The sequence below is a fragment of the Halorussus aquaticus genome, from assembly GCF_024218795.1.
GTDB lineage: Archaea > Halobacteriota > Halobacteria > Halobacteriales > Haladaptataceae > Halorussus > Halorussus aquaticus.
Genome location: NZ_CP100400.1, coordinates 1,272,136 through 1,329,322, shown reverse-complemented (window position 1 = coordinate 1,329,322; position 57,187 = coordinate 1,272,136). Strand labels below are relative to the sequence as shown.

Below are 57,187 nucleotides of genomic sequence, written 5' to 3'. Positions count from 1 at the left end.
CGCGGAACTCGACGCCCTCGCCAGCCTCGCGGTCCACGCCGTCGAGAACGACTGGGTCCGACCCGAACTCACCGAGTCGGGGGACCTCCGCATCGACGCGGGCCGCCACCCCGTGGTCGAGCGCACGACCGAGTTCGTCCCGAACGACCTCCGGATGGACGGGGCGCGCGCGTCCTCGTCGTCCGACCGGACGGCCTCCTCGTCGGCCCCGGCGACTTCGCCGTCCGACCGCGAATCCGCCGCCGGACGCGACGGCGAACGCCGGTTCCTCGTCGTCACGGGACCCAACATGTCGGGCAAATCGACGTACATGCGACAGGCCGCGCTGATAACCCTGCTCGCCCAGATCGGGAGCTTCGTCCCGGCCGACGCCGCGGAGGTCGGGGTCGTGGACGGCATCTACACCCGCGTCGGCGCGCTTGACGAACTCGCGCAGGGTCGCTCGACGTTCATGGTCGAGATGCAGGAGCTATCGAACATCCTCCACTCGGCCACCGAGGACTCGCTGGTCATTCTGGACGAGGTGGGCCGAGGCACCGCGACCTACGACGGCATCTCCATCGCGTGGGCCGCCACGGAGTACCTCGCCAATCAGGTCGGGTCGAAGACTCTGTTCGCGACCCACTACCACGAACTCACGAGCCTCGCCGACCGACTCCCCGGCGTCCAGAACGTCCACATCGCCGCGGACGAGTCGGACGGCGACGTGACCTTCCTCCGAACCGTCGAGGACGGGCCGACGAATCGCTCGTACGGGATTCACGTCGCGGACCTCGCCGGGGTGCCCGAACCGGTGGTCGAGCGCTCGCGCGACGTCCTCCGGCGACTCCGCGAGGACGAGGCCATCGACGTGCGCGGCGGCCAGAGCGGCGACGGAGGCGGCCAGCGCGGCGGCGAGAGCGACCCGCAGCAGGTCGTGTTCGACCTCGGGTCGGGGCAGTTCCGCGGGGGCGACGACGCGGGTGGAGACGGCGCAGGCGGGAGCGACGATGCGGGGTCAGTGGATGTGGAGTCGGTCGATACGCAGTCGGTGGACCCGGAGACGGAAGCCGTGGCGGAGGCGGTGAAGGACACGGACCTGAGCGACACCTCACCCATCGAGTTGATGAACCGGGTTCAGGAGTGGCAAGAGCGGTTGCGAGAGTGACTCGCCGGTACCGAGAGGCGACGCCGGAAGTGTGGGCGTCCGAGACTCGCCGAGGTCTGAAACGGGGTCACACACCACTATCGAAGTGTTTCGTCGCGAAGTCGGTTCCGGGAAGGGGCACCTCTATCGAAGTGTTACCGTTCGGGACGGTACGGACGGAGACACCTCTATCGAAGTGTTCGGTCGTCGGAGGGCGGGGAGCGGCGAAATCGAGAGGCGGTCGCGGGCGCTCGATGGAGGAACTACTCGCCCTACGTAGGTTTTCCTCCCGAGAAATAATCAGAATCGAGATAGGGTGACGGAGATATCGCACAGACGGAACACATCGAACACTTCGATAGAGGTGAGTGTGAGGGTCGTTCGAAGAGGGTGGAAGGAGAGTGAAAGGAGGAGGTGAGGAAGGAGAGAGCAGAAGTTGAGAGAGAACGTTGCGTGAGACCACCTAGCGGCCGAGCACTCCGTCATGGGAGCGGAGCGCGGAACGGTTTCACGAGAGCAGTTTCCCCTCACCGCCGAACGACGGCCTCACATCGACCCCACCCAATCCGCCCGAACACTTCGATAGAGGTGTCTCTGGGTCGGTGGCACTCACAGTACCGGCGGACCGGACACTTCGTCGGGACTCCGAGCGAAATCTGACACTCCACTTCGCGTCCCCGGAATCCGATTCCCTCCCGAGTCGTACCCCGAGAAAACACATCGATAACGGCAACGTTTAATGGGCGGACCGAGACCGCCGAAGCATGGATTCTGACGCCCCAGTTGGAGACGCCGAAGACGGGGACGCTTCTCTGCGGGACCCGCCGGGCGAGAAGCGACCGGCGGACGCGGTTTCGGGCGCTACCGAGGACACGGTATTAGATACCGACGAAGACGCGGTATCGAACGTCGGCGACGATACTGTATCGGAGACCAGTGAAGACGCCGTATCGGACGACAGTAAGGACGCCGTATCGGACACCGGTAACGCGAACCTCCGAGGCGAACCCGAGCGCAGACGTGCGTCCGACCTCCGGAAGGTGGCCGCCTCCGACGCAGATTCGGCGTCCGCGAACCGGGACCCGAAGTCCGCGGAACGCGACTCGGAGTCCGCGGAACCGGACTCGAAGTCGATAGAGGAGATGCTGCTGGAGTTCGACGAGCAGAAGTCGCTCATCCGGAATCGGTCGCTGCTCAACCCGAACGAGGTCGTCGAGGAGGAGCGAATCGTCGGGCGCGACGAGCAACTCACGCAGGTCACGAAGATGCTGCGGGTCGCCATCGGCGACAACCGGCCGCCGAACCTCTTCCTCTACGGGCCGTCGGGGACGGGGAAGTCGCTCATCATCAACGCGGTGTGCGAGAACATCGGCCGCCTCTGCGACAACCGGGGGATTCGGTTCGGCGTCGTCGAGATGAACTGTTAGGACATCGGGACGCTCGGGTCGGCGGTCTACGAACTCGCCCGGAAGGTCGCCGACCGGGCGGGCGTCCCGCTGGAGGTGCCCCAGCACGGCGTCTCGACCAAGGAGAAGTGGCGGGAACTCTACCGACTGGTCAACGAGAACTACGAGACGGTCGTGTTCGTCCTCGACGAGTTGGACATGCTCGTCGGCCGCCGCGACAAGGACCAACCGGCGTTCTCTCGACTCCTCTATCAGCTCTCGCGGGCCGGGTCGAGCAACGACATCACCGCGCAGGTGTCTATCGCCGCCATCACGAACGACACGAAGATGCTCGAATCGGTCGGCAGTCGGGCGCTGAGTTCGTTCACCCCGGAGGACGTTCACTTCGACGACTACGACGCAAACCAGTTACGCGCAATCCTCCACCACCGGAAGGACGCCTTCTACGACGACGTCCTCGAAGACGACGTGATTCCGCTCGCGGCGGCGTTCGCCGCCCAGACCCACGGTGACGCCCGGAAGGCCATCGACCTCATGCGAGTCGCGGGCGACCTCGCCGAGCGAGAGGGCGCGGACCGAGTCGGCGAGCGCCACGTCCGGAAGGCTCAGGACAAGGTCGAGCGAAACCGCGTGCTGGAGGTCACGCGCGGAATCAGCACGCAGAAGAAGCTCTGTCTCTACGCCACGGCGGCGGTGGCGAGCCAGAGCGGGAGCAGTTCGGCGCGGAGCACGACCGGGTATCAGGTCTACCAGTTCCTCACCGACGCGCTCGACACCGACCAGTACCATCAGGAGACGTACGTCAACAAGATGAAGGAGCTGACGACCTACTCCATCGTGGAGTCCGAACGCAAGAGCCACGGGCCGTCCTCGGGGATGTTCATCGAGTTCACGTTCAACGAGCAACCGGCGACCATCATGGCGACCCTCGGCGAGGACTCGCGGCTCGGCGACCTCTCGGAGGACGAGGTCACGGCGGTCGTCGCGGCGCAACTCGCGAGCGATAGCTGAGCGATACCGAACGGCGGTCAGGGAGCGGCTGTGACGGAGGGGTGACGAGTCGGTAATTAGTGTCGGTAGCGCGACCCCCCAAATCGGCCCCCGACTCGGGGCGACCGACCGCTGAGAGGCGAACCATTTTTCCCCTGTTTGCGCGAAGTCCGAGACGAATGGTCGATAGCAGTCCCGACGAACGCGAGTGGGTGACGCCGCCGGAGTCGTTCGTCGAAACGGCGAACGTCACGGCGGCCGACTGCGAAGCGTTCCGCGAGGCGGGGTGGCCCGAGTGCTGGGAGCGACCGGCCGACCTGCTGGACTGGGACCGCTCGTTCGACTCGGTACTCGACGACGAAGGGACGACTCGCTGGTTCCCCGGCGGGCGACTCAACGCCTCGTACAACTGCGTGGACCGCCACGTCGAGGCGGGTCGCGGCGGCGAAACCGCCATCTCGTGGGAGGGGAAACTCGGCGAGACTCGGACGTACAGTTACCGGGAACTCGCCGACGAGGTGAACGCGTTCGCCGCGGCGCTCCGCGAGATGGGCGTCGGCGAAGACGACGTGGTCACGCTCTACCTCCCGATGATTCCCGAACTGCCGGTCGCCATGCTGGCGTGCGCCCGCATCGGCGCACCCCACAGCGTCGTCTTCGCGGGCTTCTCCGCGGACGCCCTCGCCACTCGGTTGGCGGGCACGGAGTCGGAGTACCTCGTGACCTGCGACGGCTACTACCGGCGAGGGGCCGCGCTCGACCTCAAGAGCAGGGCCGACAACGCCTGCGTGTCGGTGGACCACGCCGTCGAGCAGGTCGTGGTGAACCGCCTCGACGACGACCCCGCGGCGGGCGACCACCGCGCGTACGCCGACCTCGTGGCCGACCACGCCGGGGCGGAAATCGAACCCGTCTCGCGCGAGGCCGACGACCTGCTGTTCCTCATCTACACCTCCGGAACGACGGGCGAACCCACGCTGGTCCGCCACACCACCGGCGGCTACCTGACTCACGTCGCGTGGACCAGCCACGCCGTCCTCGATTTAGGTCCCGAGGACACCCACTGGTGTTCGGCCGACGTGGGCTGGATTACGGGCCACTCCTACGCGGTGTACGGCCCGCTCGCGCTCGGCGCGACCACCGTCCTCTACGAGGGGACGCCCGACCACCCCGAGACCGACCGCCTCTGGGAGATAATCGAGCGCAACGAGGTGGACGTGTTCTACACCGCACCCACGTCCATCCGGGCGTTCATGAAGTGGGGCGAGCAGCACCCCGAGAGCCACGACCTGTCGAGTCTCCGCCTGCTGGGGACGGTCGGCGAACCCATCGACGAGACGGCGTGGCACTGGTACCGCGACCACGTCGGCGACGGCGAGTGCCCGGTCGTGGACACGTGGTGGCAGACCGAGACCGGCGGCATCGTCCTCTCGACGCTCCCCGGCGTGGACCGGATGCGCCCGGGAGCGGTCGGGAAGAGCCTCCCCGGCATCGAGACGGACGTCGTCGACGAGTTGGGCGAATCCGCTCCTCCCGGAGAGTCGGGCCAACTGGTCGTCACGCGCCCGTGGCCGGGAATGGCCCGGTCGCTGTGCGAGGGGTCCGGGTGGGGAGCGCGCCGGACGCGCACCGTGGACGGAGAGTGGCAGTACGCCACGGGCGACAACGCCGTCCGCGACGAGGACGGCTACGTCCACCTGCTCGGGCGTGCCGACGACGTGCTCAAGGTCTCGGACAGACGGCTGAGTACCACCGAAATCGAGTCGGCCATCGTCGGCGTCGAGGGCGTCGCGGAGGCCGCCGTCGTCGTGGGCGAGGACGCCGACGCCGTCCGGAAGTCGGAGATACACGCCTTCGTCAGCCCCGAGTCGAACGTGGCTGGCGACGACGCGCTCCGCGGGCGCGTCCGCGAAGCGGTCGAGGAGGCCATCGGTCCCATCGCGGCACCCGACGTGGTGACGTTCACGCCGTCGCTCCCGAAGACGCGCTCGGGGAAGGTCGTCCGCCGCTACCTCGCGGCCATCGCCAACGGCGAGGACCTCGGCGACACGAGCGCGCTCCGGAACCCGGAGGTCGTCGGCGAACTCGAATCGCTGTTGGACCGGTAGGAGTTCGATTCGTTTCGTCTTTTTCTGAGGGTGCGAAATTCTGCTCCACGAGTAGTGGTTCCGTGGTAGAACGGAAAAGCAGTGAACCGGCCAATTCGCTCGTACAATCAGAGTCGCAACCGGAACTCGGAGGTGAATATCGCGTTCATCGACGAATCACAGAACGAACTACAACCCACTGAGACACCGTAAGAGGTCAGAGAAGCCGAGTCGAGCGATAACGCCGAACCGACGGCTCCCTCCACTCGAACCGGATTACGCTTCGAAGCTCGTTTCGGAACGTTTATTCGCTATCCTGAAGGAGTGCGAAACAGAATGGCCGTCGAATCGCGCGAGGAGTTCCTGACGACCGCCGAGTACGAGCGCCTCCGGCGGCGGACCGAGACGTACCGCGAGGACCTCGTGGTGGCGCTCGCCGGGCGCGTCGGTCTCCGAGCGTCGGAGATTACCCGCGTTCGCCCCGCGGACCTCCGCGAGCGCGAGCGCGGCGGCGAGGTTCACTACCTGCTCACGGTGCCCGAGGGCGACGGCGACACCCGCGAGGCGTACGTGCCACAGGAGGTGGCCCACGACCTCCGGAAGTTCGCCAACGCGAACGACGTGGACCGCTACGACCCGGTCGTGGACGTGTCGCCCCGGCGCGTCCAGATGCTGGTCGGCGACGTGGCCGACCGGACCGACGGTCTCCGCGACGTGACCTGCCGGGACCTCCGCCAGCACTTCGCGTGGCGACTGCTCGTCGAGGAGGGCGTCGCCCCCCGAGTCGTGCAGGCGGTCGGCGGCTGGCAGAGCCTCCAGAGTCTCGCGCCGTACCTCGACGACCCGGCCGCGGCGGAGGTCGTGGACGCCTTCGCCGACGAGTCGCCCGCCAGCCCGCGAATCGAACGCCGTCCGCCCGCCCGCCAGCGAAGCGCCGCCGACGCGCGAAGCGACGACCTCCTCGCGTGCGCCAGCGCGCTCGGCGAGGCGCTCGCGGACGCGTCCACGACCGAGGACGCCGAACAGGTCGTCTGCGACCGTCTGGCCGACGCGTACCGCGCGGTCTGGGTCTGCGACGAGCGCGGCGACGTCCGGACGAGCGCCGCCCCGGCGTCCACCGACGGCGTCCCCGCCGACGTTCTCGACGCGGCGGGCGTGACCGACGGTGAGGACATCGCGGACGTGGAAGTGGTCGATACCGCGTCGGCCGAGGGAGTGCTTTCCGACGGGGCGCTCTCCGACGGGGGGCTGTCGGGGTGTTCGTTCGCCGTCGCGCCGCTCCGGTCGAGCGAGACGGTCCACGGACTGCTCTGCGTGGCCCGCGACGCGTTCGCGTCGGCCGACCGGACGTTCGTCGCCGACGCCGGACGGCGCGTCGGCCGGACCGTCACCGCCATCGCTCGCAAGCAGTTGCTACTGGCCGACACCGGCGTCGCGCTCTCGCTGCGGACCACCGACCGCGGCGTCTTCCTCGTGGCGGCCTCGGCCGACCTCGGGTGTCGATTCGAACTCGAAGGCGTCGTCCCGGTCGAGGACCACTCGCTGCTCTACTTCGTCACCGCGACCGGGGCCGCGGTCGGGGACGTGCTGGAGCGAGTGTCGAGCGCCGACGCCGTGGACGACGCCCGTCTCATCCGGGACTACGGCGACGGCGCGCTCTTCGAGTTCGCCGTCTCGGGCGACTCCATCGCGCCGATGCTGGTCGAGCGCGGCGGCACCGTCCGCGAACTCTCCGTCGAGGGCGGCGTCGCGGACGTGTCCGGAGTCTTCTCGCCGCGCGTGGACGCCCGGCGAGTCGTGGAGGCCGTCGAGGAGGCGTTCCCGGCGACGAATCTCCGCTCGAAGCGCGACGTCGAGGAACCTGTCCAGAGCGCGGCCACCGTCCAACAGACCGTCCACGACCGCGTGACAGAGCGCCAGCGGACCGTCCTCCGGGCCGCCTACCTCGCCGGGTACTTCGAGTGGCCCCGGGGCAGCACCGCCGAGGAACTCGCCGCCTCGATGGACGTCTCCTCGCCGACGCTCCACAACCACCTCCGGAAGGCCCAGCAGAAGGTGCTCGACGCCGTTTTCGACGACCCCGACCCCCGAACGGTGGACGCCGACGGACACTAACTATTTAGCCTCGCGTGCGAGCCGCGGTTCAGTTAAACCCTCCACTGCAGACATTAAACACCATAATATCCACTTATGACGGCTATACACGGCGAACGAGACCGTTTGGAATAGTTAGTTCCATCACTTATATAGCTATGTTGTGGTTGTGAATACGGCTCATGCCGGAAGAACAAGACGTCGAACTCGAAGCCCGACTCGCCGACCAGGAGCGATTCGTCCCATCCGAATCGTTCGTCTCGCAGGCGAACGTCTCGGACGATTCCGTCTACGAGACGTTCGAAGAGGAGTGGCCCGAGTGCTGGGAGCAGGCCGCGGACCTGCTCGATTGGAACGAGGAGTACGACACGGTGCTGGACGACTCGAACCCGCCGTTCTACGAGTGGTTCACCGGCGGGGAACTCAACGCCTCGGCGAACTGCCTCGACCGTCATCTGGACGAGCGCGGCGACGAGGCGGCCATCGAGTGGGTCGGCGAACCCACCGACGAGGAGAACCGCACCTACACCTACGAGGAACTCCACCGCGAGGTCAACGAGTTCGCGGCCGCGTTGAAGGAGATGGGCGTCGGCGAGGACGACGTGGTGACGATGTACATGCCGATGATTCCGGAACTCCCCATCGCCATGTTGGCGTGCGCCCGCATCGGCGCGCCCCACAGCGTCGTCTTCGCGGGCTTCTCCGCTGACGCCCTCGCCACCCGGATGAACTCGGCCGACTCCGAGTACCTCGTGACCTGCGACGGCTACTACCGGCGCGGCGACGCGCTGGAACACAAGGCCAAGGCCGACGAGGGCCTCGGCGGCGTCGAACACGAGGTGTCGGACGTGGTCGTCGTAGACCGCCTCGGCGACGACTACGACCACCCGATGGGCGAGAACCACCGCGACTACGACGACCTCGTGGCCGACCACGCGGGCGCTGAGGTCGAACCGGTGTCGCGCGACGCGGAGGACATGCTGTTCCTGATGTACACCTCCGGGACGACGGGACAACCCAAAGGCGTCAAGCACACGACCGGCGGCTATCTGGCGTGGACGGCGTGGACGTCGCAGGCGGTCCTCGACATCAAACCCGAGGACACGTACTTCTGCTCGGCGGACATCGGTTGGATTACCGGCCACTCCTACATCGTCTACGGCCCGCTCTCGCTGGGTACCACGACGATGATGTACGAGGGGACGCCGGACCACCCCGAGCAAGACCGCCTCTGGGAGATAATCGAAGAGTACGAGGCCGACCAACTCTACACCGCGCCGACCGCGATTCGAGCGTTCATGAAGTGGGGTTCGGAGTACCCCGACAAGCACGACCTGTCGAGTCTGCGCCTGCTGGGGACGGTGGGCGAACCCATCAACCCGCGGGCGTGGAAGTGGTACTACAAGCACATCGGCGGCGAGGACTGCCCCATCATCGACACGTGGTGGCAGACCGAGACCGGCGGCATGATGGTCACCACGCTCCCCGGCGTGAAAGACATGAAACCGGGGTCCGCGGGACCGCCCCTACCGGGCGTAGACGTACAGGTCGTAGACACCGACGGCGAGCAGGTCGAACCGGGACGCGCGGGCCACCTCACGGTCCAGAAGCCGTGGCCGGGGATGCTGCGGACGCTCTACCAGAACGACGAGCGCTACGTAGAGGAGTACTGGGCGGAATACTCCGACACCGACAGCGACGACCCCGACGACTGGGTCTACTTCCCCGAAGACGGCGCGAAAATCGACGAGGACGGCTACATCACCGTGTTGGGGCGCGTGGACGACGTGCTGAACGTCTCGGGCCACCGCCTCGGCACGATGGAGATCGAATCGGCCATCGTCGGCGTCGAAGGCGTCGCCGAGGCCGCCGTCGTCGGCGGCAACCACGACGTGAAGGGCGAGGCGGTCTACGCCTACGTCATCACCGAGGACGGTTACGAGGAGGGCGACGAGATGCGCGACCGCATCGTCGAGGGCGTCGAGGACGCCATCGGACCCATCGCTCGGCCCGAGGCCGTCGTCTTCACTCCCGAGCTCCCCAAGACCCGCTCGGGCAAGATCATGCGACGGCTTCTGGAGGACGTTGCTAACGGCGAGGAGTTGGGCAACACCTCGACGCTTCGCAACCCCGAAATCGTCAGCGAGATAGCGTCGAAGGTCGGCGACGACTGACCACCTCTCCACCTCTCGATACGACGAACGACGACCAGACCAAAACGAACTTCGAACCATGACAGATAATAACTCACGAAAGGACGAATCGAACGCCGACATCGAGACCGACGGCGGCGTCGCGGCCGGTCGACAGACCGCCGACTACCTCGATGCGGAAGTCAACATCTTCAAGCCATCGACCCCGTTCATGCGGGACCACCTCAGGGTCGTGTGGACGATGTTCGCCGCGTGGGCGCTCCTCGTGTTCGGACCCGTGACGGCGACGTACCTCGCGACCGACTTCATGACGAGCGTGACCGTGATCGGCTTCCCGCTCCACTACCTCCTGACCGCGATGGGGGCACCGGCGGGCGCGCTCGTGCTCTCGTTCGTCTACGCGCGGAAGCGCGACCAACTCGACGAGAAGTACGGTATCGACCACTCGACCCGGCGACAGGAACCGGAAGCGGCCGCGACTGACGGAGGGTCCGACCGATGATGTTCACGCCGCTGGACCTCCTTCCGGACGCGCTCAACGCCTCGTTCAAGGCGATTCCGGCCGTGATGGTCTCGGCGATGCTGCTGCTGTTCCTCGGCATCGGATACGTGTTCCGCGTGGCCGACACCGAGGACCTGTGGGTCGCTGGCCGGTCCATCGGGAACGTCGAGAACGGGATGGCCATCGGAGCGAACTGGATGTCGGCCGCGTCGTACCTCGGCATGGCCGCGCTCATCGCGCTGTCGGGCTACTACGGACTCGCGTTCGTGGTCGGGTGGTCCACGGGCTACTTCATCCTGCTCATCTTCCTCGCGGCCCAGATGCGCAGGTTCGGGAAGTACACCGCGCCCGACTTCGTCGGCGACCGGTTCGACTCCGACACCGCGCGAGCCATCGCCGCGCTGACGACCATCCTCATCGGGTTCGTCTACTCGGTCGGACAGGCCCGCGGCATGGGACTGGTCGGCATCTACGTCTTCGGCGGCGACTACACCACGATGGTCGTCCTGCTGATGGCCATCACGGTGGGTTACCTCGCGCTGTCGGGGATGCTGGGCGCGACCAAGAACATGGCCGTCCAGTACGTCATCCTCATCGTGGCGTTCCTCGCGGGACTGTACGCGGTCGGGTGGACGCAGGGCTACTCGACGTTCCTGCCGCAGGTCGAGTACGGTGCGCTCCTAAGTCAACTCAACAGCGAGTTCACCCAACCGTTCACGGACGGCGGCTTCTACCTCTGGGTCGCGACCGCGTTCTCGCTCATCGTCGGCACCTGCGGTCTCCCGCACGTGCTGGTGCGGTTCTACACGGTCGAGAGCGAGCGGACCGCGCGCTGGTCCACCGTCTGGGGCCTGTTCTTCATCTGCCTGCTCTACCTGAGCGCCCCCGCGTTCGCGGCGTTCGGTACCGACCTCTACGCGAAGAAGGTCGGCGACGTGTACGGCGCGAGCGGGATGAGCGGCGCGGAAGGCGACGTCATCGTCGTGCTGGCGTCCCAACTCGCCAACCTCCCGACGTGGTTCGTCGGACTCGTCGCGGCGGGCGGCATCGCCGCCGCCATCGCCACGACCGCGGGACTGTTCATCGCCGCGTCGTCGGCCGCCGCACACGACATCTACACGAACATCATCAACTCCGACGCGACCCAGCGCCAGCAGCTCCTCATCGGTCGCGCGACCATCGTCGTGCTGGGCGCTATCGTGACGGTCACCGCGCTCAACCCGCCCGCGCTGGTCGGCGAACTGGTCGCGCTGGCCTTCTCGCTGGCCGGTCTCGTGCTGTTCCCGATGTTCTTCCTCGGCCTCTGGTGGGAGAACGCCAACCGACAGGGCGCGCTGGCCGGGATGACCACCGGACTCGCCATCTGGACCGCGGCGGTGTTCAACGAACTCATCTTCGCCACCGACGCCGGTCCGGTCGTCCAGATTTACGCCGACATCTTCCCCGCCGTCGGGGCCGCACTCGCCGGGACGCCCATCGTCTTCGCGGTCACCATCGGCGTCTCGCTGGCGACCGACGAACCCCCGGAGCGAATCAAGCGCATCGTCCGGCAGTGTCACAGTCCGGAACCGATGGGCCAACAGCAGAGCGCCGAGGACGTCGTCTCGACCGACGGCGGCCTGCCGAGCGAAGAGAGTCAGGACTCGTCAGACCTCGCGTCTGACGGCGGCCAAGTGCAGGGGGACGACTGAGATGTACGAGCGCATCCTCATCCCCACCGACGGGAGCGAAACCGCCGAACTGGCCGTCGAGGAGGCACTCGACATCGCCGAGAAGTTCGACGCGGAGGTGTACACGCTCTACGTCGTGGACACCGACGCCGCGGAGTTGAGCCTCGGCACCGAGCAGGTCGAGCGCATCCGGTCGGGGCGCTTCGGCGAGATGGAAGAACTCGAAGCCCGCGCCCGGGAGGCGACCGAACACGTCGCGGCCCGCGGCCGCGAGCGCGGCATCGACGTCGCGGAGCACTTCCGCGGCGGCAGACCTCACGACGTCATCGCCGACTTCGCCGAGGACCACGACGTGGACCTCGTGGTCATGGGAAGCCACGGCCGGTCGGGCGTCCGGCGGATGCTGCTGGGAAGCGTCACCGAGCGCGTCCTCCGCTCGACCCACCGGTCGGTGCTGGTCGTGGACGAGCGGGAGGTCGAATAGCGTGACGGCGAGTCGAGTCGGGACCGTCCTCGACAACGTCCGAACCCACGTCCGCGAGCATCGGTCGGGCATGGTCGCGGACTTCATGTTCGCCGTCGTCTGGGTCGCCGTGGTGTCCGTGCTGTTCGACGTGCTTCAGGGACCGACGTGGGCGTACCACCTGTCGCTGGCGGGCGGCGTCGTGGCCTACTTCGGCTTCTTCGCCTCGCTGGAGGTGGCAAAGGAGACGTCGTGAACATGAGTCTGACCGAGTCGAATCGCGTAGACTGACGGTCGTATTCTATTTCGGGTGGTGTCACAGACGTTCGCTACTGGCGACATCGAGTGGACTTCTGGCCCTCGGTAAGCCGAGGGTGAGTTCCGAAGAAGCTACTGCCGACTCCGAGGAGTTCACCGCAACCGCGCTACCGCGCGTCGGACCGGAACACTCAGCGACCGATAGCCGACCGACGGAATCGCCGTCGGGGGCTTTCGAGAGCGAAGCGACCTCAGCTCTACCGTTTGCACCTGCACCGAAACGGAGAGAATCGTCTCCGACTCGAACCACCCTACGTTTTATCGGTGCCGGACCACCAACAGCGTGACCAGACGTGAGCGACCGAATCACCCAGTTGGACGACGCCACCATCCGCCAGATAGCCGCGGGCGAAGTCGTCGAGCGACCCGCCTCGGTCGTCAAGGAACTCGTCGAGAACAGCCTCGACGCCGACGCCGACCGCATCGACGTGACGGTCGAGGAGGGCGGCACCGAGCGAATCGCGGTCAGCGACGACGGTATCGGCATGAGCGAGGCCGACCTCCGGGCCGCGGTCCGCGAACACACCACGAGCAAAATCGAGGACGCGGACGACCTCGAAGCGGGCGTGACGACCCTCGGCTTCCGAGGCGAGGCGCTCCATACCATCGGCGCGGTGTCGCGGGTGACCATCACCTCGAAACCGCGGGGCGGGGCCGAGGGCACCGAACTCCGACTGGAAGGCGGCGAGGTCGAGTCGGTGGGTCCCGCGGGGTGCCCCGAAGGGACCACCGTCGAAGTCACCGACTTGTTCTACAACACCCCGGCGCGCCGGAAGTACCTCAAGACGACGACCACCGAGTTCTCGCACGTCAACACGGTCGTCACGCGTTACGCGCTGGCCAACCCAGACGTGGCGGTGTCGCTGACCCACGACGACCGCGAGGTGTTCGCCACGACCGGCCGCGGCGACCTCCAGTCGGCGCTCCTGTCGGTCTACGGCCGGGAGGTCGCCACGTCGATGATAGCAGTCGAGGGGTCCGACGCCGACCGCGGCGTCACGGTCTCGGGCTACGTCAGCGACCCCGAGACCACCCGGAGCACCCGCGAGTACGTCTCCACCTACGTCAACGGTCGGTACGTGAGTTCGCCGGTCGTGCGCGAGGCGGTCCTCTCGGCATACGGCGGCCAACTCTCGGCCGAGCGCTACCCCTTCGCGGTCCTGTTCCTCGACGTGGCCCCCGACGAGGTGGACGTGAACGTCCACCCCCGGAAGATGGAGGTCAGGTGGGGCGACGAGAGCGCCGTGAAGGAGACGGTCGAGACCGCGGTCGAGGAGGCCCTGCTCGACCACGGACTCGTCCGGTCGTCGGCCCCCCGAGGCCGGAGCGCGCCCGACGAGGCCCGCGTCGAACCCGAGCGTGACGACGGCGGCGCGACCGAGCGCCGGACCGCCCCCGAGACGGAGAGCGACCGAGAGAACAACACCGGAGTCGAGCAGGCCGAACTGACCCCGGAGGCCGACGATGGAGAGCGCGAACAATCGACGCTCGACGCCTCCGACGCCGCGGGGGCCACGTCCGGAACCGCCGAGGCAGACCCGGAAACCGCCGGAACCGACGCGGGGTCGCCGGAGACCGGAGAACGCAGTTCGACCGCCAGCGAGCGGACGAGTTCGACCCCGAGCGAGCGCGAGAGCGGGGAGGCGAAACCACGGGCGAGCGACGCGGGCGACGGGACTACGGGCGGACGTGACGCGGGGTCGTCCACACCCGAACGCGAGTCTCGGGAGACCGATGCTGTACCCGAGAGTTCCCCGTCCGCCGACGCGGACGCCGCGCGCAAGTTCTCGGCCCCCACGGAGTCCGAGACGCTCTCGGGCGAGACGACCGACGCCCCCGAGTTCGAGAGCCTGCCCCGGATGCGGGTTCTGGGCCAACTCCACGACACCTACGTCGCGGCCGAGACGCCCGAGGGACTGGTGCTCGTGGACCAGCACGCCGCCGACGAGCGGGTCAACTACGAGCGACTGCAGGCGGAGTTCGAAGGCGACGCGACCACCCAGATGCTCGCCCAACCGGTCGAACTCGAACTGACCGCGGGCGAGGCCGCGGTGTTCGAGGAGTACCGCGAACCGCTGGAGCGACTCGGCTTTCGGGCCGAGCGCGCCGAGGGCGACGGCGAGAGCGACCGCCGAGTGGTCGTCCGGACCGTGCCGACCGTGCTGGACGCCGCGCTCGACCCCGAACTCCTCCGGGACGCGCTCGGCGAGTTCGTCTCGACCGACCCCGACGACCGGGGCGACACGGTCGCGGCGGTCGCCGACGACCTACTGGCGGACCTCGCCTGTTACCCCTCGATTACGGGGAACACCTCGCTCCGGGAGGGGTCGGTCGTGGAACTCCTCGCGGCGCTGGACGACTGCGAGAACCCCTACGCCTGCCCGCACGGTCGCCCGGTGATTATCGAGTTCGGCGAGGCGGAGATAGAGGACCGGTTCGAGCGCGACTACCCCGGCCACGTCGGGCGGCGCGGAGAATAGCGGGGGTTCCGTCTACTGACTCGCCGCCGCGATGGCCTGCTCCAAGTCCGCGACGATGTCCTCCACGTCCTCGATGCCGACCGAGAGCCGAACCAAGTCCGGCGTCGTCCCGCTGGCCAACTGCTCCTCCTCGGTGAGTTGCTGGTGGGTCGTGCTGGCCGGGTGGATAATGAGGGTCTTGGCGTCGCCGACGTTGGCGAGCAGACTGGCGAGTTCGGTCTCCTCGGTGACCGCGCGCCCGGTCTCGTATCCTCCTTCCAGTCCGAACGTTATCATCCCGCCGTAGCCGCCGTCGAGGTACTCGCTGGCGTTCTCGTGGGTCTCGTGGCTCTCCAGACCCGGGTAGTTGACCCACGCCACGTCGTCGTGGTCGTCGAGGTACTCGGCGACTTCCAGCGCGTTCTCGGAGTGGCGCTCGACCCGCAGCGGCATCGACTCCAGTTTCTGGAGGGTGACCCACGCGTCGAACGGCGACTGCTGGTTGCCGAGGTCCCGGAGCCCCCGGGCGCGGGCGGCGTAGGCGAACGCGGCGTCGCCGAACGTCTCTCGGAAGTTGATGCCGTGGTAGGCCGGGTTCTCGTCGGCGATTTCGGGGTAGTCGCCCTCCTCCCACGGGAAGGTCCCGCCGTCGACGAGTACGCCGCCGACGGTCGAACCGCTCCCGTGAATCCACTTGGTCGTGGAGTGCCAGACGAGGTCCGCGCCGTGGTCGATGGGGTTGCAGAGGTACGGTGTGGCGAAAGTGTTGTCCACGAACAGGGGCACGTCGTGGTCGTGGGCGATGTCGGCGATGCGCTCGATGTCGGGCGTGACAAGCGCGGGGTTGCCGATGGTTTCGAGGTGGACGTACGCGGTGTCCTCGTCGATGGCCTCGTCGTAGGCCTCGTAGTCCAGCGTGTCCACGAACGTCGCTTCGACGCCGCGGCGCGGCGCGGTGTGGGTGAAGTAGGTGTAGGTGCCGCCGTACAGCGAGGAGGCGGTGACCACGTTGTCGCCCTCGTCGGCCAACACGAAGGTCGCGAGGTCGAGGGCGGCCATCCCGCTGGCGGTGGCGAGTCCCGCGACGCCGCCTTCGAGCGTGGCGAGTCGCTCTTCGAGCGTGGCGTTGGTCGGGTTGGTGAGTCTGCTGTAGATGTTGCCCTCCTCTTCGAGCGCGAACAGCGAGGCGGCGTGTTCGGCGTCGTCGAAGACGTACGAGGTGGTCTGATAGATGGGCGGTGCCCGCGCTCCGGTCGCGGAGTCGGGCGTCTGGCCCGCGTGGACGCTGTCGGTGTGGATGCCGCGGTCGTCGGTCATGTTCCTTCGAAGCTACGACGACCACCGGCTTATGTCGGCGGATAGATGCAACTTCTGCTCGGGCGACGCGACTCCGGCAAATTTGGGTCGGATTACCCGACCACCGCGTCCCGGAGCGCCGGGAGTGCGTCGGTCACGTCCTCGCGGAAGACGTAGTCGGCCCGCGCGTCCAGCGGCGTCTCGTCCAGATTGACCAGAATCAGGGTCGCGCCCGACGCCGCCCGCGCGGGCAGCGACGCGGCGGGTTCGACCGTCAGCGACGACCCGGCGACCAGAAACACCTCGCTGTCGGCCGCGAACCGCTCGGCGCGGGCGAGCGCCTCGGGCGGGAGACGCTCGCCGAACAGCACGGCGTCGGGTTTCAGCACGCCGTCGCAGTCTTCGGTCTCGCACCGAGGCGGTCGCTCCCCCGCTCGCACGCGCTCTCGAACGTCGGCGGCGGGCACCGCGCGACCGCACCGCTGGCAGACCGCGCGGCGGGCGTTGCCGTGGAGTTCCAGCACCTCGTCGGAACCCGCGTCGCCGTGAAGGCCGTCGATGTTCTGCGTGACGACGGCGTCGAGGTGGCCCCGCGCGGAGAGTGCCGCCAGCGCGTCGTGGGCCGCGTTCGGTTCGACGCTGGCGTCGAACAGGTCCGCCCGGAGTTCGAGCCAGTCGGCCCAGAACGCGCCGGGGTCGCGCCGGAATCGGTGTACGTCGAAGGTATCGGGGTCGTACTCGTTCCAGATACCGCCCTCGCCGCGGAACGGGGGGATACCCGACGGGACGCTGACGCCCGCGCCGGTGAGTGCGATCGCAGTGTCCGCGGCCCGGAGTTCGCGGGCGGCGGCCTCGATTCGGTCCATGTCCGCGAGTTGGAGTCCGTCGAACAAAAACGACGTGACGGCGCGGCCGCTCGGGACGAACCGCTCGAACGGCGGAAGGCGAAAGCTATCCGCGACCGAGTAAATTATGGCCCACCCCCGCGACGAACGACGTATGACCGACCTCGTGACCTTCGGCGAGACGATGCTCAGACTCTCCCCGCCCGACGGCGAGCGACTGGAGACGACGGACGACCTCGAACTCCGGGCGGCGGGGGCCGAGAGCAACGTCGCGGTCGCGGCCTCGCGCCTCGGCGCGAGCGCGGCGTGGACCTCGAAACTCCCCGACTCGCCGCTCGGGCGGCGCGTGGTGTCGAGTCTGCGACAGCACGGCGTCGAGACGGACGTGGTGTGGAGCGACGACGGCCGACAGGGGACCTACTACCTCGAACACGGCGGCAAGCCGCGCGGAACGAACGTCATCTACGACCGGGCGGGCGCGGCGGTCACGACCGCCGAGTCCGAGGAGTTGCCCGTCGAGCGCGTCCGCGAGGCCGAGCGGTTCCACACCAGCGGCATCACGCCGGCGCTCTCGGAGACGCTCGAATCGACCACGGCCGACCTGCTCGCGGCCGCACGGGAGGCCGGGACGACGACCTCCTTCGACGTGAACTACCGGTCGAAGCTCTGGGACCCCGCGGAGGCCCGCGAGACGATGGAGACGCTGTTCCCCGACGTGGACCTCCTGCTGGTCGCCGAACGCGACGCCCGCGACGTACTGGGCCGAGAGGGCGACGCCGACGACATCGCGGCGGGACTGGTCGAGGAGTTCGACTTCGAGACCGTAATCGTCACCCGCGGCGAAGAGGGCGCGCTGGCGCGCCACGACGGCGAGGTGTACGAACAGTCCGCAATCGAGACCGACACCCTCGACCCCATCGGCACCGGCGACGCCTTCCTCGGCGCGTTCCTCGCGCGGCGACTCGCGGGCGACGGCGTGGCGACCGCGCTCGAATACGGGTCGGCGACCGCCGCCCTGAAGCGCACGATTCCGGGCGACGTGGCGGTCGTCACCCGCGAGGAGGTCGAGTCCGTGCTGGCCGAGGAGGGCGGCGAAATCTCGCGCTGACCGAGGCGTTCCGGCGGACAGGTTCGGCGGTCGATGTACGGAGTCGTTCATCGGTTGAGACCGCTCCCGTCACGCGATTTTCACGAGGCCAGAAGACGTATAACGGACTGCTGATTCAGGGCGAACCGCCATGAAACGAGTAGCGACCGTACTGCTGGTACTCGTCGTGACGGCGAGTATCGCCCCCGCAGCACTCGCAGGTAGCACCGCCTCCACCAACGCGACACAGGCGTCCGGGCAAGCGTACGCCGGAACGCACGTCTCGTTCGACGCCGAGAACAGCGCCGTGACCGACTACGCGGTCCACGGCGAGACGATGTTCGACTCCCTGAAGGTCCAGTCCGCCAGCGACGTCGAGAGCGGCGGTCTCGTCGACGTCGGGGCCTCGCTGTCGGCCGTGACTCGAATCGACGGCGCGGGCCTCAGCGTCGGCGCGACGACGAAGACCGAGGCCCGCGTCCGGGCCGAGAGCGGCGCGACCGTGACCGCCCACGACAACGGACACGGCGTCCTCGTCGTCGAATCGAACGAGTCCAACTACGCGGTCGCCAACCTCTCGGCGGGCGCGAACGCCTCCGCCAAGAGCGAGTCGCAGGTCGAAGTGACGACCGAGAACGGGACCGAAGGCACCTTCCTCGTCGTCGGCGAGGGGAACGTCACCGTCAACGACGACGGCGACGTGACCGCCCACCTCGGCGAGGACGGCCGACTCGTCTTCCGGTCGTACCCCGAGGGGAAGGACGAGAGCGACGACGAGCAGGAGACGCTCATCGCCGAGGGCGACGCGAAGGCCGAGGCCTACGTGATGGCCGAGAACGCGAGCGACGGCGACGGCGCGAGCGGCGACGTCGTCGTGGACACCGTGAGCTACGACGAGAACACCACGGTCGAGACCGAGCAGACCGCCGAAGGGACGGTCACGCTCGCGGTCGAGCGGACGACCCACGAGGGGACCGTCCTCGTCACCAGCGTCTCCGAGAGGGTCGTGAACGCCTCGGAGGGCGTGTCGGTGACCGTGGACGGCGAGGCCGCGGTCGAGGCCGCGACCTACAGTCAACTGAAGAGCGCGGTCGGGAGCGACCAGTCGCGCTATCTGGTCCAGAGCGAGGGGAGCGCGTCGGCCGACGCCAGCGCGGACGTGCTGGTCGCGGTCAACCACTTCTCGGAGCGCACGGTCTCGATGCAGTCGGCGTCGTCCGACGAGACGACGACCGCGGAGACGACCGACGACGGACAGACCGCGGACGACACTCAGACGACCGACGACAGTCAGACCACCGACGGCGCCGAGACGACCGAGGATAGCCAGACCACCGACGAGACGAACACCACGACGGTCGCGGACGACGAGACGGACAACGGCGCGACCGTCCCCGGATTCACCGCCGTGACCGCGGTCGTCGCACTGGCGGCGGCCGCCCTGTTCGCGCGGAGTCGGTAGTCAGGCGATAGCTCTTCTCGTTTTGCAGTCCGATATTTCGAAAAAGGAGGGCGTTACCGGCGGCGCTTTCGGACGGCCGCACCGAGCGTCGCGACGGCGACCACCAGACCGAGGGCGCTGGCGACCTTGCGCGTCGGGCCGCCGCTCTCGTCGCCGCCGATTTCGGGTTCGGGGCCGTGTTCGTACTCCTCCTCGGACTCTCCGCCGCTGCCGCCGCTCTTGCGCTTCCAGACGAGGACGCCGACCGCGGCCACGAGCGCGAGCAGGCCGAGCAGTTTCCCCTTCCCGTCGCCGGACGACTTCGAGTCGGAGGTCGATTTCGAGTCGGAAGACGAGTGGGTAGCGGACGACTGCGTTCCCTCGGAGGTCTCGCCCGGGTAGCGGTACTCCTCGACGAGAGCGGGTTTCTTCAGATTTATTTCTACGATTGCCATGGGAGATAGTTCGGCGCTCAGATACGAATAGGTTGCGGCTACTTGGGTCCGCTCGGTCTCCCGAAGTCGTGTCGGTTCGGCGTCCGTTCTTCGGACCTGTCCTCCATCAGTCAATTTACCTGCGCGCAAAACGGAACGTGGCTGCTGGGAGACGGAACGAAGCGGTGACCGACGCTGCTACGATCGGAAGTCGAGAAATAGCGGTGGAAACGGCTCGGAGTACGAATACCGCCGTTTGACCGCGATACTGCTGGCAGACACCGGTCGCGAGACCCGAACGGGTCGCGATTCGAACGACGACTTCCGTTCTGTCAGTCAGCGGAAGGGCAAGAAAACTTAAATGGTCGGTGTGAGTTACCCGAACGTACCCGACTACTATGCCGACGACGACCGGAGATTACGACCTGCGCGAACTGCGTCGCCTCGCGGACCCGAACCGGGAGACCCCCGAGGAGTTCGAAGACGACGCGGAGTTGCCCGCGTCGCCCGAGGAGGTGTTGCGCCACAGCGAGCGCGACGAACTCGTCCGCCTCCAGAGCCAGTTCTCGGCCGCGGGGGTGCTCCCCGAGCGACCGTACCTCGAAGCCCTGCCGAACCAGTACAGCACCGAGGTCGTCGTCTTCGAGTGGCTCGACCTGCTCATCAACAAGGCCGGGTTCGAGAACACGGGCAACGCGCTCGAATACTACGAGGAGGTCGGCTGGATAACCGCGCGGGTCCGCGAGAACCTCCGGGAGTACATGCGAGGGTTCTCCGAAGTCGATAGCTTCGACCCCGACAAGCCCGGCCCGGCCGACCTCGACGTGGACGACCACGTGCTGAGTCTGGTGTACATCGCCCGTCTGGCGTCGGTGTGAGGTCGCGCTGTTCTCGGTCCGCTACGCTGGGCACCAGTCGAATCGCTCGTCGCGTCGTTCGAGGACCCCGGCGAAATCGACGCCCGAGACGGGACATCGGTTTCCGTACCGCCGGAAGTCGGAGCGACCGAGCGTAGATTTTCGTGCGAGGAGTCACCCGCGAACCCCGGTGCGAGCGCCACACTATTCATCCATCAGTCCTTATAACCACCAATGGAAGCCGAAGAGAGTCCCGAAGAGGACGGCGAACGACCGTCGGAAGCGCCGCCGGAGTTCGGCGACGGGTTCTTCGACGGGATGGTCGCGGCGGCGACCGACGCGGTTCTCACCGCCGACGCCGACGGGACCATCGTCTACGCGAACCCGGCGGTCGAGAACCTCCTCGGCTACGCCCCGACGGAGATGCGAGGCGAGCAGTTCGTCGAGTTCGTCCCCGAACGCCTCCGGGAGCGATACGCCGGTTGGTTCGAGCGCCACGTCGGCGGCGAGAGCGGGACGCCCTTCGACGACGAGAACTACGAGGTGACGTTGCTGACCGCCGACGGGACCGAGACGCGGCTCTCCGTCTCGGGGTTCGCTCATGAGAGCGACGGCCGGTCGCTGTTCACGGGGTTCGTCCGCGAAGCGCCCGACGCGGACGCGTCCAGCGAGCGACTCCGCGAGGAGGAGGCGCTGGTCGCGGAGATATTCGACACGAGTCCGACGGCGTTGGCCGTGCGAGACGCCGACGGCGAACTGTTGCGGGCGAACGAGCGAGCGGCCGAACTGGTCGGCGTCGGGGACGACAGCCTCCCCTACGACGTGGAAGACGCCGACGGCGACGACTGGAAGGTCTACGACACGGAGGGCAACCGACTGTCGAAGGACGAGTACCCCGTCAGTCGCGCCTTCGAGACCGGCGACCCCGTCTGCAACGAGGAGGTCATCGTGGAGCAACCGTCGGGCAAGCGGGTCCACCTCTCGGTCAGTTCGGCCCCGGTGCGTGACGACGGCGAAATCGAGCGGGTCGTCACCGCGGCCGAGGACATCACCGAACTCAAGAAGAGCCAGTACGAACTCGAACAGCGCCGCGACGAACTCGAAACCGAACTCTCGGAGGTGTTCACCCGCATCGCCGACGCGTTCTTCGCGTTGGACACCGACTGGAACTTCACCTACGTCAACGACGAAGCCGAGCAACTGCTCCTGCAGAGCGAGGCGGAACTGGTCGGGAAGAACGTCTGGGACGTGTTCTCCGAGGCCGTGGACACGACGTTCCAGTACGAGTACGAGCGAGCCATGGAGACTCAGGAACCGGTCTCGTTCGTGGAGTACTACCCGCCGCTCTCGACGTGGTTCGAGGTGCGGGCCTACCCCTCGGAGACCGGCCTGTCGGTGTACTTCCGGGACGTGACCGAGCGCAAGGAGCGCGAACGCGAACTCGAACGCTACGAGACCATCGTGGAGACGGTGAACGACGGTATCTACGTCGTCGGTCCCGACGGGACGTTCTCGATGGTCAACTCCGCGTTCGAGGAGATAACCGGCTACGATTTCGAGGAACTCCGGGAGGTCTCCCCCTCGATATTCTACGACGACGAAATCGAGCGAGCGGTCGACCAGCGACACCGGGAACTCGTCGCGGGCGAGCGGTCCGCGGCGACCGTCGAACACGACCTAGAGACCGCCGACGGGGACACGGTTCACGTCGAGGTGACGTTCGTGGTCAGACCGGCGGACGACGGGTCTGAGGGCGACTACGAACGAATCGGCGTGCTTCGGGACGTGACGGACAGAACCGAGCGCGAGCGCGAACTCGAACGCTACGAGACCATCGTGGAGACGGTCGGCGACGGCGTGTACGCTCTCGACTCCGACGAGCGGTTCGTGATGGTCAACGACGCCTTCTGCGAGATGACGGGTTACGACCGCGAGGAAATCCTCGGCGAACACGCGACGGTCCTTCACAGCGAGCGAATCAACGAGGAGGCCGCCGAGATGACCGACGCGGTCACCGACGAGATGGGCAGTGCGACGCTGGAACTCGAACTCCAGACCAAGGACGGTGGCACGGTCCCGGTCGAGACCCGGTTCGGTCCGTATCGGTACGACGACGAGGCGTTCGCCCGGACCGGCGTCGTGCGCGACATCACCGAGCGAGTGCGGTTCGAGCAGACCCTGACCGCGCTCCACGAGTCGAGTCGGGAACTCCTCGGACTCGAGACCGCCGACGAGGTCTGCGAGGCCGTCCTCCAGACCACCACCGACGTCTTGGGCATACGGGGTGCCGGAATCTACCTGTACGACGACGAGACGCCGGAACTGGTCCCGTGTGCGGTCTCGGACCACGTCGCCGACATGTTCGGCGACCTCCCGACGTTCGGTCCGGGCGACGACGCCATCACGTGGCGGGCGTTCGACGGAGGCGAGACCATCACGTTCGACGACGTGGCCGAGACCGACCTGACGTACCGCGACGACACGCCGCTCCGGAGCGGTATCTGGATTCCGCTCGGCGACCACGGCGTCCTCGCGGTCGTCTCCGAGGAGGTCGGCGCGTTCGACGCCGACGACAGGGAACTCGCCGACCTGCTGGCGGCCACCACGGAGGCCGCGCTGGACCGCGTCGAGCGAGAGCGCGAACGCCGGGAACACGAGCGTGAACTCGAAGCGCAGAACGAGCGACTCGACGCCTTCGCCAGCATGCTCGCCCACGAACTCCGCAACCCGCTGGAGATAGCGCAGATTTACCTCGATACGGGCGTCGAGAACGCGCTCGGCGAAGACGACGACGCGTCGGCGTTCCGGGAGGTCGAGCGCGCCTTGGACCGCATCGAGGAGATGATAGACACGCTGCTCGTGGTCACGCGCCGCGGCGGGTCGGTGGACACGACCGAACCGCTGAACCTCGGCGACGCGGCCCGCGAGTGGTGGGCGGACCTCGACCCCGACGGGACGCTCTCGGTCGAGACCGACCGCGAGATTCGGGCCGACCCCTCGCGCCTGCGCCAACTGCTGGAGAACCTCTTCCGGAACGCGGCCGAACACGGCGGACCGGACGCGACGGTCCGAGTCGGGAGTCTCCCGGACGGCTTCTACGTCGAAGACGACGGGCCGGGCATCCCCGAAGACGAGCGCGAGTCGGTGTTCGAACCCGGGTACTCGACCAGCAACGTCGGCGTCGGGTTCGGTCTCGCGGTGGTCGAACAGTTGGTGGACGCCCACGACTGGGACTGCGAAATCACCGAGGGCGAGTCGGGCGGCGCGCGCTTCGAGTTCACCGGCGTCGAGACGCCCGACGAGTAACGTTCGCGATGCGCCTCGCGCACGCTACGCGGCGCTCGTCGGTTGCGTCGGCAGAAAGTGGACCCGCTCGGATTCGGAACCGGAGCGAGACGTTCCTGCTCGCTCCGACCGTCGCTGCGCGGGCGTGCGACTCGCTGGGTTCGTATTCTCGGTCGTCCGTTCGCCGACGCGGTGGACCTCGCGCACGCTACGCGGCGCTCGTGAGTTGCGTCGGCAGAAAGTGGGCCCGCTCGGATTCGAACCAAGGAATCGCCCGGTGTCCCATGACGCTGGATGTCCCAGCCGCCAGTATGAGCCGGGTGCTTTACCAGACTTAGCTACAGGCCCTCGGTTGTAGGTAACGCGTCGATTCTTTAAACCACTTCGGTTTGTGACGACGATATCCCGGGAATCCAATCGGCGCGTCCGGAGACGAGACGCCACTCGTCGGCGTTGTTCCCCGCGAGAAAGTAGCGCCGTCATCAGAACGCGGAGCGTTCTGATTGGCTCGAAAATCGCAGGGCGATTTTCGACCGTCGCCAGGACTCGAGCAGCCGAGACGGTCCGGGATGCTCACTGCGTTGCGCTTCCGGGCTTGCGACTCGCCTGCTCGAGTCTGTCGAGGAAACGCTATTACTCGCGGCCAGAGATCGCTCGGAGATAAAACTCCTCGCTCGATGTCCGCGAGAAAGTAGCGCCGTCGCCAGGACTCGAACCTGGGACCACCACGTTAACAGCGTGGCGCTCTACCAACTGAGCTACGACGGCTTCCTGCTGCATTCGTGCATATGCGGGAGTTATTTGATAGGGCTTTCGCTTTCGCCCTGACGCCGTGATGCGTTCACACGGCGATTGGGCCGCGGTTCACCCGCCGCGGAGACCCGGCGCGACGAGACGACACGTTTTCGACCGAGGGCCGAGAATCCACGGGTATGACCGGCGAGGACGACGACTTCGAGGCGGTGGTCGCCGCGATTGGCGACCGAATCGACCCCGGCGACCGCGAGCGCCAGCGCATGCGCGAGGCAGTGGCGGCGCTGACCGAACGCGCCGAGGAGGCCATCGCGGACCTCCCGGTGTCGGGCGACGTGATTCAGGTCGGGAGCACTGCCCGCGGGACGTGGATAAGCGGCGACCGCGACATCGACCTGTTCGTCCGGTTCCCCGCCGACGCGGACCGCGAGGAGTTGGAATCTTACGGTCTCCGAGTGGGCCACGCCGTCCTGCCGGAGGGCCGCGAGGAGTACGCCGAACATCCCTACGTGACCGGCGAGTACGACGGCTTCGACGTGGACCTCGTCCCGTGCTACCGCCTCGACTCGGCGACCGACATCCGGTCGGCGGTGGACCGGACCCCGTTCCACAACGAGTACCTCGACGAGCGCATCGACGCGGACCTCGCCGGGGAGGTGCGCCTGTTCAAGCAGTTCCTCAAGGGCATCGGAGCCTACGGGAGCGACCTCCGCACGCGGGGGTTCTCCGGCTACCTGACCGAACTGCTCGTCCTCGAATACGGCGGGTTCCGGGAGACGGTCGAGGCGGCCGCGGACGACTGGCACCCGCCGGTCCGGTTCGACCCCGAGAACCACGGGCAGGCCGAGTTCGACGACCCGCTCGTCGTAATCGACCCGACCGACCCCGAGCGCAACGTGGCGGCGGTCTGCGCCCCCGAGAACGTCGCGCGCCTCCAGCACTACGCCCGAGAGTTGCTGGAACGCCCCCGCGAGGACCTGTTCTTCCCGGACCCGACCGACCCCCTCTCCGCGGACGAGGTGCGCGACCACGTCCGGGCGCGCGGGACGACCCCCGTCGCGCTCCGATTCGACGCGCCCGACGTGGTCGAGGACCAGTTGTACCCCCAACTCCGAAAGTCGGTGTCCGGAGTGCGCGAGGAGTTGGACCGCCGGGGGTTCGACGCGCTCCGGGCCGCGACGTTCGCCGACGAGTCGGCGGTCCTCTTCGTCGAGTTGGCGGTGGCCGAGCGCCCGGCGGTCGAACGCCACGAGGGGCCGCCGGTCCACGTCCGCCAGCACGCCGAGGGGTTCTACGGGAAGTACGCCGATGAACGGAGTTCATCGGGCCCTGCGACCGCGTCGCAGGACGCCGACGACTCCGGAGACAGTGAGACGGCCGCGCGGTCCGGGCCGCCGTACGGACCGTTCATCGACGGCGACCGCTACGTCGTGGAGCGCGACCGGGAGTTCGAGACGGCCGCGGCGTTTCTGGAGAGCGACGACATCTTCGACGTGGCGCTGGGTGTCCACGTCGAGTCGGCGCTGGCCGACGGCTACGACCTGCTCGTCGGAGAGGAGGTCGGCGAACTCGCCGCGGAGTTCGGCGCGGAGTTGGCCGAGTTCTTCGACCCGGAACCCTGACCGGCGTCGGGGCGGCACCGTCGGAGCGTCCTCACTCGCTGTATCAGTGAAAACCGGGCGGGACAGCACGAGACTACGCCCGGTTTCGGACGACACTCGCCACGAGACCCAAGGCCACGGACGCCGTACTTCGCCACGACCCGACAGATGGCACGCAACCAGACCCACGGCGGCGACAGCGGCCACGCCGACCACGCCGCCGACGCCCCGCTCCGGGCGCTCGCGCTGGCGCTGACCATCAACACGACGTTCCTCGTCGTGGAACTCCTCGGCGCGCTCTACGCCGACTCGCTGACGCTGCTGGCCGACGCGGTCCACATGCTCACCGACAGCGCCAGCCTCGGACTCGCGCTGTTGGCGGCGTGGGTCGCGGCCCGGCCCGCCGACGCCAAGCGCACCTACGGCTACCAGCGTGCCGAGGTCGTGGGCGCGTTCCTCAACGGGGTCTTCCTGCTGGCGACGGTGGCGTACATCGTCTACGACGCGCTCGGCCGGTTCCGGGACCCGCAGGCGGTTCGACCGCTGGTCGTGGTCGGCGTGGGCCTGCTGGGACTCGCGGCGAACCTCGCGGCGGCGTGGGTGCTTCGGGGGAAGCGCGAGATGCTGAACGTCGAGGGGGCGTTCCTCCACCTGCTGGCCGACGCCCTCGGGAGCGTCGCCGCAATCGCGGTCGGCGTCGCGCTCTACTACACCGACCTACTGGTGTTGGACCCGCTGTTCGCGGTCCTCGTGGCAGGTCTCGTCCTCTACTCGGCGAAGGACCTGCTCGCCGACAGCCTGAACATCCTCCTGCAGGGGACCCCGAGCGAGGTCGAACTCGCGGAGGTGGCCCGCTACCTCGAAGACCTTCCCGGAGTGGTCGAGACTCACGACGTCCACGTCTGGGCGCTGAACTCGACCGACTACGCGCTCTCGGCGCACGTCGTCGTGGCGGAGGGCACCGACCCGGACTCGGTCCTGTCGGAGTGTCGCGGCGAGTTGGGTCGGGCGTTCGATATCGACCACGCGACCCTCCAGATAGAGTCCGAATCCTACTCCCACGTCGCGGACTTCGACTGTTACGCAGTCGATGACCGGAGTTAGCCTCTCGGTTCGACGGCAAACCTTGATACGCGAGAACGTTGTCGTGATTGCTGATGTGGCGAACACTGTTCGTCGCTGCCCTCCTCGTACTTGCCGGGTGCGCGACCGAGGCACCCGACAACGGGGCGGAAACTGGGGGTTCGGCCGACCAACGGGCGCTCACGTCCGAGCAAGCGCCGGACCGGCCGAATCCGTGGGGGGAGAGGGAGTTGACGGTAGCTATCGACAACACTGCGAACGAATCGCGGAACTTCCGGCCGCTGGTCTCCGACGCCCTCGACTTCTGGGCGAACAACAGCACGCGCTTCGCCGGGTTCTCTATCGACTACCGACTGGAACCGAACGCATCGAATCCCGACATCGTGGTCGAGTTCGTCGAGAACATCGAGGGGTGCGCCAACGTCACCGACCCGGCCGGGTGTGCGCCCTACGTGAACCACCGCGGGCAGGTCTCCCGGCCGATATCCATCGAGGTCGTCGGGTCCTACTCCAACGAATCGACGCGGCTCATCCTGAAACACGAACTCGGTCACACGCTGGGGTTGAACCACTCGGCCGGTCCGCAGTCGGTCATGGCTCCGTCGTCGCCGCTGACCTCGCTACCGCGGCCGAACGCCACCGAGCGACGACTCCCGTGGACCGACGCCAACTTCACCGTGTACCTCGGCGCGAACGCCACCGACGACCCCGCCGCGGTCCGCGAGCAGGTCCGCCACGCCCTCGACTACTACGCCCGGGGAGCTAACGGAACCGTCCCCGAGAGAGTCTCGTTCGAGTTCGTGGCGAACCGGAGCGAGGCCGAGGTGGTCGTGTCGCTCGCCGACGACCTCCCCTGTCGGAGCGGCGACACCGGGTCCTGCGGTCGGGTCCGCGGCGTCGACCCGGACAGCGACGGTGCGCTCGAACGCTACGACAGCCTCCGAATCACGCTCGGCGACATCGACACCGAGGCCGTGGGCTGGCACGTCGGCTACTGGCTGGGCTACGGGTTCGGGTTCGAGAACGATTCCGACTGGCCCGCGCCCTTCCGGGACGCGACGTACGACGACCGCAGGAGCGAGTGGTGGGAATCGGAGTAGTCACTCGCGAACCGCGAGAACGTCCGCGTCGCCGCCGGGTGCGGCCCCGGCCGCGAGCGCGCCCTCGACGGCGTAGAGGACCCCGAACGCCAGCGCGGCCGCGACCCCGAGGAGGGCGTCGTAGCGAGCGGTGAACCCCGACGGGAGCCACCCCGCCGCGGTCGCCAGCAGGTAGTTCGCGGGCCGGAGCGCGCCGGGCGGCGTGCCCGGTTCGAACGACCACCGGACCGCGAGCGCGAACGCCGCGCCGCCGCCGACTCCGGCGAGCAGACCGTGGCGGGTGCGGCGTCGCCACGACCCGGCGGCGAGTCGTCCGGCGAGATAGCCGCCGAAGAGTCCACCCGCGAGGACCCCGGCGAAGGCGGGCCAGCGCACCCGCTCGGGGAGCGCCATCGTCGCGGCGACGACTGCAATTACGGCGTCCACGCCAGCACCGACGAAGATGGCGTCTCTGTCCACGGTGGGGGTTCGACCTGCGAACCGGTAAAGCACCTGCCCGGTCGGTACACTTTTCAGAAATCGAACCGTTCGTCGGCGTATGGTCGCGAGAAACGAATCGAGAACGGCGACACTGCTGGGCGTCCTCGCGGCCGCGGTGGCGGTCGTCGGGTACGTCGTCTTCGGGTGGCGGTTCGGCGGTGACTCGAACCCGGTCGCGCTCGGTTTCGCGTTGCTCGCGGTCGTCGCCGCGGTCTACTTCACCGTTCGCTCCGACTGAGGGACGAACCTTTAGGGCGGTTCGACGTCAACGATGCGACAACAGTGAGTCGGTTCGACCTCCAACTCCGGATGGGCGTCGCGGTTCTCGGCCTGCTCGCCGTGAGTCTCGCGCTTCTCTGTACGACCGTCGCGGCGTCGATACTGCTGGTCGCGTCGTTCCTCACCCGGCCAGAAGCGGGTATCCAGAACCCGTGGGAACTCAGTCTCGGTCTCGGCGTCGTCGTCGGAGTCGTCGCCTTCCTCGCCCTGTCGGTCCGCGAACTCCGGCGGACGGACTCGCTCGTGCGGCGGCAGTTCGACGCGCGCGAACCGACCGACGGTGAGCGCGACCGACTCGCCCCGCGCGTCCGCCGGTTCGCGAGCCACTTCGACGTTCCCGAGCCGACGATACGCGTGGTCGAGACCGACGCGCCCCACGTCTCGGTCTCCGGGCTGACACCTCGTCGGACCACGCTGGTGGTCTCGGAGAGCGTCCTCTCGGCGCTCTCCCCGACGGAACTCGACGCGGTCGTCGCCCACGAACTCGCACACGTCGCCAACAGGGACGCCGCCGTCTGCACGCTCGTCTCGGCACCCTCCATGGTGGCCCACTCGATTCTGACATACGACCCCGGCGTCGAACTGCCGGGACAGTACCGGCCGACGAACGTCACGCTCTACGACATCGTCGGCGGGTTCTTCTGGGCCGCGAGCAGACCGCTGGTGTCGGTGTTCGCCCGACAGCGGGAGTACGCCGCCGACGCGGCCGCGGTCGCGGCGACCGGGGACCCCGGCGCGCTGGCCTCGGCGCTCCGGACGCTCTCGGACCCGGCGACGACCGCGCCGACCGACGACCCGCGGACCGCGTCCCCGGCGGACGCCTTCTCCATCGTCCGTCCGCCGAGCGTGGCGGCCGACTCGGAGTACTGGGCTGGCGAGACGCGTCCGTTGCTCGTCCGACTCCGGCAGCGCGTCCTCGCGACGCACCCGCCGGTCCAGAAGCGCATCGAGCGAATCGCCGGGTCAGTCGGCGAGACGTGACTACGACGCCTCGAAAATCAGCCCCCGAATCCGTCTTCACTCCGGAACCTCCGCGTCCGACGTTTTTCTTCGTCGAGTCGCCGGAGGCGACTCTCCTCACAAAAACGTCGATGAAAAAGACCGCCCTACTCCTCCGCGAGTCGCTTCGCTCCCCGCTTCGGCTCACGGCTTCGCCGCTCGCCTCGCTCACTCGTAAAATCTGCACCAAAAAGCGGACGGTCAGCCCTCGAAGCCGTCTTCCCACAGGAACGTGCCGTTCCGCTGGACGACCTGCGCGCACCTTTTATCTCGGTCGCTCGGCTCACGGCTTCGCCGCTCGCCTCGCTCACTCGTAAAATCTGCACCAAAAGGCGGACGGTCAGCCCTCGAAGCCGTCTTCCCACAGGAACGTGCCGTTCCGCTGGACGACCTCGCCGTCGATTTCCATCCGGGAGTCCTCGCTCACGTCGGTAATCATGTCCACGTGGACCGCGCTCTGGTTGCCCTCCTCGCCCTCCGGCAGGCACGAGGAGTACGCGCGGCCGACCGCGAGGTGGACCGTGTCGCCCATCTTCTCGTCGAAGAGGATGCTGTCGGTGAAGCGGTCGATGCCGCGGTTCATCCCGATGCCGAGTTCCCCGAGTCTGCGGGCACCCTCGTCGGTCGTCAGGATGTCTTCGAGCGCCCCCTCGCCGACTTCGGCCGACCAGTCCACGACCTCACCGTTCTCGAAGGCGAGGTGAACGTCACGGATTCGCGCGCCGTCGTGGGTCATCGGCACGTCGAAGTACACCTCGCCCTCGGTGGCCTCCGGCGCGGTGAACACCTCGCCGCTCGGGAGGTTGTGCGAGTCGTACGCGACCGACGCGGCGCTGTTGACCGTGGTGCGGTTCTCGATGGACATCGTGAGGTCGGTGCCCTCCTTGACCAGTCGGACCTCGCTCCCCTCGTCGAGCAGGTCCTTGAGGTTCGCCATCTCGTCGGCGAGGCTCTCCCAGTCCCGGAGGACGGCGTCGTACACGAAGTCCTTGTACCCCTCGTAGCCCATGCCCGCGTTCTGGGCGTGAGCGCGCGTCGGGTGCAGCGTCGAGACCCAGTCGGTGTCCATCTGGCGGGCCTTGATGGCGGTCCGGGACTTCTTGTACGCCGAGCGCTTCTCGCCCGACGCGGCGGCTTTTGCGGCGGTGTTGTGCTGGCCCCTGAGCGACAGCACCGCGTCCGCGCGTTCGAGCATCGCCACCTCGAAGTCGGGGTCCTGATCGAAGTCGCCGTCGTGGCCTCGGACGAACGCCGACTCCACCTCGTCGGACCCGTAGACGGGGAGGACGTTCGTGCCGCGCTCGCCGAGTTTCTCGGCGACGGCGACCGCGAGGTCGTGCGCGCCTTCGTCCACGCGCACCACCACGTCGTCGCCGTCCTCGACTCGGGCGCTCCAGTCCACGAGAACCTCGGCGTGGTCGTGAATTCGCTGGTCCATGGGTTAGTTTCGCTTGGCGCGTCGGAGTGAAAACGGCGACGGTTCCCCGTCCCAGAGTCCCGGCGGCGCGTCCCCGCTACTGGTACATCGAAGTGTCTTCGCCCAAGTACTGCTCTCCGCCCGACTGCACGCTCTCGAAGTGCTGGGCGACTTGCTCCATCCGGCGACGAATCTCGTCGGCCTGCTCGTCTAACCGCTTGGTGTCGATGTCGAAATCGACCAGCGGTTCCAGCGCCTTCTCGATGACTGCCTTCGCCGCCTGCGGGTCGGGCAGAAACGGGTGAGCCTTCACGATGAGCGCCGTCGTGGGCACGCTGGCGTGGTAGCAATCGTTCAGGACCGCGCCGCTGGCCCCGCCGATAAATCCGACACTGGAGTCGAGTTCGACGCCCGCCGTCCGAAGTTCGTTCTCGGCCGCCTCCGACGTGACGACGCCGGTGACCTCGCCGACCTGCTCCTCGGTCTGAGCGGGAACGGCCGCGAGGACGATGGCCCGATCGTAGTCCGCCGCGAGGTCGTTCACGACGCAGGCCGCGAGGTCGGCGTTCGCCTGCGGCGACAGGGCGATGTCGCAGTGAGGGACCACGACGTCGGGGTCGGTACCGGCGTACACCCGGACCAGGTCGCGCACCCGTCCCTCCCCGAACGTGGCCACCGGCGGGAACGTCTCGGAGACGATGTTCCCCTCGTGTTGGAGTTCTAGCTGCTCGGTTATCTGCTCGACCGCGATGCTCCCGACGACTCCGTTCTCGGGCATTCCGACGATGAGCGTCGGCGACTCGGCGGTGACCTCCGTGCGTCGTTCGAAACGAGCGTTGGCGTGCGTTCTCGGCATCTCGGTCGGGTACCACGCGCCGAACCGTAACTCTAGGTCCGGCGCACGCGTCGGAAAAATCGGCCACCGTTCGAGGGACGCAGAACCGCTATCAGGCGAAGACCAGCACGGTCGCCTGCTCGGTCTCCAGCACTTCGACCTCTTCGCCGCTCTCGGCGCGGTACTCCTTCTCGATTTCCACGGCGTCACCGTCGATAGTGACCTCCTCGCCGTTCACCGTCAGCGTTATCTCGCCCTCTATCTTCTTCTGGTTCTCGAGTTGGGTGAAGTCCGCCGACTCTAGCGCGGCGACGACCTGCCCGGCCTCGTCGCGGAACTGCGGTCCGATGACGCTGTGGTCGGGGTCCACGCCGACCGGGACGAGTTCGACGTTCGGTTGCCCCTCCTCGGGGTAGACCGGTGCGCTGACCGCTTCGCTCAGGTCGTAGGTGTCCCATCCGCGACCCTGCTCGGAGTACACCTCGACGCGGTCGAGGTCGGCGTTGAGCGCCATCCCCGCGTCGGACTTCCACGCCCGAATCTCGCTGGCGACCTCCGCGATGAGGTCGCCCTTGCGCTCGGCCTCATCGTCGGCGAACTCGACCGCGGGCCAGTCCGCGGTGTGGACACTTCCCTCGGTGCCGGGGAGGTGGTGGTACACCTCGTCGGCAAAGTGGGGCGAGAACGGCGCGAGCATCCGGACCGACGCCGAGACCGCGGTGTAGAGCGCGTGGCGGGCGGCGTCGCGCTCGCCGGGGCGGCCCTCGTAGAGGCGACCCTTGACGAGTTCGAGGTAGTCGTCGGCGAGGTCGTTCCAGACGAACTCCCGGAGTTTGCGGAGCGCCGCGTCGAAGCGGTACGCCTCCATGTCGGCCTCGACCGCCTCGGCGGTTCGGGAGAGTTTCGACAGAATCCACTCGTCGGCGTCGCGGTACGCCGGGGCCGCGATGTCGGGCGTCTCCTCGTCGAAGTGTTCGGCCGAGAACTGGAAGATGTTCCAGAACTTGGTGAGGAACCGGGAGGCCGACTTGACCTCCTTCCACTGGAACTGGATGTCGCTACCGGGTTGGCCGCCGAGCGCGAGGGCTTGGCGGACCGAGTCGGCGCTGTACTCCTCGATGGCTTCCTCGGGACCGACCGCGTTGCCGCGGGACTTGCTCATCTTGTGGCCGTCGTCGCCGAACACCATCCCGTTGACCAGCGACTCCTCCCACGGAATCTCGTCTTCGAGCGCCGTGACCCGCAGGAGGGTGTAGAACGCCCACGTTCGGATGATGTCGTGACCCTGCTCGCGGAGCGTCGTCGGCGTGAACTCCGCGTCGGGCCAGCCCTGAACGTGCAGGGGCGAGATGGACGAGTCCATCCACGTGTCCATCACGTCGGTCTCGCCCTCCCAGTCGTCCGCGCCGCACTCGGGGCACGAATCGACCGCGGGGTCGGTCTCGGTCGGGTCGAGCGGCAGTTCCGAGACGTCCGCGACGTGGGCGTGGCCGCACTCGCGGCAGAACCACGCCGGGATGGGCGTGGCGAACACGCGCTGGCGGGAGATGACCCAGTCCCACTCCATCCCCTCGGTCCAGTCTTCGAGGCGGTCGTACATGTGGTCCGGAATCCACTCGACCTGCTCGGCCTTCTCCAGAATCTCGTCCTGCCGGACCTCCACGAACCACTGTTCCTTGCTCAGGATTTCGATGGGCGTGTCACACCGCCAGCACGCGCCGACCGACTGGTCGGTGGGTTCGGTGTCTTCGAGGTAGCCCGCTTCTTCGAGGTCGTCGGCGACGAGCGCCTTGGCCTCCTCGATGGTCAGGCCCTCGTACTCGCCCGCGAGTTCGTTGAGGCGCCCGTCCTCGGTGAAGACCGAGCGGAGGTCGAGGTCGTGCTCGGCCCACCAGTCCACGTCCTGCTTGTCGCCGAACGTGCATATCATCACCGCGCCGGTCCCGAAGTCGCCGTCAACGTCGTCGTCGGCGAGGAGTTCGACCTCTTGGCCGAACAGGGGGACCTCGAAGGTGTCGCCGATGCGACCCTCGTAGCGCTCGTCGTCGGGGTCCACGGCCATGCCGACGCAGGCCGCCAGCAGTTCCGGTCGGGTGGTCGCGATTTCGATGTCGTCGTTGTCCACGCCGGGGAAGGTGACGTAGTGGAGCGTCCCCTCGCGGTCGATGTTCTCGACCTCCGCGTCGGCGATGGCCGTCTCACAGCGCGGACACCAGTTGACCGGGTGTTCGTCGCGGTAGACGTAACTCTCCTCTTCGTCGCCAGCGGACATCTCGACGAACGACCGCTGGGTCTTCTCCCAGTAGTCGGCGTCCATCGTCCGGTACTCGGCCGACCAGTCCTGCGAGAAGCCGAGCGACTGCATCGTCTCCCTCATCCCGTCGATGCGGCGCTCGGTGTACTCGACGCAGAGGTCCCGGAACTCCTCGCGGGGCACGTCGGTCCGGTGGATGTCCTCCTCCTCCTCGACCTTCACTTCGGTCGGCAGGCCGTGACAGTCCCAGCCCTGCGGGAACAGCACGTCGTCGCCGATGAGTCGGTGGAATCGGGCCGCGAAGTCCATGTAACTCCACCCGAGCGCGTGGCCGAGGTGGAGCTGGCCGGTCGGGTACGGCGGCGGCGTGTCCACGACGTAGTCGGGTTCGCCGTCGGGGTTGTAAATCTCTGAACCGCGCCACTCTTCCTGCCACTTCGGTTCGACTCGCTCGGGGTCGTAGCTGTCGGGAACGTCAGTCATGGTGTGGGTATAGCTGACTCTGTCGGGGGAGTAGTCCAATCAGAAAGACGCGCCGCTGCGCTGGACAGTTCAACGTACTACCGACGCAGTCAGCCTCATACGAAAACCGAGTGGACGGGTAGTGATAAAGGTTCTCGTCTGTGCGGACCTTTCCACGCGCCACAGTCGGTCTGCAGTCCCCGCGTCCGCCCGAGTAGAACCGCAACCCCTACCTGCAACCTCCCCGCACGCTCTCCCATGCAACTGGGCGTCATCGGACTGGGCCGGATGGGCCGCATCGTCGTAGACCGGGTACTCGACGCTGGCCACGACGTTGTGGCCTTCGACTTGGACGAGGAGGCGGTGGCGTCGGCCGCCGAGGCGGGCGCGACCCCCGCCGACTCCGTGGTGGACCTCGCCGAGCGACTCGGCGACGAGAAGCGCATCTGGCTGATGGTGCCGGCGGGCGAACCCGTGGACGCCGCGCTCGACGACCTCGGACCGCACCTGACCGACGACGACGTGGTCGTGGACGGCGGCAACTCCCACTTCGAGGACTCGACGCGCCGGGCCGAGGAGACCCCGGCGGCGTACCTCGACTGCGGCACTTCCGGCGGTCCCGCCGGGGCCGAACTCGGCTTCTCGCTGATGGTCGGCGGCCCGGAGTGGGCCTACGAGGAGCTAACGCCGGTCTTCGACGCGGTGGCGACCGGACCGGCAGGCCACGACCGGATGGGTCCCGCCGGGTCGGGCCACTACGTCAAGATGGTCCACAACGGCGTCGAGTACGCGCTGATGCAGGCCTACGGCGAGGGCTTCGAACTGCTGGCGAACGGTCGGTACGACCTCGACCTCGAAGCGGTCGCCCGGACGTGGAACAACGGCGCGGTCATCCGGTCGTGGCTGCTGGAACTCTGCGAGGAGGCGTTCCGCGAGGAGGGCACCGACCTCGGCGACGTGGACGACTACGTGGCCGGTGGCTCGACGGGCACGTGGACGGTGCAGGAGGCGCTGGAGCAGGAGGTTCCGGTACCGCTCATCTATCAGGCGCTGGGCGAGCGGTTCGGCTCTCGGGCGCGCGAGGACGGGCGGTTCTCCCGTCGTCTGGCCAACCGACTGCGGTACGGGTTCGGTCGGCACGAGGTGGCGCGGCGCGAGAAGTAACAGTAGCCAGAGTTCCGTCGCTCCGAGTGCGATTTCCCGTTCCGTTTGGCGGTCCGGTCCCAGCGGTGCCACCGGCACTCACACCCGCGCTACCTTGATAGGCGTCCGACGCGAACGGGAGGAGTATGCCGTCGCCCGTCTCCCTCTTCTTCAGCGACTTCGCGGACGAGCGCGGACGGGTCGACTACTACTGGCCGCGCCTCCGGTCGCTCGACGTGCCGGTGCCTCGGACGACGTTCGTGGCCCTCGAACCGACCGACGACGGCTACCAGTGGGACACCGACGCGATTCTGGCGTTCATGCGCGACAACGACCTCCACCGCGCGTTCGTCCGGACGCAGTTCAAGGCCGCGACGGTCCGACTGCGCGAAGGGTCGTTCGTCTCGCGTCCCGACCCCGAGACCGTGGACCGGACAGTCGAGTCACTCCTGAATCAGAACGACGAGCAGGGCTGGCCCCACGGCGGAGGTCTCGTCGTCCGGGAGTGGTTGGACCTCGATTTCTGTCGGTTTCCGACTCACTCGTGTCACCCCTCGGTCCGGTTCTTCGTGGACGGCGGCGAGGTAATCGGCCGGACGCCCTGCGAGACCACCGGTAGCGTTGCGGACACCTCCGTCGTGGATTCGATGGTCTGTGCAGGCCGGTACGACTACCTCGAACCGCTCCTCCACGACGCGTCGTTCGCGACGCCGCGCCGGTACGCCGAGCGAATCGCCGCGGCGTTCGACGAGGCGACGTGGGGCGTCGACTTCGTCCTCGACACCCGCGGGGACTGGTACTGCGCCGAGTTCAACTTCAACGGCGTCTACTGGAATCGCCGAGAAGAACGGTGGTGGGACATGTGCGGTCAGGGTGACTTCGAGCCGTTCGGCCCGACCGAACTCCACTCCGCCGCGCTGTGGGACGTACGGCCCGAATCCGCCGACGGGTCGAGCGACCGGTGGTGGTGACGCGGGTCGCGGTCTAGTTCGGAGAACGAAGAAAGCAGACTATCCGAGGACGCACTCCAGCACCGGATACTTCTCCACGAGCGCTCGTCCGCCGACCTCGTACTGCTCGATGGAGGCGTCGAGGGTCGAGAATCACAGCAAAATTGTTCGCGTGTGACCGTGAACTACCGGAACGACTCTACGGCGCGAGTCGAACCACCGGTCAGAAGTCGCCGTTCACGATGTCGGCGACGCGCTGACGGTCGAACAGTTCTCCCTCGGCGTCGTAGACCTGTTTGGCGGCGCGCTCGGTGAGGACGAGGTTCGTGATTGGACCCTGATACAGCGACCCGCCGCGGTAGACGTCGCCGTTCTTGACCGCGGTCAGACTGCTGGCGACGTCGTGGTCCTTCATGAACGAGACGACCGTGTTCTGGAACTGCTTGGCGGTCTTGCCCTCCTGTCCGCGGAGCAGCAGCACGTCGGGGTCCACTTCCAGCAGCGTCTCGTAGTCGATTTCGCCGCGGCTGCTGTGGAAGTCCTTGACGTCGGTCTTGGCGAGCGCGTCGCGAACCTTCAGGTCGCGCCACTGCTTGAAGCTCGTCCCTTCGCTGATGACGTAGGGGAGGAAGCTCTCGGGTTCGTCGCCGCCAGCCCACAAGACGGCGACGGCCGGGCGCTCGCTCTTCGGCGGAACGACCTCCGAGACCTTCGACTGGAACTCGTCGTGGAGCGCGCTGAACGCCTCGTAGCGGTCGGTGCGCTGGAACAGCTCCGCGAGCTTTCCGAACGCCTCGTAGAGCGTGTAGTAGCGGTAGTCCTCGTGCCAGCCGTAGCCGCGCGAGAAAATGCTGTTACCGAAGAAGGGCGCGATGTTCTGGCTGACCTCGTCGATGTCGGCCTGCTTCCAGCCCTTGAACCGGTTCATCAGGAAGTTGGGGTCGATGACGTGAACGTCGGCGTCGAGTTCGTAGAACAGTTCCTTGCTCACCCCGTCCTGATACAGGCTCACCATGTCGCTCTTGTCCACGGAGACGCCGTCGATGGCGTCGTAGTACTTGGTGTGATAGCGGCTGGTGAGCCACAGCGCCTTCGGCGGTTCGACGCCGAGCGCGACGCCCATGTCGGCCCAGCTACCGTTGTTGGCCACCCACGTCTGGGGCACGGAGTCGAACGTCACGTCGCCGACGGGTTCCATCGAGACGGTGTAGGACTCGCCCTCGGTCGTCGTCTCGGTGGCTTCCTCCGTGGTCGTCGTCGTCTCTTCGGTCGTAGTCGTCGTCGTCCCCTCGGTCGTCGTGGCGGTCTGCTCGTCGCTCGACCCGCCGGTACACCCCGCGAGGATGCCGGAGGCCGCCAGTGCGCCGCTGACCGTGAGATACTTGCGTCGGGTCGTCCGTACCGAATCGTCTCTTGCCATTGGCTTTTAGGTCTGCCTAATCCGGGTTAAGAACTTCGATTTTAGGCCGTCCTAAATCGAATGACACGCTCTTCGCAGACGCCTCACTCCTCGCGGGCGACGTACACGTCCTCGCGCGGTTCGTACTCGATTTCGGTCGCTACCTGCTCGGCGACCTCTTCGCCGCAGATTCGAGCGACCAGATACAGCGCCAAGTCGAGTCCCGAGGTGACGCCCGCGGTCAGTACGTCGCCGTCGTCCGACGGCGTGGCACTGCTCGACAGAGTGCCACGGGAGGCGTCCACTACGCGGGCGTCTACGACTTCGGCGTCGGTCTCCCGGAGGTCGTCCAGTGCGCTCGCGTGCGTGACCGCAGGACGGTCGTCCAGAACCCCGGCCTCCGCGAGAAGCATCCCGCCGGTGCAGACCGCCGCGAGTCCGACCCCGTCCTCATGAAGGTCCGCGAGCGCCCGCGGGAGGTCGCCGCGCTGGGCCTCGGCCCACGCGCTGGCGTCCGCGCGGTCGTTCCACCCGCCGCCGGGGACGACCACGAGGTCGGGGTCCGCGTCGGCGAGTCGGCCGTCCACCTCGACGCCGAGACCGTGACTGGCGGTCACTCGGTCGGCCGAGTCGAGCGTGCGGACGCTCACGTCGAGGTCGCACCCGCGGTCGCTCGCGTGCGAGAACACTTCGTACGGAGCGATGGCGTCCATCTCGTCGAACCCCTCGTAGACGACGACTGCGATGTCGGTGGTCACGGCGTACGCTCGTCGCGCGGAGGGCAAAAACGTGTGCCCGCTGTCGGATGGCAATCACAATGCTGTTAAACCACCCTTCCGTAGCCCCACACATGGTAGACGTACTGGGTCTGGGACTCGGGCTAACGCTCGTCCTCATCGTGGTGGCGCTCCACTACTCGGAGGGCACCGAGTGGCGGACTCCCGACGATATCTCCCAAGAGGTGCTCGAACGCCGAGCCGAGACCGTGGCGGAAACCGACTTCCCCGAACCGATGAACCGCTCCATCGGCGGCGGTGGCGGTGCGGTCGCGGTCGGCGGTGGTGCCGAAGGTGAACTCGAAGGCGAAGACGACGAGGACGCCGGTTTCGACCCCGCCGCCATCTCCGACGACGAGGTGGAGTACTTCGACGTCGAGTACGTCAACGAGGGCGAGACCATCGAAGTCGCCAACAACGAGACGCTGCTGGAAGCCGGTGAGGACGAGGGCTGGGACCTACCCTACGCCTGTCGGCAGGGCCAGTGTCTCTCCTGTGGTGGCAAGGTTCAGAACGGCGACGCAACCGAGTACGTCCGACACAGCAACAACGAGACGCTCGGCGAGGACGAAGTCGAGAAGGGGTACGTCCTCACCTGCACCGCGTACCCGACCGACGACCTCGCACTCGAAACGAACGAGACGCCCTGACGCAGTCGGGACACCCGACGCAACGGGACCGCCGCGATTTTCACGCCTCTCTACGCGCTCGTTTTCCGTATAGCGGGTTGAAATTTCGACCCGAAGCATTGAAATCCTAAGAAGTTCTGAAGGAGAACAGTGCCATCGACCCAGTCCGACGGTATCACGGAGGGTGGGTTAGCGCGTCCACTCTTCCACCTCGCGTGGCCCATCGTGGTCACGCAACTCCTGCAGGTCGCCTACAACGTCGCCGACGCGTTCTGGTTGGGTCGCTACTCGGCCGACGCGGTCGGCGCGATTAGTCTCTCGTTCCCGATAATCTTCCTCCTCATCGCGTTCGGCGGCGGGTTCAGCGTCGCGGGGAGCACGCTCGTCGCGCAGTACATGGGCGCGGACAGCGACGGGTCGGCCGGGAAAGTCGCGGGCCAGACGCTGGGATTCGTCGTCGCCGTCGGCGCCCTCCTGAGCGTCGTCGGCTACTACGGCGCGGGACCGATGCTGTCGGTGTTCCCCAGCGACGACACCACCGCCGAACAGGTCGTCCCGCTGGCCGAGCAGTACATGAAGATATTCTTCCTCGGTCTCCCCCTCATGTTCGGCTTCCGGGCGTTCTCCGCGCTCCTCCGGGGGTACGGCGACACACGGACGCCGATGCGCGTGATGGCCGTCAGCGTCGCGCTGAACGTCGTCCTCGACCCGATTCTCGTCTTCGGGGTCGGTCCCTTCGACGAGATGGGCATCGAGGGTGCGGCGTGGGCGACGCTGGTCGCGCGTGCGGTCGCGGGTCTCGTCGGCGTCGCCATCCTCTTCGGGACCGATATGGGTCCGGACGTTCACCTCGGCCACCTCGCGCCCGATTTCGAATATATCCGAGATATCGTCCGCATCGGGACGCCGTCGGCGTTCGAGCAGTCGGCGGGTGCGCTGGCGATGGTGACGCTGACCGTGATGATAGTGACGTTCGAACCGGCGGTCATCGCCGCCTACGGACTGGGCAACCGACTCATCTCGCTGGTCTTCCTCCCGGCGGTCGGTCTCGGGCGGGCGACCAACACGATGGTGGGCCAGAACCTCGGCGCGGGCAACCCCAAACGGGCCGAACAGGCGGTCAGACTCGCGGCGACGGTCGGGGCGAGCGTGATGTTCGTGCTGGCGGTCCTCGCCGCACTGTTCCCCGAACCCATCGTCTCGGTGTTCATGGCGACCGGCACCGACGCCGCTCGCGAGACGGTCGAGTACGCCTCGGAGTACCTCCGCATCAGGACGGTCGAATTCGCCTTCATCGGCGTGTTCCAAGTGCTGGTCGGGGCCTACCGCGGCGCGGGCAACACCAAGACCGCGCTGGCGTTCTCGATGATTACCCTCTGGTTCGTCCGCGTTCCGGTGGTCTACCTGCTCGCCTTCCGGACCGCACTCGGCCCGACCGGCATCTGGGTCGGCGTCGCGGTCGGTCACGTCGTCGGGGCCATCGCGGCCGCGCTGTGGTTCACCCGCGGCACGTGGAAGCGCGCAGTCATCGACGACGGGAGCGTCGGCGCGTCGGTCGAAGCGGACGCCGCCGTGTCGGAGGACTGAGTTGCGGGTTTCAAAACGGTTAAGCCTCCGAATCGAGTAGTTCGCTGCGAGGGCGGCTAGTTCAGCGGACGGAACGCTTGGTTCCGGACCAAGAGGTCGTGGGTTCAAATCCCACGTCGCCCGCTTTCTCCTGCGACCGATACGGCAGTAGACGAACTGCTCGGCCTCGTCCGGAGTAAGAAGCCATCGAGACGGAGAGCGGACGCCGACGCGAGTCACGAGACGCGTTACCGTATCTCGGAAACCCATTTACGTTTCACCTTACTTGTCGGACGTGTAGGATAACTGTCTAGGACTGGTCGTAGAGCGAACAACTCGCAACCTTCAAAAATACCCCTTTCGTTTCGAAATATCATGAACACCACAGGCACCGACGATACGATTACCGAGGGCGGACTCCTCGGCCCGATGTTCAAACTGGCGTGGCCCATCGTCGTCATCCAGTTGTTGCAGGTCACCTACAACATAGCCGACACGTTCTGGCTCGGGCGACTGTCGGCCGACGCGGTGGGCGCGCTTAGCCTCGCGTTTCCGCTCATCTTCCTGCTCATCTCCATCGCGGGCGGGTTCACCACCGCGGGGTCCATCCTCGTCGCCCAGTACACGGGCGCGGACAGCGAAGGGTCCGCCGGAAAGGTCGCGGGCCAGATTCTGACGTTCGTCACGCTGTTGGCGCTCGCACTGAGCGTCTTGGGCTACGTCGCCACCGATTCGATGCTCGAACTGCTGCCGAGTCAGGGCGCGACCACCGAGCAGATAATTCCGCTCGCGGGCCAGTACATGGAGGTGTTCTTCCTCGGCCTCCCGTTCCTGTTCGGCTTCTTCGTGTTCACGTCGCTGATGCGCGGGTACGGCGACACGAAGACGCCCATGCGCGTGATGGTGGTCTCGGTCGCGATGAACGTCGTCCTCGACCCCCTGCTCATCTTCGGAATCGGTCCGGTTCCGGCGCTGGGCATCGAGACCGAGATACTCTCCGGGATGGGCATCGAGGGCGCGGCGCTGGCGACCATCCTCTCGCGCGGCGTCGCCAGCGTCCTCGGGTTCTACGTCCTGTTCGTCGCCAGAGTGGGACCCGACGTGCAGACGAGGTATCTCGTTCCGGACCTGAGCTACATCTGGGACATCGTGCGCATCGGCGTCCCCTCGACGCTCGAACAGTCGATGAGCGCGCTGGCGATGATAACGCTGACCGCGATGGTGGTCCAGTTCGCGCCGCCGGTGGTCTCGGCCTACGGACTCGGCAACCGCCTCGCCTCGCTGGTCTTCCTCCCGGCGATGGGTCTCGGACGGGCGACCAACACGATGGTCGGTCAGAACCTCGGCGCGGGCAAGTCCGAACGGGCCGAGCGCGCCGCGTGGATAGCCGCGAAGGTCGGCGCGGCCGTGATGTTCGGGGTCGCGGTGATCGCGGCGCTGTTCCCCGAACCCATCGTCTCGGTGTTCATGGCCACCGGCACCGACGCCGCCCGAGAGACGGTCCGCCACGGCGCGGAGTACCTCCGGATTCGCTCGGTGGAGTTCACCTTCATGGCGATTCTGCAGGTCATGCTCGGGGCGTACCGCGGCGCGGGCAACACCAAGACCGCGATGGCGTTCTCGGCGGTGGCGCTCTGGGTCGGCCGGGTGCCGACGGTCTACTACCTCGCGTTCGTCGCGAACATGGGCGCGACCGGCATCTGGGTCGGGATGGCGCTGGGCAACGTCCTCGGAGCCATCGCGGCCGTGCTGTGGTTCACCCGCGGGACGTGGAAGGCGACCGTCATCGACGAGGACGAGACGGCCGAGAGCGCCGCTGCGCCGACGCCGGGAGCGGAACCCGAGGTGTCGGAGACCGGGACGTCCGGGCCGACGGACGGGAAGTAGCTACAGCGAAACCGCGGTGCCGACGCCGCTCTGCTCTGCCTCCTCGAAGACGTATTCGGCGGCCGCCGCGTCCAGCACCGCAGTGCCGACGCTCTCGACCACGAGGATGTCGTCGTCGGAATCGCGGCCGGTCCGTCCCTCCAGCGCCGCCGAGAAGGCCACGAGGTCGTCCGCCGCGAGGTCGGCCCCCAACGCGTCTCCGGTTTCCGCGACTTCCTCGGGCACGTCGGCGAAGACGCGACTCGCGCGCTCGAACGTCTCGGCGTCCAACTCTCTCATCTCGGCGGTGTACGCCCCGACAGCGACGACCAGCGTGCCGGGGTCCAGCGCCCCGCCGGGAAAGACAGGTTCGGTCGCTGTCGTCGCCGTCACGACCACGTCCGCGCCCCTAACTGCGTCTTCTGGAGAGTCGGCGGTCACGATTGCGTCCGCGGGCAGGTCCAACTCCTCGCAGAGGTCGGCGACGCAGTCCTCCTTCGAGTCGCTGGGCGAGTAGACCCGCACCGATTCGAGGTCGGTCGCGGCCGCGATGGCCCGGGCCTGCCAGCGCGCCTGGGTGCCCGCGCCGACGAGCGCGAGCGTGAGGCCGGAGTCCGGGGCCGGAGTCACTGCGAGTTCGGCCGCCGCGAGTCCGCCGATGCACCCCGTCCGGGCGTTGGTGATTCTCGTCCCCGCGAGGTAGGCCGCCGGGAGACCGGTCCCCGCCTCGGTGAGCGCGATTTGGGCGTTGACGGTCGGCAGACCGCGCTCGGCGTTGCCCTCGTGGACGCCGACTAACTTCGTCGCGTAGAACGCGGCCCCGTGGAGGTAGGCGGGCATGACGAGACCGGTACCAGCGGGGTCGGGACCGTCGAGTCCCGCCCCGACCGGGAAGTGGGGGCGGTCGGGGCGTTCCACTTCGCCCCGGCCCTGCTTGACGAACGCCTCGCGGACCACCGTCAGGAGGTCCCGGAGGTCGAGGCAGTCGGCGACCTGCGAGTCGGAGAGGATGCGGACCATACGCGGGGGTTCGGCGGCCCGAAGGATATGCGTTCCTCCGCACCGGGGTCGGCAGTCGAGAGTCGAACGGTCCAGAATCCCCCGGCTACAAGTCCGCGCTCGCCCTCTGGTCGGACATGAACCTCTTCGACTCGACGTGGACCGACGCCGACGCCGCGGAGACCGACCTCGCGCTCCTGCCGGTCGGCAGCACCGAACAGCACGGTCCGCACGCGCCCCTCGGCACCGACGTACTCACCGCCGAGGCGGTCGCCGAGGCGGGCGCTGACGCCTACGGCGGCGAGGCGGTCGTCGCGCCAGCGATCCCGGTCGGTGTCGCGGCCGAACACCGCCAGTTCACCGGCACGCTCTGGGTCAGCCCCGACACCTTCCGGGACTACGTCCGCGAGACGGTCGCCAGCCTCGCCCACCACGGCTGGGACCGGGTGGTCCTCGTGAACGGTCACGGCGGTAACGTCGGTGCGCTCCGCGAGGTCGCAGGGACCATCACCCGGGAGGACGACGCCTACGCCGTCCCGTTCACGTGGTTCGACGCGGTCGGCGACCACGGCGACGAGATGGGCCACGGCGGCCCGCTCGAAACCGCCATGCTGCGCCACGTCGCCCCGGACCTCGTGGCCGAGGAGCGCGTCGCGGAGGCCCGCGAAGGGGCCAGCGACCGGTGGGGCGAGTGGGTCAGCTACTCGAATCTGGCGTACGACTCGGCGGAGTTCACGGAGAACGGCGTGGTCGGCGACCCCGCGGACGGTCCGGCCGAGCGCGGGGCGGAACTGCTGGAACTGGCGAGCGAGGCGCTGGGGCGACTGCTCGAAGCCGTCGAATCGCGGGACGTGCCCCTGCCACCGCACAAGTAATCGGACTGTCCCTCTGCGGGGGAGTCCGCGCTGTGGACGCGGAAGGGAAGGAGAACGAGAGTACGCCGAACGGGCCACACACCTTATTCGGATTCGCGGCGTACCTCGGGGTATGAGTGAATCAGGGGACGACGACCGGACGCTCGGTCTGGACTTCAGCGACATCGAGGAGGACCTCGAAAACGAGGACTATCCCGTCTCCGCGGACGAACTGCTCGAACGGTACGGCGACCGCGAAATCGGGATGTCGGACGGGTCGGAATCCTTCGGCGAGGTGCTGGTGACGGGCGGCGACGAGGAGTTCGAGTCCGCCGACGAGGTCAAACAGACCGTCCTGAACCGTGTCGGTAGCGAGGCCGTCGGTCGGAAGGGCTACACCGACCGCGGCGCGGGAAGCGCCGAGGGCGAGGAGAGCGACGAGTCGTTCTGAGGCGGACTCAGTCCGCTGCTTCGGCCTCTTCGGCGTCCTCCGCCTCGGCCTCGTCGGCGTCGTCCGCGCCGGTCTCCTCGGCGTCCGCAGAATCAGTTTCGATCTGGATGTCCTCCAGCGTGTTCTTCAGACCGGGAATCGTACTGGTGAGGTCGCCGACCTGCTCTTTGGCGTCCTCGATGTCTTCGATGGCCTCGCCGACGCGCTCGATTTCGGCTTCGAGGTCGTCGGCGTCCTCGAAGGCGTCTGCGCGTTCGCCCATCGTGTACCACTTCTTGGCGTCCCGGAGCGCGTCCTCGGCGTCGCCGGTGTCGAGCGCGGACCGGAGCGCGTTGAGCGCTCCGAGGGTGTTGTCGGCCTCGACGTTCCAGATCGCGTCGGCGTCCGGGAGCGTCTCGCTCGCCGCTTCGAGACTGGCCTCCACGTCCTCGCGAACCTCGTTGGCGGCCTCGCCGAACAGTTCGTCCTCGTCGAGTGTCGATTGGCTCATACGTTCCAGTTCGGCGCGGTTCCTTTTAAACCCACGCCCGAAACTGAAAGTGAAACCGGCTACTCGTCGGAGTCTCTTCGACGGGAACCGTAAGGTACGACCCGAGTTCGTGCGAGGGACCGACTCCGTTACGAGTAACCGACGAACTGTCACGCTCGAACCGACCTGACAGAATCGACAGCGTGGTAGCTACCGGTCGAGCAACGGAATCACCGCAACTGCACCGCGACCCCACCGAGACCACCACGACAGCACCGCACCGTGTGGCTACAACACCGGGCGACGATAGCTATCGTCGCGACCGACCGATAGAGGCTCTGACCCTCAGACGTCGTCGAAGTCGCTGTTCACGTTCCCGTCGCGGTCGAGGTCGATGATGGCGTCGAACAGGCCCATGAACTTCTCGACGTGCTCTTCGTCGTGGACGCCCTTCGAGAGGTGGAACAGACCCACGGCGTCGTGTTCGTCGAGGAGACTCAGAATCTCCCGAATTACGTCGCGGACGCGCGACTCGTCGGCGTAGTACGCCATCTCGGTGATGGAGTCGAGGCTGATGCGGCGTTTCCCGTCGGTCTTTTCGAGGAAGTCGCGGGTGACCTCCAGAACCCCGTCTAGGTCGTCGGGCGAGGAGACGTAGTGGACGTTCTCGGTGCTTCGTCGGGAGTAGCCGCGTTCGATGCTCAGAGTGTCCAGAATCTCGGCTTTGCTCTCGTCCACGTCGTAGTGGTCGAGTTTCTGCTTGACCTCGCGCGCCGTGGTCCGGGTCGAGATGACGAGGAAGTGGTCGGTGTCGGTCTTGAGGAAGTCGGTGTCGATGCGGTCGGTCTCGCCCGTACTCGGATGGAGGAGGAGAACTCCCGTCCCGCCGGGAATTGTCTCGGGTGTATTTTCGATGGCGATCTGATAATCCATATCGTGCGGTATTACGGTGCGCCACCTTAAGAATGCGGGTCAAGCGCGCGAGCGTCGCCTGTGGGGGTCAGAACACGCTGTCGGCGGTCGCGGCACCGACCACGCTGAACACCGCGCCGACGCTGATGGCTCGGAGCGTGATGGACACGGTCTCCATCGACGGCCCGCCGTTCACGAAGGTATCTTCGAGGAAGGTGCCGGGCGCGCCGAACGACAGCGAGAGGATGGCGACGGACCCGTACGAGACCAGCATCAGCGAGACGAACCGAATCGGGACGCCCGCGACCTCCGACTCGCGGTCGGGGTCGCGGTCGTCGTCGGCCTTGTAGAGCGCCCCGTACCCGATGAGGAACACGAGGAGGACCGTGGCCGCGGCCTGAAACCACGTCATGTCCGCGGCCAGGGACCACACCTCCTCGGTGACGACGAACGGTCCGGCCAGCAGGAAGCCCCCGACTATCTGCTGGGCGGAGTCTGCCAGCGCGTACCGCTTCTTTCGTCCGACCATACGCCCTCTGACACACTGCGGGGCTAAAAGACCCGCGTCTCCCGGGACCGTACGGCCGGTAGTTCCGTCTCGAAGGGACCGGTCCGACTCGGGGTCGCCGGGTCTGACTCGGAGAGACCGAGTTCGAGTCCGGTCGCCGTTCCGAATCCGTTTTGTCGGTGGCGCGTCTCGCTCCCCGCATGAGCGTGCGCGAGGAGTTCGACGATTGGGCGGCCGACGGCCGCGACAAGGGAATGGAGGACCGCCACTGGCACACCGCCAAGTACGTGCTGGCCCGGATGCCGGTCGAGGCGGGCGAGACCGTGCTGGACCTCGGGACGGGGAGCGGGTACGCCGCCCGCGCGCTCCGAGACACCAAGGCCGCGGGCCGGGCCTACGGACTCGACGGGTCGCCAGAGATGGCGCGCAACGCCCGGGGATACACCGAGAACGAGTCTACGGGGAGCGAGGGCGACGCGGGGTTCCTCGTCGGCGACTTCGACCACCTCCCCTTCGAGGACGACAGCGTGGACCACGTCTTCACGATGGAGGCGTTCTACTACGCCAACGACCCGCACCAGACCCTCCGCGAAGTCGCCCGCGTTCTCCGCCCCGGCGGCACCTTCTTCTGCGCCGTGAACTACTACGAGGAGAACGTCCACTCCCACGAGTGGCAGGAGTTCATCGACGTGGAGATGACGCGCTGGTCGGCCGCAGAGTACCGCGAGGCGTTCCGCGAAGCGGGTCTCCACGTCGCCGAGCAGGACAACGTGCCCGACCGCGACGTCGAGATTCCCGACGAGAGCGAGTTCCCGACCGACGACTGGGACTCCCGGGCGGAGATGGTGGAACGCTATCGAGAGTTGGGGACCCTGTTGACGGTGGGCGTGGCGCGTTGAGCAACGTCGTCTAAAATTTTAGGGACTCGCACGTCAGTACTCGGAACAAATTTATATGTAGGGTCTACGTAGAGAATACGTACAGCATACGCACACCATATGTATGCAGGAAAAGTGCATGCGTTAGGTGATTCAAACTATGTCTATCAACGAAGCCCTTGAGGAAGTCGAAAATCGGGTTGAACGACGATCTGAACTCTGTCAGAGCGCTCGGCAAAAAGGCCACGAGGTTGCATCCCTACAAGATTAGCCTCATCGCAGTCTGCTAATAAACGCGCTCTTCCCATCGTCGGTACGAGTAAGGAGTTCTTCTTTTCCTGCCCGCTTGATCAACTCGATAACAAATTCAGTACTTTTCTTTTGATGAAGTCGTCCAAAGTGGCTATGGGGGTCAGCTACATTCAGTTCTCGATTAGATAGCTCAATTTCGATACTACCCTTTCGGACGACAGTCGAACATCCCCATTGTTCGAGATAGTGAAAAGTGGTTGCGTTCCGGCGCAACGTCAGCAATCGTTTCGATTCCCGAATATAGTCGTTTGCCCAAGAGTGCCACGCTCCCTGATCGGTGCCTGCTTTCGGTGCCTCAACTTCTGGAGCAACGGATTCAAGATACGTTCGGACGACCGAAATCGCAGTACGGTGGTTTGCATTCGGAAGTGGATGACCGAGAATCAAATTAGAAAGTAAATTTCCGGCGACTTCCGGAACTGATTGTCGCCACTGAACTCGTTCGAATTGGCTTACTATTTCGGTGAAATCCGGTTTCTTGTACCATTGTAGCGGCTCACCTCGGCTTTCACATCTCTCTTTGACGCCGGTAAATGCGTATAGAACGGTATCCACAAGTACTTGTTCTGCGTCAGACAGTCCCTCATCGTAGTCGTCTGGTAATTCTGGAGGAAATAGCTCAGCAGTGTACAGACAATGTATGTGTCGTTTTAGCGAGTGTTTTTGGATCTCTGTTCGCAGTTTGCCAGTACGGCTAGCAGAGTTGTTCTCGTACTGCTCTCGTTGTTTCTGTACGACTGCCGGGTCTGGATTAGCGAACTCCAAGGAAAGTACAACCTCGCCCAAATCAAGGTGGTATGGCACCATTCCCATATGCTGCCATATAATCACACATTCGATTAAAATGTATTCTTCTGTTTGGTATCGAATTTTATCAAGGTATGAATCGAGAATACCAAAGCGCTAGTCTTCTTGACTCCGCGCGAACCCGTAGAACTCGTCGTTCGGTCGCATGTTCGCCATCGTCGCCATCCGGTTGCTGAGGTTGAAGAACGCGGTCACGCTCCCCACGTCCCAGATTTCCTCGTCGGTGAGTCCCGCGTCGCGCAGGGCGGCCACGTCGTCTTCGGTCACGCGGCCCGGTTCCTCGGTGAGTTTCACCGCGAAGTCGAGCATCGCCCGGCGGCGCTCCGAGAGGTCGGCGGCGCGGTGGTTGGTGGCCAACTGGTCGGCCAGTTTCGGGCGCTCGCTGTAGAACCGACAGAGCGCGCCGTGGGCCACCACGCAGTAGAGGCAGTCGTTCACGCCGCTGACCGTCACGACTATCATCTCGACCTCCTCGCGGTCGAGGGGCGTGTCCTCGACGAGCGCGTCGTGGTACTCGAAGAACGGCCGGAAGTGGCTCGGTTTGTAGCCGAAGGCCCGGAAGACGTTCGGCGTGAATCCCGCGCGCTCGGTCTCCTCCTCGATGCGCTCCCGGAGGTCGTCGGGCAAGTCTTCGACGTCGGGAACCGGGAAGTTCGTCATCGGTTCGTCGGACATGACAGTGTGTCGTACTGCCGGTCGGCTATTCAGTGTTCACCCCTCCCTGTCCTTTTCCGACCTCTCGCTCCCCGTCGCCTCCGTGTCCCCGCTACCCGTCGTCCGCCTCGCGCCAGTTCTCGCGGAGCAGTCCGTACTGGACGGTATCGACGTACTCGCCGTCGATGAAGCGGTCCCTGCGGACGCGGCCCTCCTCCTCGAACCCGAGCGATGTAAGGAGGGCGCGGGAAGCGTCGTTGAAGTCGTAGGCCATCGCGCCCACGGCGGGGTGGTCGTACGTCCGGAAGACGTACTCGACCACCAGCGACACTGCCTCCGTGCCGTAGCCCTCGCCGTGGACCTCCGGCACGAGCCAGTACCCCAGTTCGGGGCGTCGCCAGTCCGCGTCCTCGACGGAGACGACGCCGAGTCGCTCCACCTCGTCCTCGTCGGGGCGGCCCGGCCCCGCGTCGTCTCCGTCGAGACAGACGAGGAACCGGTCCGCGTCGTCGTCCTCGAAGAACTCCTCGACTTCCTCGCGGTTGGCGAGCGGCGAGCCGAGCGGATAGCGAATCTCCGGATTGGCGCGCGAACGCTGGAGGAAAGAGAGGTCCTCGCGCTCGACGGTCCGGAGCGTGACTCGCTCGCCGCTGGAAACGCGTGCGCCCGGCATGGGCGCACCGATGCGGACGCGGCGCATATGCTTTGGGCTGGCGTGTGAACTATCCCCGCGGTCGGACGGTAGCTCAGATTCCCCGGACCGTCTCGATGACGCCTGTGCTTTCGAGGGTCATCCAGAGGAGAAACAGCCCGTAGAGGCCCAGCAGGAGGTAGGCCTCGGCGTCGGTGAGTTCGAGGTGGGTGCGGGTGACGACGACGAACACGAGCGTGGCGAACGCGAGAAACCCCATCATCGGGATGGCCGCGAGGAAGTTGACGGTGGCCGACCCACCGAGGATGACGCCGACCGGGATGGCGACGAGCAGGTTGAACGTGTTGCTCCCGAGGACGTTCGTGAGGCTGGTGATGCTCTCGTCGTTCTTCGCGGCGTTGATGCTGACGAACGCGTCGGGGAGACTCGTCGCGGCGGCGATGACGGTCAGCCCCCACAGGAAACTCGGCGTGTCGAATATCCGGCCGAAGCCGAGCGCCGCGCGGACGATGCCCTCGACGCCGACCGCGATGAGCACGAGCGAGACGGCGAGGACGGCCCACTCGCGGTCGGGGTTCACGTCGACGACGTCGGTCGGCACGTAGTCGCGGGTGTCCTGATACTGGAGGAAGACGTAGATGCCGTAGGTGGCGAGGGGCATCACCACGAGCGCGGGCGTCAGAATCGCCGCCGAGTTCGTCCCGCCGGGGACGTAGGTCGCCCCGAGGGCGAACGTGATGAACAGCACGAGGACGCTGATGATGTAGAACTGGGCGTCCTTGTGGACGATGTCGCGGGTCGCTTCGAGCGTCTCGCTGGCGAGCGCCGAGAGCGCCGGGATGACCAGCAGGTTGAAGATGGCGCTGCCGACGATGGCCCCGACGCCGAGGCCGAACTCGCCGTGGACGAGCGTGCTGATAACGACCGAACTGAGTTCGGGGAAACTCGACCCGATGGCGACGACGACGGCCCCGTGAACCGCGACCGGCAGCCCGTAGTGCTTGCTGAGTCGCTCCGCGGAGCGTTCGAGGAGTTCGCTCCCCTTCCAGATGACTGCAGTCGCGCCGACCGCCAGCAGGAGATACCAGACGATGGGACTCATCGGGCGGAACGTGGAGGGCCTCGCTGAAGATACTGGCGGATAGCCGCGGCGTCAGATGCGCTCTCGGTGTTCTGTCCCGTCAGGTCTTCTCCCCGGCGAGAATCTCGGCGTCGAGCCAGTTCTCCTCGGGCGGGAGCGGACAGGCGAAGGTCTCGCTGTACGCACAGAACGGCGAGTACGCGAGGTTGAAGTCCAGCACCATCTCGGTCCCGTCCTCCAACCCGCCCTCGGCCTCGAACTCCATGTACCGCCCGTTCTCGTAGGTCTGCTGGCCGGTCGTCTTGTCGCGGAACGGGACGAACAGGCCCTCGCCGTCCTCCCGCTGGCGGTAGCCCGCGACTTCGTACTCCTCGCCGTCGAGGTCGAAATGGAGCGTCGCGATGCGGAGGTATCGCTGTGGCGCGCCCGCGGTCACGTCCATCTCGACGGGGTCGGGTCGCTCGTGGACCTCGACGGTCGCGGTGACCCGGTAGTCGGGGTCCGGTTCGAAGTAGTCGAGGCTCTCGAAGTCCTCGCGCTCCTCGGGCGGAATCGGCGATTGGGGGTGGTCGGCGAAGAACTCGTCCTTCTCGGCGCGGTGGGCGCGGAGTCGCTCGCGCCACTCCTCGACGTCGAAGTCGGCGTCGGTCGAATCGGCGTCCTCGTCGGTCGCGCTGTCGGTCATGGTCGGGCGTAGTCGTTCGCGCCGGGTAACGCTTCTCATCGCTCGTCTTTCGGTTCGAGGGAGAGGGGTGGAGATAGAGTTTAGAGTGATGTTGTGGGAAAGTGTGGTTCGAGGGGTGTGGTTCAGGGGGATGTGGTTCGGAGTACAGTGGTGTGAGGAGTCTGTCGCGGAGAGGCTAGCTACTGCTTGAGCCAATCATACCGCACGACACCGCGAACCTCTCGAACCTCCCCAGCCTCGCGGCCGCCTGAACGCGGCCGCTCCACCGGCGGACAAACCGCGTCCGCCGAGCTGTTGCGAATCAGCGATTCGCCCCATCCCGAAAATCTCTGATTTTCGAAGACTGCGGTCACGTCCGTTCTCGCAGACTTCGCGCGCCGTGGCGTGGCACGAGGCCACGCCAGCACGCGCCGACGGTCCGTACCGACGAGTGGACTGTTGAGGTGGACGTACTCCGTTTAGAGGCTGTATTCTGTGGCGGAGGACGCACTGACCGTGACTCGCCGAGGAGGAGCAGCGACGCTGCTCCCATGCTTTTACCGGTAAGACGGTGCCTCAATCGGTCCCATCAGCTTCGAGGGGACGTAGGCTTGCTCGCGAGATTAGAGACAACCGTTGTACGCATCACCTCCTTCTTTCACTTTCCGAGCGTGTTCGTCCCACTTCTCCAGCGTTGAGAAGTTGAACGAGACACTCCCGGATTGGTCCACCGAAAAGCCAGTGACCTTGGTCTCACTGTACATGTCGTGGTACTCCGCCTCAACGGCCCGCTCTTGATTGGTTGAGAGGAACTCTGCGTCACATGACACCCAGAAGTCCTTATCGCCACAGCCGTAGGAACACGCCGCCCCATCCTTAAACTGGAAGTCAACGCCGTTGAACTCCTCATCGAATACGCTGAGGTTGTCCATGCTGGAGGAGAAGTCTGCCGTGTCCGAGTTGTAGCGGAAGTGGTCGTCATCCCACGAGAGAGTAATTTGATCCGGACCCGGTGAACCGAGGCCTGTACTGGTGTCCATACTAATGTCGTAGAAGATGTTCGCGTACGATGTCGATGCACAGTCGGTATAGTACGTCATCGTCAGTGAGTTACTGAATGTTCTATCGTACCATTGATTGGTAGAGGGACCGTTGTTGTTCTTCTTGGCGAGGCCGAATTCGTGGGGGACAGTTTTAATGTGGTCTGCCTTCTTTTTCAAGAACTGTAGCATCCGCTTTCGACTGCCGGTCTTCTCGCGGATTTTTCCCGCCTGTTTGCGTGCAGTCGCGGCTCGCTCCTCGTTAGTCGGTTTGCCTTTTGCCGCACCTGCGACACCGGGAAGGAGCGCAACGCTCCCTACTCCAACACCTGCACGTAGGATAGAGCGCCGCGAACGTCCATTCTGCGATTCGACACTGTTGTTCAGTATGTCTTCTGACATATATAGTTGAATCAGAATAGTTGCGTATTAAATTATCTAGCTAACATTTTAGGCATTAATTGGAGGGCAAAATAGTTGGACAGAAAATGTATGTCTGTGCAGAATGATACTCTTAATAATGCAGATAACACGTCGAAAGGCCCTCACTGGCCTCGGTATCTCCGCTAGCGGCTTCGGACTTGCTTCGATTGTCGACCGTAACTCCGCTACAGCCATGAACGTTGATTACAGTGGTACGACGGCTACTGAGAAACCGATAGTGAAGAACGAACAACTTTCGATAGACGGGGGATTGGAGCATGGAATCTACTACAAGTCGCTGGTCACGTCCAAGAACGAAGTTCGGTGGGAGTATCTCAGGAAAGAAGATAGTTCGCTCGCGGGGAGTTTAGAGAAAACGAACTGGGGTTCCGAGCTACTAACTGTGTTCGGTTTGGCACTACCGAGGAACGTGGGGTTCGACCCGAAGGAGACAACGCTAGAAGACGGCACGTTGACCAAGAACCTCACCCTTCAAGAAACCCCGAGTTCGTCGTCAGAACTCACGATTCGCACCCACGTTATGCGTCTCGAAAACGTCAACCAAACACCCGAGACGTTCGAGGTAGACGTTACGTATTAATCGAAGTCACGCGCCTCCGCACGTTCTGAGTCGAACGTGTCGGATTCCCTCGCGGGGCCGACGAGAACGCGGCCCTTTTCCCGTCCTGTTCCCTACCGACCGTATGAGCAAACGCGAGCAGTTCCTCGCGGGCAAGCGACCCGAGGACGTGGCGCTGTTCCTCTCGGACTCCTTCGTCGAGGGCGAGGGCGACGGACTGGCCGAGCACGGCGAACAGGTCGAGAACGGCGTGATACTGGTTGTCGAGGGCGACCAAGGCCGGAGCGTGTTCAAGACCGCGACCGGCATGGACGCGATGGGGTTCGCCAAGCAGGCGATGGGCACCGAGGGCGGCGACATCGCTCGGGACCTCTCGGGCGGCCACTGCCCCGACTGCGACGGCGACGCCGAGTTCGTCTTCGCGTTCGCCGAGGAGCAGAACGAGGAGGTCGGCGACCTCTACGCCGAGGGCGACGTGATTCACGCCTACTCCTACTGCGAGTGCGGGACCGCCTACTCCGACAAGTGGCTCGCTGGCGAGACCGAGTAGTTCTCTCTACTGTTTGTTCGCTTCGGGTTCTCCCCGGTGTGACCACGAGAGTGACCAGCAGAGTTAGAGCGTTTTCCTTTTAGAAAGCCCCCGTCCGGTGGCTTGCGTCGCGGAGTGCATCCCGGTGGAACGCATCGCCGAACGTTCGCTCGTGGTCCGTCCCACCGAGCGCCCGCGCCGGTGGGCGCGGTTCCGAGATTCCGGGGAGGGCCGTTCACTGGCCCAAGCCGTTTTGCCGCTCAGTGTCGCAGACCCCGCCATGGGCGACTACGAGCGCGTCCCCGTCGAGGACTGGGCCGACGTCACGGACCACCTCCGCGAACTCGCGGCGGACGGCGAGGTGTCCGAGAGCGACGAGGGCGTCGAAATCACGGTGGGGAGCGCGACCTTCCTCGTCACGAAGGACGGCCGGGTCTCGGCCGGGATGCCGCTCCACGACTTCGAGGACGGCGAGGTCGAGGTGCTCTACTTCGACCACGACCGCGGAGCGGTGCGCGTCGAGAACGGCGACCGTTCTTACGAGTTCCGAGCGCCGTCGTAACCGGACCGCGGGACCCGCGTCGTAAGCGGTTTCATCTCGCGGTGTCTCGGTAGCGTCGATGAGTGACTCCGACGCCCGAGCGGACTCGGCGCGCCTCGACGCGGTGGCGGTCGGCAGCGCGGTCGAGGACCGCGTCTACGCGCTGACCAACCTCCCCGAACCCGACGGCGGCGCGTTCGTCCGCGAGGAATCGACCGCGGTCGGCGGCGTCGCCGCGAACGTCGCGGCCGCGCTCGCCAGACTCGGCCGCGAGACCGGGGTGGTCTCCCGCCTCGGCGACGACGACGCGGCCGACCTGATTCTGGCCGACCTCCGCGACCGCGGCATCGACGCCGAGCGCGTACGGCGGGGCGACCCCGACGAGCGCACCACCTACTCGATGATTCTACGCGACCCCGACGGTGAGCGCATGATAGTCAACGGCGGCGAGGCCGTCCCGAACCTCCGACTGACCGACGAGGACGTCGCGTACCTCCGGCGGGCCGACCTCGCGTTCACCAGTGCGTACGCGCCCGACCCGGTGGTCTCCGACCTCGTGACGACGAAGAAGGAGGACACCGCCGACTTCCCGCCGCTGGTGTTCGACCTCGCGGGACCGCTCTCGGAACTCGAAGACCGGGCCACCCGACCCGAGACGCTCGACGACCTCCTGCCGGTCTGTGACCTCTTCGTCGCCAACGAGGTCTCGGCCCGGTCGTACCTCGGCG

The 57,187-nt window shown here is 66.5% G+C and carries 49 protein-coding genes, 3 tRNA genes and 1 pseudogene (2 of these 53 running past the window's edge); 32 read left to right on the top strand and 21 right to left on the bottom strand.

Annotated elements, in window-relative coordinates; translation table 11 throughout:
- The 10 genes and pseudogenes from mutS to mutL all read left to right on the top strand — a co-directional run.
- Positions 1-1,147: the end of a DNA mismatch repair protein MutS gene (gene mutS, locus NGM06_RS06870; protein ID WP_254269561.1), read on the top strand. 1,709 nt of this gene lie to the left of the window's left edge; 1,147 of the gene's 2,856 nt are visible here — the last part of the coding sequence; its start codon lies off the left edge, out of view; it ends in the stop codon at positions 1,145-1,147.
- Between the two features lie 1,121 nt (positions 1,148-2,268).
- A pseudogene (locus tag NGM06_RS06865) lies at positions 2,269-3,543 on the top strand (orc1/cdc6 family replication initiation protein).
- A 158-nt stretch (positions 3,544-3,701) separates the two neighbouring features.
- Positions 3,702-5,630, top strand: a complete 1,929-nt coding sequence (locus NGM06_RS06860; RefSeq protein ID WP_254269560.1) for an acetate--CoA ligase — start codon at positions 3,702-3,704, stop codon at positions 5,628-5,630.
- Between the two features lie 315 nt (positions 5,631-5,945).
- Entirely contained in the window at positions 5,946-7,724 is a 1,779-nt protein-coding gene (locus NGM06_RS06855) for a bacterio-opsin activator domain-containing protein (RefSeq protein WP_254269559.1), read from the top strand.
- Positions 7,725-7,885: 161 nt separating this feature from the next.
- Entirely contained in the window at positions 7,886-9,877 is a 1,992-nt protein-coding gene (gene acs / locus NGM06_RS06850) for an acetate--CoA ligase (RefSeq protein ID WP_254269558.1), read from the top strand.
- 58 nt (positions 9,878-9,935) lie between these two features.
- Positions 9,936-10,358, top strand: a complete 423-nt coding sequence (locus NGM06_RS06845; protein WP_254269557.1) for a DUF4212 domain-containing protein — start codon at positions 9,936-9,938, stop codon at positions 10,356-10,358.
- Complete coding sequence (locus NGM06_RS06840) at positions 10,355-12,049, top strand: VC_2705 family sodium/solute symporter (RefSeq protein WP_368410463.1); 1,695 nt, start codon at positions 10,355-10,357, stop codon at positions 12,047-12,049. Before NGM06_RS06845 ends, NGM06_RS06840 begins: the two co-directional genes overlap by 4 nt.
- A gap of 1 nt (position 12,050) precedes the next feature.
- On the top strand, positions 12,051-12,512 hold the full coding sequence (locus NGM06_RS06835) for a universal stress protein (protein WP_254269556.1): 462 nt from the start codon (positions 12,051-12,053) through the stop codon (positions 12,510-12,512).
- A gap of 1 nt (position 12,513) precedes the next feature.
- Positions 12,514-12,747: a DUF8119 family protein gene (locus NGM06_RS06830; RefSeq protein WP_254270079.1), complete on the top strand. Its 234-nt coding sequence runs from the start codon at positions 12,514-12,516 to the stop codon at positions 12,745-12,747.
- Positions 12,748-13,102: 355 nt separating this feature from the next.
- The gene (mutL, locus tag NGM06_RS06825; protein ID WP_254269555.1) at positions 13,103-15,289 is read left to right on the top strand and encodes a DNA mismatch repair endonuclease MutL; all 2,187 of its coding nucleotides are present in this window, start codon (positions 13,103-13,105) and stop codon (positions 15,287-15,289) included.
- Positions 15,290-15,301: 12 nt separating this feature from the next.
- Here the strand turns inward: mutL and NGM06_RS06820 are convergent, their stop codons facing one another.
- Entirely contained in the window at positions 15,302-16,585 is a 1,284-nt protein-coding gene (locus NGM06_RS06820; protein ID WP_254269554.1) for an O-acetylhomoserine aminocarboxypropyltransferase/cysteine synthase family protein, read from the bottom strand.
- Positions 16,586-16,677: 92 nt separating this feature from the next.
- Positions 16,678-17,430, bottom strand: coding sequence for an SIR2 family NAD-dependent protein deacylase (locus tag NGM06_RS06815; RefSeq protein WP_254269553.1), 753 nt, complete (start codon positions 17,428-17,430; stop codon positions 16,678-16,680).
- Positions 17,431-17,563: 133 nt separating this feature from the next.
- On the opposite strand from NGM06_RS06815, the gene kdgK1 reads away from it, so the two are divergent.
- Positions 17,564-18,517, top strand: a complete 954-nt coding sequence (gene kdgK1, locus NGM06_RS06810; RefSeq protein ID WP_254269552.1) for a bifunctional 2-dehydro-3-deoxygluconokinase/2-dehydro-3-deoxygalactonokinase — start codon at positions 17,564-17,566, stop codon at positions 18,515-18,517.
- Positions 18,518-18,647: 130 nt separating this feature from the next.
- Positions 18,648-19,958, top strand: coding sequence for a PGF-CTERM sorting domain-containing protein (locus NGM06_RS06805; RefSeq protein ID WP_254269551.1), 1,311 nt, complete (start codon positions 18,648-18,650; stop codon positions 19,956-19,958).
- A 53-nt stretch (positions 19,959-20,011) separates the two neighbouring features.
- Here the strand turns inward: NGM06_RS06805 and NGM06_RS06800 are convergent, their stop codons facing one another.
- Positions 20,012-20,392, bottom strand: a complete 381-nt coding sequence (locus tag NGM06_RS06800) for a hypothetical protein (RefSeq protein ID WP_254269550.1) — start codon at positions 20,390-20,392, stop codon at positions 20,012-20,014.
- Positions 20,393-20,769: 377 nt separating this feature from the next.
- Between NGM06_RS06800 and NGM06_RS06795 the strand changes: the two genes are divergently transcribed.
- A complete protein-coding gene (locus tag NGM06_RS06795) occupies positions 20,770-21,249 on the top strand; it encodes a FlaD/FlaE family flagellar protein (protein ID WP_254269549.1) in 480 nt (159 codons plus the stop codon).
- Positions 21,250-21,462: 213 nt separating this feature from the next.
- A complete protein-coding gene (locus tag NGM06_RS06790; protein WP_254269548.1) occupies positions 21,463-24,534 on the top strand; it encodes a PAS domain-containing sensor histidine kinase in 3,072 nt (1,023 codons plus the stop codon).
- A gap of 221 nt (positions 24,535-24,755) precedes the next feature.
- On the opposite strand, the gene NGM06_RS06785 is transcribed toward NGM06_RS06790, so the two are convergent.
- A tRNA-Ile gene (locus tag NGM06_RS06785) sits at positions 24,756-24,861 on the bottom strand.
- A gap of 347 nt (positions 24,862-25,208) precedes the next feature.
- A tRNA-Asn gene (locus NGM06_RS06780) sits at positions 25,209-25,281 on the bottom strand.
- 164 nt (positions 25,282-25,445) lie between these two features.
- Here NGM06_RS06780 and cca point away from each other — a divergent pair.
- The 3 genes from cca (at position 25,446) to NGM06_RS06765 (ending at position 29,050) form a co-directional block, all read left to right on the top strand.
- On the top strand, positions 25,446-26,888 hold the full coding sequence (gene cca, locus NGM06_RS06775; protein WP_254269547.1) for a CCA tRNA nucleotidyltransferase: 1,443 nt from the start codon (positions 25,446-25,448) through the stop codon (positions 26,886-26,888).
- Positions 26,889-27,035: 147 nt separating this feature from the next.
- Positions 27,036-27,971: a cation diffusion facilitator family transporter gene (locus NGM06_RS06770; protein ID WP_254269546.1), complete on the top strand. Its 936-nt coding sequence runs from the start codon at positions 27,036-27,038 to the stop codon at positions 27,969-27,971.
- Between the two features lie 53 nt (positions 27,972-28,024).
- A complete protein-coding gene (locus tag NGM06_RS06765; protein ID WP_254269545.1) occupies positions 28,025-29,050 on the top strand; it encodes a matrixin family metalloprotease in 1,026 nt (341 codons plus the stop codon).
- Here the strand turns inward: NGM06_RS06765 and NGM06_RS06760 are convergent, their stop codons facing one another.
- Positions 29,051-29,509, bottom strand: a complete 459-nt coding sequence (locus NGM06_RS06760; protein WP_254269544.1) for a hypothetical protein — start codon at positions 29,507-29,509, stop codon at positions 29,051-29,053.
- 79 nt (positions 29,510-29,588) lie between these two features.
- On the opposite strand from NGM06_RS06760, the gene NGM06_RS06755 reads away from it, so the two are divergent.
- Together NGM06_RS06755 and NGM06_RS06750 are read left to right on the top strand one after the other, a co-directional pair.
- Entirely contained in the window at positions 29,589-29,768 is a 180-nt protein-coding gene (locus NGM06_RS06755) for a hypothetical protein (RefSeq protein ID WP_254269543.1), read from the top strand.
- Positions 29,769-29,812: 44 nt separating this feature from the next.
- On the top strand, positions 29,813-30,790 hold the full coding sequence (locus tag NGM06_RS06750) for a M48 family metalloprotease (RefSeq protein ID WP_254269542.1): 978 nt from the start codon (positions 29,813-29,815) through the stop codon (positions 30,788-30,790).
- A gap of 358 nt (positions 30,791-31,148) precedes the next feature.
- Here the strand turns inward: NGM06_RS06750 and NGM06_RS06745 are convergent, their stop codons facing one another.
- The 3 genes from NGM06_RS06745 to NGM06_RS06735 all read right to left on the bottom strand — a co-directional run bounded on the left by NGM06_RS06745 (position 31,149) and on the right by NGM06_RS06735 (position 35,797).
- Positions 31,149-32,246 carry an aminopeptidase gene (locus tag NGM06_RS06745; protein WP_254269541.1) on the bottom strand — a complete coding sequence of 366 codons (1,098 nt, stop codon included), beginning with the start codon at positions 32,244-32,246 and terminating at the stop codon, positions 31,149-31,151.
- 76 nt (positions 32,247-32,322) lie between these two features.
- Positions 32,323-33,081, bottom strand: coding sequence for a proteasome assembly chaperone family protein (locus tag NGM06_RS06740; RefSeq protein WP_254269540.1), 759 nt, complete (start codon positions 33,079-33,081; stop codon positions 32,323-32,325).
- Positions 33,082-33,172: 91 nt separating this feature from the next.
- Complete coding sequence (locus tag NGM06_RS06735) at positions 33,173-35,797, bottom strand: valine--tRNA ligase (RefSeq protein WP_254269539.1); 2,625 nt, start codon at positions 35,795-35,797, stop codon at positions 33,173-33,175.
- Between the two features lie 237 nt (positions 35,798-36,034).
- Here NGM06_RS06735 and gnd point away from each other — a divergent pair, with 237 nt between their 5' ends.
- Both gnd and NGM06_RS06725 read left to right on the top strand, forming a co-directional pair.
- Positions 36,035-36,940, top strand: a complete 906-nt coding sequence (gene gnd, locus NGM06_RS06730) for a phosphogluconate dehydrogenase (NAD(+)-dependent, decarboxylating) (protein ID WP_254269538.1) — start codon at positions 36,035-36,037, stop codon at positions 36,938-36,940.
- A 125-nt stretch (positions 36,941-37,065) separates the two neighbouring features.
- Complete coding sequence (locus tag NGM06_RS06725; protein ID WP_254269537.1) at positions 37,066-37,890, top strand: ATP-grasp domain-containing protein; 825 nt, start codon at positions 37,066-37,068, stop codon at positions 37,888-37,890.
- Positions 37,891-38,092: 202 nt separating this feature from the next.
- Here NGM06_RS06725 and NGM06_RS06720 read toward each other — a convergent pair whose 3' ends face one another.
- Both NGM06_RS06720 and NGM06_RS06715 read right to left on the bottom strand, forming a co-directional pair.
- On the bottom strand, positions 38,093-39,289 hold the full coding sequence (locus NGM06_RS06720) for an ABC transporter substrate-binding protein (RefSeq protein ID WP_254269536.1): 1,197 nt from the start codon (positions 39,287-39,289) through the stop codon (positions 38,093-38,095).
- Between the two features lie 83 nt (positions 39,290-39,372).
- Entirely contained in the window at positions 39,373-40,026 is a 654-nt protein-coding gene (locus tag NGM06_RS06715; RefSeq protein WP_256568001.1) for a DJ-1/PfpI family protein, read from the bottom strand.
- Positions 40,027-40,118: 92 nt separating this feature from the next.
- On the opposite strand from NGM06_RS06715, the gene NGM06_RS06710 reads away from it, so the two are divergent.
- From NGM06_RS06710 to NGM06_RS06695, 4 genes are all read left to right on the top strand, one after another.
- Positions 40,119-40,694, top strand: coding sequence for a 2Fe-2S iron-sulfur cluster-binding protein (locus NGM06_RS06710; RefSeq protein WP_254269535.1), 576 nt, complete (start codon positions 40,119-40,121; stop codon positions 40,692-40,694).
- A 129-nt stretch (positions 40,695-40,823) separates the two neighbouring features.
- Complete coding sequence (locus tag NGM06_RS06705; RefSeq protein WP_254269534.1) at positions 40,824-42,260, top strand: MATE family efflux transporter; 1,437 nt, start codon at positions 40,824-40,826, stop codon at positions 42,258-42,260.
- Positions 42,261-42,310: 50 nt separating this feature from the next.
- Positions 42,311-42,383, top strand: a tRNA-Arg gene (locus tag NGM06_RS06700).
- A 231-nt stretch (positions 42,384-42,614) separates the two neighbouring features.
- Entirely contained in the window at positions 42,615-44,126 is a 1,512-nt protein-coding gene (locus tag NGM06_RS06695; protein ID WP_254269533.1) for an MATE family efflux transporter, read from the top strand.
- Here NGM06_RS06695 and NGM06_RS06690 read toward each other — a convergent pair whose 3' ends face one another.
- The gene (locus NGM06_RS06690) at positions 44,127-45,125 is read right to left on the bottom strand and encodes an ornithine cyclodeaminase family protein (protein ID WP_254269532.1); all 999 of its coding nucleotides are present in this window, start codon (positions 45,123-45,125) and stop codon (positions 44,127-44,129) included. It abuts the gene before it with no gap.
- A 116-nt stretch (positions 45,126-45,241) separates the two neighbouring features.
- Here NGM06_RS06690 and NGM06_RS06685 point away from each other — a divergent pair, with 116 nt between their 5' ends.
- Complete coding sequence (locus NGM06_RS06685) at positions 45,242-45,979, top strand: creatininase family protein (protein WP_254269531.1); 738 nt, start codon at positions 45,242-45,244, stop codon at positions 45,977-45,979.
- A 112-nt stretch (positions 45,980-46,091) separates the two neighbouring features.
- A complete protein-coding gene (locus NGM06_RS06680; protein WP_254269530.1) occupies positions 46,092-46,409 on the top strand; it encodes a DUF5789 family protein in 318 nt (105 codons plus the stop codon).
- Positions 46,410-46,416: 7 nt separating this feature from the next.
- Here the strand turns inward: NGM06_RS06680 and NGM06_RS06675 are convergent, their stop codons facing one another.
- The 3 genes from NGM06_RS06675 to NGM06_RS06665 form a co-directional block, all read right to left on the bottom strand.
- The gene (locus tag NGM06_RS06675) at positions 46,417-46,899 is read right to left on the bottom strand and encodes a DUF5790 family protein (RefSeq protein ID WP_254269529.1); all 483 of its coding nucleotides are present in this window, start codon (positions 46,897-46,899) and stop codon (positions 46,417-46,419) included.
- Between the two features lie 324 nt (positions 46,900-47,223).
- On the bottom strand, positions 47,224-47,811 hold the full coding sequence (locus NGM06_RS06670) for a DUF7090 family protein (RefSeq protein ID WP_254269528.1): 588 nt from the start codon (positions 47,809-47,811) through the stop codon (positions 47,224-47,226).
- Positions 47,812-47,878: 67 nt separating this feature from the next.
- Complete coding sequence (locus NGM06_RS06665) at positions 47,879-48,319, bottom strand: DUF2391 family protein (protein ID WP_254269527.1); 441 nt, start codon at positions 48,317-48,319, stop codon at positions 47,879-47,881.
- 179 nt (positions 48,320-48,498) lie between these two features.
- Between NGM06_RS06665 and NGM06_RS06660 the strand changes: the two genes are divergently transcribed.
- On the top strand, positions 48,499-49,197 hold the full coding sequence (locus tag NGM06_RS06660) for a class I SAM-dependent methyltransferase (protein ID WP_254269526.1): 699 nt from the start codon (positions 48,499-48,501) through the stop codon (positions 49,195-49,197).
- Positions 49,198-49,449: 252 nt separating this feature from the next.
- Here the strand turns inward: NGM06_RS06660 and NGM06_RS06655 are convergent, their stop codons facing one another.
- From NGM06_RS06655 to NGM06_RS06630, 6 genes are all read right to left on the bottom strand, one after another.
- Positions 49,450-50,301 (bottom strand): DUF8172 family protein, encoded by an 852-nt coding sequence (locus tag NGM06_RS06655; RefSeq protein ID WP_254269525.1) that lies wholly within the window; start codon positions 50,299-50,301, stop codon positions 49,450-49,452.
- 90 nt (positions 50,302-50,391) lie between these two features.
- On the bottom strand, positions 50,392-50,970 hold the full coding sequence (locus NGM06_RS06650) for a peroxidase-related enzyme (protein ID WP_254269524.1): 579 nt from the start codon (positions 50,968-50,970) through the stop codon (positions 50,392-50,394).
- Between the two features lie 91 nt (positions 50,971-51,061).
- Entirely contained in the window at positions 51,062-51,622 is a 561-nt protein-coding gene (locus NGM06_RS06645) for a GNAT family N-acetyltransferase (RefSeq protein WP_254269523.1), read from the bottom strand.
- A gap of 73 nt (positions 51,623-51,695) precedes the next feature.
- Positions 51,696-52,703 (bottom strand): sodium:calcium antiporter, encoded by a 1,008-nt coding sequence (locus NGM06_RS06640; protein ID WP_254269522.1) that lies wholly within the window; start codon positions 52,701-52,703, stop codon positions 51,696-51,698.
- A gap of 79 nt (positions 52,704-52,782) precedes the next feature.
- On the bottom strand, positions 52,783-53,367 hold the full coding sequence (locus NGM06_RS06635; RefSeq protein ID WP_254269521.1) for a DUF1684 domain-containing protein: 585 nt from the start codon (positions 53,365-53,367) through the stop codon (positions 52,783-52,785).
- Positions 53,368-53,969: 602 nt separating this feature from the next.
- Positions 53,970-54,788, bottom strand: a complete 819-nt coding sequence (locus NGM06_RS06630) for a hypothetical protein (protein ID WP_254269520.1) — start codon at positions 54,786-54,788, stop codon at positions 53,970-53,972.
- Positions 54,789-54,906: 118 nt separating this feature from the next.
- On the opposite strand from NGM06_RS06630, the gene NGM06_RS06625 reads away from it, so the two are divergent.
- From NGM06_RS06625 to NGM06_RS06610, 4 genes are all read left to right on the top strand, one after another.
- Positions 54,907-55,410, top strand: a complete 504-nt coding sequence (locus NGM06_RS06625; RefSeq protein ID WP_254269519.1) for a hypothetical protein — start codon at positions 54,907-54,909, stop codon at positions 55,408-55,410.
- Positions 55,411-55,513: 103 nt separating this feature from the next.
- Positions 55,514-55,939: a DUF5807 family protein gene (locus NGM06_RS06620; protein WP_254269518.1), complete on the top strand. Its 426-nt coding sequence runs from the start codon at positions 55,514-55,516 to the stop codon at positions 55,937-55,939.
- Positions 55,940-56,198: 259 nt separating this feature from the next.
- On the top strand, positions 56,199-56,480 hold the full coding sequence (locus tag NGM06_RS06615) for a hypothetical protein (RefSeq protein ID WP_254269517.1): 282 nt from the start codon (positions 56,199-56,201) through the stop codon (positions 56,478-56,480).
- Positions 56,481-56,538: 58 nt separating this feature from the next.
- Positions 56,539-57,187 carry the 5' portion of a carbohydrate kinase family protein gene (locus NGM06_RS06610; protein ID WP_254269516.1) on the top strand. 323 nt of this gene lie beyond the right edge of the window, so only the first 649 of its 972 coding nucleotides appear in the window; it begins with the start codon at positions 56,539-56,541; the stop codon falls past the right edge of the window.

What these genes read in the sequence shown, in the direction of transcription:
- NGM06_RS06860 (WP_254269560.1), top strand. Translation starts at nt 3,702, where the DNA reads ATGGTCGATAGCAGTCCCGACGAACGCGAGTGGGTGACGCCGCCGGAG.
- NGM06_RS06855 (WP_254269559.1), top strand. Translation starts at nt 5,946, where the DNA reads ATGGCCGTCGAATCGCGCGAGGAGTTCCTGACGACCGCCGAGTACGAG.
- acs (WP_254269558.1), top strand. Translation starts at nt 7,886, where the DNA reads ATGCCGGAAGAACAAGACGTCGAACTCGAAGCCCGACTCGCCGACCAG.
- NGM06_RS06845 (WP_254269557.1), top strand. Translation starts at nt 9,936, where the DNA reads ATGACAGATAATAACTCACGAAAGGACGAATCGAACGCCGACATCGAG.
- NGM06_RS06840 (WP_368410463.1), top strand. Translation starts at nt 10,355, where the DNA reads ATGATGTTCACGCCGCTGGACCTCCTTCCGGACGCGCTCAACGCCTCG.
- NGM06_RS06835 (WP_254269556.1), top strand. Translation starts at nt 12,051, where the DNA reads ATGTACGAGCGCATCCTCATCCCCACCGACGGGAGCGAAACCGCCGAA.
- NGM06_RS06820 (WP_254269554.1), bottom strand. Translation starts at nt 16,585, where the DNA reads ATGACCGACGACCGCGGCATCCACACCGACAGCGTCCACGCGGGCCAG.
- NGM06_RS06815 (WP_254269553.1), bottom strand. Translation starts at nt 17,430, where the DNA reads ATGGACCGAATCGAGGCCGCCGCCCGCGAACTCCGGGCCGCGGACACT.
- kdgK1 (WP_254269552.1), top strand. Translation starts at nt 17,564, where the DNA reads ATGACCGACCTCGTGACCTTCGGCGAGACGATGCTCAGACTCTCCCCG.
- NGM06_RS06805 (WP_254269551.1), top strand. Translation starts at nt 18,648, where the DNA reads ATGAAACGAGTAGCGACCGTACTGCTGGTACTCGTCGTGACGGCGAGT.
- NGM06_RS06800 (WP_254269550.1), bottom strand. Translation starts at nt 20,392, where the DNA reads ATGGCAATCGTAGAAATAAATCTGAAGAAACCCGCTCTCGTCGAGGAG.
- NGM06_RS06795 (WP_254269549.1), top strand. Translation starts at nt 20,770, where the DNA reads ATGCCGACGACGACCGGAGATTACGACCTGCGCGAACTGCGTCGCCTC.
- NGM06_RS06790 (WP_254269548.1), top strand. Translation starts at nt 21,463, where the DNA reads ATGGAAGCCGAAGAGAGTCCCGAAGAGGACGGCGAACGACCGTCGGAA.
- cca (WP_254269547.1), top strand. Translation starts at nt 25,446, where the DNA reads ATGACCGGCGAGGACGACGACTTCGAGGCGGTGGTCGCCGCGATTGGC.
- NGM06_RS06770 (WP_254269546.1), top strand. Translation starts at nt 27,036, where the DNA reads ATGGCACGCAACCAGACCCACGGCGGCGACAGCGGCCACGCCGACCAC.
- NGM06_RS06765 (WP_254269545.1), top strand. Translation starts at nt 28,025, where the DNA reads ATGTGGCGAACACTGTTCGTCGCTGCCCTCCTCGTACTTGCCGGGTGC.
- NGM06_RS06755 (WP_254269543.1), top strand. Translation starts at nt 29,589, where the DNA reads ATGGTCGCGAGAAACGAATCGAGAACGGCGACACTGCTGGGCGTCCTC.
- NGM06_RS06745 (WP_254269541.1), bottom strand. Translation starts at nt 32,246, where the DNA reads ATGGACCAGCGAATTCACGACCACGCCGAGGTTCTCGTGGACTGGAGC.
- NGM06_RS06740 (WP_254269540.1), bottom strand. Translation starts at nt 33,081, where the DNA reads ATGCCGAGAACGCACGCCAACGCTCGTTTCGAACGACGCACGGAGGTC.
- NGM06_RS06735 (WP_254269539.1), bottom strand. Translation starts at nt 35,797, where the DNA reads ATGACTGACGTTCCCGACAGCTACGACCCCGAGCGAGTCGAACCGAAG.
- gnd (WP_254269538.1), top strand. Translation starts at nt 36,035, where the DNA reads ATGCAACTGGGCGTCATCGGACTGGGCCGGATGGGCCGCATCGTCGTA.
- NGM06_RS06725 (WP_254269537.1), top strand. Translation starts at nt 37,066, where the DNA reads ATGCCGTCGCCCGTCTCCCTCTTCTTCAGCGACTTCGCGGACGAGCGC.
- NGM06_RS06720 (WP_254269536.1), bottom strand. Translation starts at nt 39,289, where the DNA reads ATGGCAAGAGACGATTCGGTACGGACGACCCGACGCAAGTATCTCACG.
- NGM06_RS06710 (WP_254269535.1), top strand. Translation starts at nt 40,119, where the DNA reads ATGGTAGACGTACTGGGTCTGGGACTCGGGCTAACGCTCGTCCTCATC.
- NGM06_RS06695 (WP_254269533.1), top strand. Translation starts at nt 42,615, where the DNA reads ATGAACACCACAGGCACCGACGATACGATTACCGAGGGCGGACTCCTC.
- NGM06_RS06690 (WP_254269532.1), bottom strand. Translation starts at nt 45,125, where the DNA reads ATGGTCCGCATCCTCTCCGACTCGCAGGTCGCCGACTGCCTCGACCTC.
- NGM06_RS06685 (WP_254269531.1), top strand. Translation starts at nt 45,242, where the DNA reads ATGAACCTCTTCGACTCGACGTGGACCGACGCCGACGCCGCGGAGACC.
- NGM06_RS06680 (WP_254269530.1), top strand. Translation starts at nt 46,092, where the DNA reads ATGAGTGAATCAGGGGACGACGACCGGACGCTCGGTCTGGACTTCAGC.
- NGM06_RS06675 (WP_254269529.1), bottom strand. Translation starts at nt 46,899, where the DNA reads ATGAGCCAATCGACACTCGACGAGGACGAACTGTTCGGCGAGGCCGCC.
- NGM06_RS06670 (WP_254269528.1), bottom strand. Translation starts at nt 47,811, where the DNA reads ATGGATTATCAGATCGCCATCGAAAATACACCCGAGACAATTCCCGGC.
- NGM06_RS06665 (WP_254269527.1), bottom strand. Translation starts at nt 48,319, where the DNA reads ATGGTCGGACGAAAGAAGCGGTACGCGCTGGCAGACTCCGCCCAGCAG.
- NGM06_RS06660 (WP_254269526.1), top strand. Translation starts at nt 48,499, where the DNA reads ATGAGCGTGCGCGAGGAGTTCGACGATTGGGCGGCCGACGGCCGCGAC.
- NGM06_RS06655 (WP_254269525.1), bottom strand. Translation starts at nt 50,301, where the DNA reads ATGGGAATGGTGCCATACCACCTTGATTTGGGCGAGGTTGTACTTTCC.
- NGM06_RS06650 (WP_254269524.1), bottom strand. Translation starts at nt 50,970, where the DNA reads ATGTCCGACGAACCGATGACGAACTTCCCGGTTCCCGACGTCGAAGAC.
- NGM06_RS06645 (WP_254269523.1), bottom strand. Translation starts at nt 51,622, where the DNA reads ATGCCGGGCGCACGCGTTTCCAGCGGCGAGCGAGTCACGCTCCGGACC.
- NGM06_RS06640 (WP_254269522.1), bottom strand. Translation starts at nt 52,703, where the DNA reads ATGAGTCCCATCGTCTGGTATCTCCTGCTGGCGGTCGGCGCGACTGCA.
- NGM06_RS06635 (WP_254269521.1), bottom strand. Translation starts at nt 53,367, where the DNA reads ATGACCGACAGCGCGACCGACGAGGACGCCGATTCGACCGACGCCGAC.
- NGM06_RS06630 (WP_254269520.1), bottom strand. Translation starts at nt 54,788, where the DNA reads ATGTCAGAAGACATACTGAACAACAGTGTCGAATCGCAGAATGGACGT.
- NGM06_RS06625 (WP_254269519.1), top strand. Translation starts at nt 54,907, where the DNA reads ATGCAGATAACACGTCGAAAGGCCCTCACTGGCCTCGGTATCTCCGCT.
- NGM06_RS06620 (WP_254269518.1), top strand. Translation starts at nt 55,514, where the DNA reads ATGAGCAAACGCGAGCAGTTCCTCGCGGGCAAGCGACCCGAGGACGTG.
- NGM06_RS06615 (WP_254269517.1), top strand. Translation starts at nt 56,199, where the DNA reads ATGGGCGACTACGAGCGCGTCCCCGTCGAGGACTGGGCCGACGTCACG.